We start from the raw sequence: 53901 nt of genomic DNA, 5'->3' as shown, positions 1-53901 counted from the left end.
GTCTATGTGCGATTCGATGATCTCGGACATCTCGGCGTAGGGCATGTTGGTGTAGGTCTCGCCCTCGATGACGAAGGACGGCGTCGACCTGATGCCGTCGGCCTCGGCGTTGCGCTGGTACTCAGCCACCAGCGCCTGCGCTAGTTCGCCGTCCTGCAGGCAGGCGCCGATCGTCTCGTCGTCGAGCCCGGCCGTCCGGCCGATCCGGGCGAGGTCCGCGGCAATCTGCGCCGGGTCCTCGCTGCGCGCCCACTCATCCTGGTTCTGGTACAGCAGGTCGACGATGCCGAAGTAGCGCTCCGCGCCGCCGCAGCGGGCGACCATTCCCGCCCAAAGTCCCGGTCGGTCGAAGTAGACCTCGCGGTAGACGAAACGGATCTTGCCGGTGTCGATGAAGTCGTCCTTGAGCCGCTCGAAGTTCTCCTGGTGGAACGTGCGGCAGTGCGGACAGGTGAAGGAGGCATACTCGACGACAGTTACCGGCGCGTCGGCGTCGCCCAGCGTCATCTCGTTCACCTGCGACGCATCCTGCGCCACGGCCGGAAGCGCGGCCGCCATCGCCCAGAAGAAGGCGACGAACACGGCAAGAATGGCGGGAACACGCGTCATGGATAGCACCTCTTGATCAGCTTGAACGGGTCAGTACGTTGCGCGCCAGCGCCTCGAGCGCGGCGCGAAGTTCGGGATCGGCGACACCCTCCGCGACCGAGGCGGCATGGCGTTCGACCTGCGGATCGGGGCGGCGCTCGGGTTGGAAGAGCGCCTGCGCCTCGGCAAAGCCCTCCGGCGCAGTCTGCGTCACCTTGATGCGCGAGATCGCGGCATAGCCGTAGCAGGCGTTCACCCGCTCGACGATCCGCGGCGCCTGCATCTGCACCATCGGCGCGGCCGAGCCGCTGCAGACCAATGTCAGCGTCGCGCCGAAGCCGCGGCCGTAGGAAACCTTCCCCGGCCGGGCGAGCTGCGCGAGGTCCGGTCCGACGATCTCCGGCCAGCGTGTCAGGAGGCGCATCACGGCGAAGCCTCGGCTCTCGCCCGCCTTGCGCACACGATCCTCCACCAGCGACGCCGCTGCGCGGAAACCGCGGCCCCGTCGTCTGGCAAAAGAGGTCGTGCTGCTCATGGATCGCCTGTTTCGCCTCTGCCCGGCATCTTATAAGCGCAGGTGGGTCATGCCAGAGCAAAGCCGCGCGAGACCATAAAGAATGCGTGACGAGACTGCTGCCCTGCTGGCCTGGTACGACCGGCACGCGCGGGACCTGCCATGGCGCGTGGGTCCGGCGCACCGGCGGGCGGGCGGGCGGCCGGATCCCTACCGCGTTTGGCTCTCCGAAATCATGCTGCAGCAGACCACCGTTGCCGCCGTGCGGGCCTACTTCCTGCGCTTCACCGAGCTCTGGCCGGACGTCTTCTCACTGGCCGCGGCGGATGACGGTCATGTCATGGGCGAGTGGGCTGGCCTCGGCTACTACGCCCGGGCGCGCAACCTGCTCGCCTGTGCGCGGATGGTGGTGCGGGAGCATGGTGGACGCTTCCCCGGCGAGGAGGCGGAGCTGCGGGCCCTGCCCGGCATCGGCCCCTACACTGCGGCGGCAGTCGCGGCGATCGCCTTCGACCAGCCCGCGACCGTCGTGGACGGAAACGTGGAGCGGGTCATCGCGCGGCTGCGACTGGTCGAGACGCCATTGCCGCAGGCGAAGCGTGAGCTCACCGCGCTGGCGGCGAAGCTGACGCCGCAGGAGCGGCCGGGCGACCATGCGCAGGCGATGATGGACCTCGGCGCTACGATCTGCACGCCGCGCGCACCCGCCTGCGGCATCTGCCCTTGGCGCAAATCCTGCCGCGCCCGCGCCGCGGGAGTCGCTGCCGAGCTGCCGCGCCGAAGTCCTAGGGCCGCCAAGCCGGTGCGCATGGGCAGGGCCTGGGTGGCGCGGCGCGGCGAGCTCTGGCTGCTGGAGCGGCGGCCACCGCGCGGGTTGCTCGGCGGAACGCTCGGCTGGCCGGGGACCGACTGGGGCGAGGCGCCGATGGGAGTGCCGCCGGTCGATGCCGACTGGCAGACGGTCGGCGAGGTGCGGCACACCTTCACGCATTTCCACCTCAGGCTCCACGTCGAGGCGGCCGAGCTGCCGGGGGGTGCCAAGCCACAGCGGGGCACGCTGCTGCTGCTGAGGCCTACGGAGCTTCCGACGGTGATGCGCAAGGCCTTCGACCTCGCGCGCTCGGCGCTCGACGAGTGAGGCCCGCCTTCAGCCGCGGCTACCACGCACGGTCAGGAAGCGCACCCGCTCGCCCGGCCGCACCAACGCGGCGGTGAGGCGGCCTGTCCGCCAGGCGCCGGTGTCGACCTGGATCCTCCTGTGGCGCGCCGAGGGCCGCCACCGGATGCGGTGCCCTCGCGCAACCCATAGCCCGTCGCTTCGCGCACGGTGGGAAAAGAGTGGATGGCCCCACGTCATGACCTCATGCTCCTGATCCTCCGGCGGCCGAGCCGGGTCGGCGCCAGCGTGGGTGACGAATACGTCGCCACTGAGCCAGGCGGGAGGCAGCGCCCGGAGCCATGCCTCCGTCGCGCCCAGTGCCGCGCGCAGCGCCTTCGCCGTCTCTGACAGCTCCGAGGCTTCCTTAGGGTCGGGCACGCCGAAGCTCGCGAGGGTGGCCCGTCCGCCGTTGCGCAGCCAACGCGGCGCCTCGGCCTCGGGGTCGTCGAGGAATCGCAGCAGCATGTCCTCATGATTGCCCCGCAGCGCGACGAGGTCGCCTGACGCACCCAAGATGTCCAGCACCTCGCGGCTGTCCGGTCCGCGGTCGACGTAGTCGCCGACCGTCACGAGAACCGCGTCCGGTGCCGCCTCCTCGGACCGTTCGAGCATCTGCCGCAGCAGGTCCGCGCGGCCGTGAACATCACCCACGATGCAGAGCGGCGCGTCCGGCCGCGGCCACCTTCGGCCACGCCACGGCGGCAGCCGGATCATCCCATCTCGGCGCGCACCTGCTGGCGCAGGACGTCGATCGGGACGCGAACGCCGTCGCGGACGAAGGCCCAGTAAGTCCAGCCGTTGCAGCTCGGCGCGCCTTCCAGCGCAGCACCGACCTGATGGATCGAGCCGCTGACGGCGGCAGCGACGAGGGTGCCGTCCGCGCGCACCTTGGCGGTCTGACCGCGCGGCGAGGTCAGCACCTCGCCCGGCCGCAGCAGCCCGCGCTCGACCAGCTGTCCGAACGGCACGCGGGGCGCGGCGCGCTTGGGCTGAGTGATCTGCAGCGCATCCGAATCGAGGCGGCGCACCCGGTCGATACGAGTCCGTGCAAGGTCGCGGTAGCGCGCCTCGCGCTCAATCCCGATCCACTCGCGCCCCAGCATCTTGGCGACCGCGCCGGTGGTCCCGGTGCCGAAGAACGGGTCGAGCACCACGTCCCCCGGCCGCGTCGTCGCCACCAGCACGCGGTGCAGCAACGATTGCGGCTTCTGGGTCGAGTGCGCCTTGTCGCCGTTGGCGTCCTTGAGCCGCTCGTGCCCGGTGCAGATCGGCAGCGTCCAGTCGGACCGCATCTGCACCTCCTCGTTCAGCGCCTTCAGCGCCTCGTAGTTGAAGGTGTAGCGCGCCCCTTCAGAGCGCGACGCCCAGATCAGCGTCTCGTGCGCGTTGGTCAGGCGCTTGCCGCGGAAATTCGGCATAGGGTTCAGCTTGCGCCAGATCACGTCGTTGAGCAGCCAGAAGCCGGCGTCCTGCATCGCCGCGCCGACGCGAAAGATGTTGTGGTAGCTGCCGATGACCCAGATCGCCCCGTCGGGCTTGAGCAGCCGCCGCGCCTCGGCGAGCCACGCGCACGTGAAGGCATCATAGGTCGCGAACGTGTCGAACCGGTCCCATGCGTCGTCGACCGCACCGACCCGGCTGTTGTCCGGGCGGTGCAGCTCGCCCTTTAGCTGCAAGTTGTAGGGCGGATCGGCAAAGATCAGGTCCACCGACGCATCGGGCAGACCCCGCATCGCCTCGATGCAGTCCCCCTCGAGAATCCGCCCCACCGGCAAGTCCGCCTGCATCGCCATCCTGCCCGCCTCCACCACCTGTCCACAGGCTCCGGACCATGGCCGAGCGCTGATTCGGCGTCAATTTCAAAATGGAATCAGGCGCTTACAGCGGCCTTTGCATACAAGATGTTGTGCACGGGGCGAAAGGTGCGCCTATGGTGGCGTGTCGGTCCCAGCCGCTCCAGTGCCGCCACGTGCTCGGGCGTTGGATAGCCGGCATTGTGCTCCCAGCCGAAGCCGGGACAGTCTAGGGCGAGCTCCGCCATGATCGCGTCGCGCGCGACCTTGGCCACGATCGAGGCGGCGGCGATGGAGAGACAGAGCGCGTCACCGCCCACCACGGCGTCAGCCGGGCAGCCGATCCTCTGCGGAACACGGTTGCCGTCGATCAGGACGTGCCGCGCCCGGCGCGGGAGGCCCGAGACCGCGCGACACATCGCGAGGTGCGCAGCGTAGTAGATGTTGAGGCTCTCGATCTCTTCGACGTCGGCATGAGCGACGGAGATCTCGGCACAGTGCGCCAGCGCCCTAGCGAGCTCGCGGCGCCGGGTCGGCGCCAGTCGCTTGCTGTCGTTCAACCCGTCCGGGATGCAGTCGGGATCCAGTACCACCGCCGCCGCCGTCACCGGACCGGCGAGCGGACCACGGCCGACCTCGTCCACGCCGGCGACAGGCGTCGTGCCGGCCGCGATCAGCCGCAGCTCGTGGCTCAGGTCGGGCAGCGTCGCCATGGGCAGACAATGGCCCGGTCGCGGCGGGGGCCGCAAGACCGGATCGGCAGGCGGGCGGCGCTATGACCGCCCGCCCAAACCGGCGCGGCGGAGATGCCGGAAGGCCCGCGCCAGTATTTCGTTTCAGCGCCGGCCCGCCAGCAGCCAGCCGCTCCTCTGCAGGCAGTTGGCGCCATAGACGAGCCGTTGGCCCTGCCCCGTCCAGGCACGGCGCAGGCACTGGTCCGGCAGGCGACCCGGACGCGCCACGCGCCGCTCAAGGCAGTTCCGATCGTAGGCGTCGCGCCAGCGGCCCCCGATGACGGCGGAAGTGCGGCAGCGGGGCGGAGCGACGAGGCGTCCGCGTTCGCGACCACGATTGAAGCGCTCGTTGCGATCGAGGCCCGGCCACCGTGCGTGATCATGTGCCCGCCCCACCTCGACCCGCGGCGCGTAGCCCTCGATCCGGCGGCGCGCCTCCGACCGGTCGTGCAGCAGCTTCCCGAGAAGGACGAGCCCCGCGACACCGGCTATGGCGCGCGCGGTGTCACCCTGGTCGGCGTGAGCGGCGGGCGCGGCCACCGTCAGTGCTGCCGCGAGGATGCCGGAGATCAATTTCGTGAACATGGCGGATGCCTCCCTGCTGGCCGCGATGTGCGGCGTCGCCTTGCAGTCGGCATCCTCCGTCTGCGTCGCGACGACAGGCAATCACGGCGGCTGGTAATCGGATGTCACGCAATCGGGTAGGCGATGTTATTGATTTTCGTAACTTCGTGCCGCACCAATTCCGTCATGTCACGGACCCGCTTAACCCTCTGCATCGCCTGTGCCGCCACGCTTGCCGCGGCGGCCGCCGACGCGGCGTGCTATGCCGACTACAAGGCGAAGCGGGATGACCCGCTGCGGCTGCACTACGGGGTGATGGAGGTCTCGGACGCGGCGTGCCGCGACAGCGCGCGCGCTCGGTCGGAAGTCGCCGACCGGCTTGCCCGCGCGGACTGGCAGCTTCTTTCGGTCGAGGGTACGTTCGGCGACGAGGGCCTCGACCGGAGACGACAGAGTGCAGGCCAGTACTTCCTCAGGTTCTGAGCGATCAATGACGGGCTACAGGATCGCGATCCTCGGGATCGGGGCCATCGTCGCGATCCTGTCGCTTACGGCAGTCGGCCTCTTGCTGAACCTGCCCGATGCCGGCGCATTCGACGCGCGGGTCGAGCGTATCTTCGTCGAGAGCGCCGACCTCACCGGACCGCAGGAGATCCGCCTGCTCGAGATCCTGGCGCAGTCCGGGACCGCCTTCGCCGACACGCTGGCGAGTTATCGGGTCGTCCTCTTCGTGCTGCTGGTCTTCTCGGTGGCGCTGCTCGTGACGGCGGTGGCGTTTCTCGTCGTCATCGTGACGCAGGCACGCCGCGTGGCAGAGATCGAGCGGCAGGGCATCCGTGTCACGTCGCTGACGGTCAATCGCGGCCAGCGGTCGGTGACGCTGAATGGAATGGAGTTCTCTTTGACCGAAGCGGCCATCGAAACGCTGTCGGTGCTGGCCGAGGCGCGGCTCGACGACGACATCCTGTCGGGGTCCGAGCTCGAGGCGACGGTCTCGGGCCGCAATCCCGCCGACTGCGACGAAAGCGCGGGCGCCACGCGCATCAAGCGGTTGCGGGACGCTCTGGGAAACCAGATCGTGGCCGAACTGCTGGTCAAGACCATCGCCCGCAAGGGCTACATGCTCTCGGTGGACCGCAACGCGATCCAGGTGATCTGACGGCGACGCGGCGCCACACTGCGGCGCCGTCAGTCCGAGCCCTAGTTGGTGGCAGCCGCCTCCTCGCCGCCAAACTGCGCGAGGTATGCATAGACGTTTGCCGCGTCCTCTTCCGACCGGATGCGGTAGGTCATCTTCCCGCGGACGCCGCTGTCGCCAAGATATTCCCTGAGGAAGCCCGTCGGATCCTGCAGGTAAGCAATGACGTTCTCCGGCGTCCATTCGAGGCCTGCCTCGGCCGCGGCGGTCAGTCCATCGGAGTAGTTGAAGTCCGCGTCATGGGCGGCCGGTCCGCCGATGGCCCCATAGAGGTTTGGACCGGTGCGGGCGTTGCGCCCCGCCAGCGTATTGCCCTCATCGTCGACGACGACATGGCAGGTCTGGCACTGGCGGAATACATCCTCGCCAGCCGCAGCATCGCCGACGCTCTCTTGCGCCATGGCCGAGAATGCCAGCAGGCTCCCGGCGCCGAACGTGGTCACTAACTTGAACATGCGGACTTCTCCCTCCGTCTGCAGTCGCACAACTACTATGCAACATGGAAAGTTCATTCTTCCTCGGGCTTGCGCAACCGCATTGTTGTGGCCCGCAGCCCCGGCTTTTCCTACCCCGCGACTGCGCTAGGACACCAGAGAAGCGGGCAGAAGGGAGAGGCGCATGCCGGTGAAGCCGAACGCCGATGTCGGATACAGATATGAATGGCAGACGAGACGCGCGGCATGACGCTGATTCCCGCTTGGAAGGACGGCGCGCTACGCCCGGTCGAAAAGCTCCGCGTGCACCGCGAAGCCCTGCGCCACAAGGCGGTCAGCGTCTTCGTCATGGACGGCGACGCCCTGCTCCTGCAACGGCGCGCGGCGGACAAGTATCATACGCCGGGTCTCTGGACGAACACCTGCTGCACGCATCCTGATTGGAACGAGGCAGCCGAAGCGTGTGCGGCGCGACGACTGCGGGAGGAGCTGGGCATCACAGGCCTGGATCTGCAGCACCGGGAGCAGGTCGAGTATCGTGCCGAAGTGGGCGGCGGTCTGGTGGAGCACGAGGTCGTCGACCTCTTCGTGGCCGAGGCGCGGCGCCCGCTGCCGATGTCGCCGGATCCCGCCGAAGTCGCCGACGCGCGATGGGTGGACCTGCGCGATCTGGAGGCGGAAGTGGAACTGGAGCCGGAGCGCTTCACCCCGTGGCTCAGGATATATCTGGACACTCACCGTGAGCAGATCTTCGGCGCAGCAGCGCCCGGTGGAAGGGCGCGGCGGCCAGCGCAGCCTGATCAAGAGGCGTAGAAAGCGTTCTGCGCTGCCGCCACCCTATCGGCCGGACGCGCGGATGCGTGGCCGATAACCGATGTCGCATCCTAGCGCACGTTCCGCGATTCGCCGACCGGTTTCGATCCTCGGGGCGCGCCCTCGGCGCTTGGGTTGCGCCGCTGAACCGACAGATTGAGCGCGAGCGCGTAGCTGATCCAGATGATGTAGGGCACTAGGAGGAGGCCCGCGACGGGATCGAGGCGCAGGAAGGTCGCCAGAGTGGCCGCGACCGCGAGCCACAGCATCACCATGACGGCGAGGCCGGCACGCATCAGGTGCAGGCCGAAGAAGATTGGCGTCCAGAGAGCGTTCAGCACGATCTGAAGGCTCCAGAAAGCCATGGCGTAGGCGCTACCCGGCAGCTGCGCCACCCGCGCCGCCGCCACGGCGATCATCACGTAGAGAATCGTCCACGCCACCGGGAAGAGCCACCGCGGGGGTGTCCACGCCGGCTTGTCGAGCCGGTCGTACCAAGCACCGGGCTGGAAGAGGACCCCGGTCGCTGCGGCGCCCGCGCAGGCCACAAGGTAGATAAGGGTCAGCCACCAATCCATGAAGAGCAGCATAGGCTGCGCCCCTGTTCGTTCCGGTCCGGATCGGCTGGCGGCCCCGGAAGGAGTCGAACCTTCGACCTACCGCTTAGGAGGCGGTTGCTCTATCCTCTGAGCTACGGGGCCGCGCGGCTTCGTCATAGGCGGAGGCTCGCGGATTGTCACGCCCGAGTGGCGCCCGTACACCCGGAACCGTGCCGGCGACGCCGCGTTCGTTGAACATGCCGAACTCATCGAGACTGAAGTTGATCTTCCTTTCCGACCCGAGCCCGTCCGATCCCGTTCCGTGCGCCCCGCCTCGGAGCTTTGGCACATGAGTTCCCCCAGTACCCAGAGTGGCAAGCTGCCCGACCGGCCCGACCTCGGGCGCACGGCCATCTTTCTCGACTTTGACGGAACTCTCGTCGGACTTGCCGAGACGCCGGATGCCATTGATGTGCCCGCGGACCTGCCTGAGCGGCTGAACGACCTCCGCACACGATCCGGGGGAGCCTTGGCCATCATCAGCGGACGCTCCGTTGAGGCGATCGAGCGGCATCTTTCGGGCTACGCCGGAGATGTCGTGGGGTCGCATGGAGCCGAGCGGCGGATCGATGGCCACATCGAGCGGCATCGCCTCGCAGGCTCGCCGGAGGTGGATGAGCTGAAGCGGGCGGTCCGCGAATTCGCCGATCGTGACGAAGCATATCTGGTGGAGGACAAGCCGGCGGGGGTGGTCCTGCACTTCCGCCGCAAGCCGGAACTGCAATCGGACGCCGAGGAGTTCATGCGCGAGCTCTGCCGTGACCGCGACGACTTCAAGCTGCAGCCGGCGAAGATGGCCTATGAGCTGAAGCCGCGGGACACCGGCAAGATCGCCTCGGTGGAATGGCTGATGCAGCGCACGCCCTACGAGGGGCGGCAGCCTTGCTACTTCGGGGACGACGACACCGACGAGGCGGCGATGCGCTGGGTCAACGAGGCCGGCGGCTTCGCGGTCAAGGTCGGCGAAGGCGACACCTGCGCCGCACATCGGCTGGACGGCGTGGAGGAGGTGCGCGCGACGCTTGCCCGTTGGGCGGACGCGCGCTGATGGAGGGGCGCCTTATCGTCGTCTCCAACCGGATGCCGCTCGGCGGCGCGGGATCCGGTGGCCTCGTCGTCGCGCTGCACGAGGCGCTGAGCGCCGAGGGCGGCGTCTGGATCGGCTCCGAAGAGGCCGAGGTCGCGGACGACGAATTCCACCGGCACGAGGAGGACGTGCCATACGAGAAGCTGACCTTCACGCTCGATGCGGACGATCACGCGGAGTATTACCTCGGCTACGCCAACTCGGTACTCTGGCCGCTCTGCCACCGGCGCTCGGACCTCATCGACTACGAGGCGCGCTTCCGCGCCGGCTATGACCGGGTGAACCGCCGGCTTGCCGAGATGCTGACGCGGATCCTGCAGCCGGACGACCGGCTCTGGGTCCACGACTACCACTTCTTTCCGCTGGCTGCGCACCTGCGCGCGCTCGGGGTCGAGAACCGGATCGGCTTCTTCCTGCACATCCCGTTCCCGAACGGCTCCGACCTGCTGGCCCTGCCCGACCGCGAGAGCTTTCCCGGCTGGATCTCGGCCTACGACGTCGTCGGCCTTCAGACCCAGCGCGACGTGGCCACCTGCCTCGAGATGTTTCGCTCCGACGTCGACGCGGAGATGATGCTCGACGGCGCGATCAAGCATGACGACAGGTTGGTGGAATTGCGCAGCTTCCCCATCGGCATCGACGTCGAGGTCATGCGTAGTGCGGCGGGCGAGGGCGAGGGCGGTGCGGACACGCGCCTCAAGCTCGACGCGCGCGAGCGCCTGCTGATCGGCGTCGACCGGCTGGACTATTCCAAGGGCCTCGTGAAACGGCTGCAGGCATTCGGCGTCTACCTCGACAAGCGCCCACCGGATGCGGCGCGCGCCACGCTCCTCCAGATCGCACCGCCGACGCGTGAGGATGTGCGTGCCTATGCCGAGATCCGCGACGAGCTCGAGCGGCTGACCGGTGCGATCAACGGCCGCCATTCCGAAATCGACTGGACCCCGATCCGCTACATCCACCGGCAGGTCCCGCGCGAGGTTCTGGCCACGCTCTTCCGGCGCGCGTCGGTGGGGCTGGTGACGCCGCTGGCCGACGGGATGAATCTTGTCGCCAAGGAGTATGTGGCGTCGCAGAACCCCGACGACCCCGGCGTGCTGATCCTGTCGCGCTTCGCGGGCGCGGCCGAACAGCTCGACCAGGCGCTGATCGTCAACCCTTACGATACCGACGAGATGGCGCAGGCGATCGAGCAGGCGCTCAAGATGCCGCTGGAGGAACGCAAGATGCGCCACGAGTCGATGCTCGCCGAAATAGAGGCGCACGACATCGCCTGGTGGTCCTCGCAGTTCCTCCGCGCTCTTGAGGGGCGGGACGTCCGGAACCGGCAGCGCGACGCCTGACGCTTGAAGCCACGCATGCGGCGGCGCTAGCATCGCACAGAGGGCACGGGCGGGAGACGTGGTGACCGAAGCGAAGAGCCCCGCGTCCAGCAGACGTCCGCTGACCCTGCGCGACGTGGCCGAAGCGGCGGGCGTCAGCGAGATGACGGTCAGCCGCGTCCTGCGCGGTCGCGGCGACGTCTCGGAGGCCACGCGACGCAAGGTACAGGACGCAGCGGCGCGTCTGGGCTACGTCCCGAACAAGATCGCCGGCGCACTGGCCTCGAGCCGCGTCAACCTCGTCGCGGTCATCATCCCGAGCCTTTCGAACATGGTGTTCCCCGAAGTCCTGGCCGGCATCTCCGAGGTTCTTGACGAGACGCCGCTGCAGCCCGTAGTCGGCGTCACCAACTACCTGCCCCGGCGCGAGGACAAGGTGCTCTTCGAGATGCTGTCCTGGCGTCCCTCGGGTGTCATCATCGCCGGGATCGAGCACAGCGACGCCGCGCGGGCGATGCTGCGTTCCTCGGGTGTGCCCATCGTGGAGATTATGGACACCGACGGCGAGCCGGTGGATGCCGTCGTCGGCATATCGCAGCGGCGCGCGGGGCGGGAGATGGCCCGCGCGATCGTCGAGCGCGGCTATCGCCGGATCGGCTTCCTTGGCACGAAGATGCCGCTCGACCACCGTGCGCGGAAGCGGTTCGAGGGCTTCACCGAGACGCTCGGCAAGCACGGGATCGAGATCGAGGACAGCGAGTTCTATTCGGGCGGGTCGGCGCTTGCCAAGGGGCGGGAAATGACCGCAGCCATCCTCGGCCGCTCACCCGACCTCGACTTCCTCTACTACTCGAACGACATGATTGGTGCCGGCGGCCTGCTCTGGTGCCTCGAGCATGGCCTCGACGTGCCCGGGCGGATTGGCCTCGCCGGGTTCAACGGGGTCGAGCTGCTGGACGGCCTGCCGCGGCGGCTGGCCACCATGGACGTGGAGCGGCTGGAGACCGGGCGGATGGCCGCGCGCATCATCGCCGAGGCGGCGTCGGGCGAGCGGCCGTCCAAGAGGCGGCGGATCGAGCTGCAGCCCGTGCTTCAGCCCGGCGACACGATGCGGCCGCCGCGGGACTGAGCTCAGACGCCGCGGCCGCCTAGCGCGTCTCGCGCGATGCTCCGGGCGAGTTCCGCGACGGCGGCGCCCTTCGCCGCGGCGACGGCCTGCGTGCTGCCCACCTCGTAAGGCACGCGGATGTCGAACAGGTCCGAGCGTTCGGCGCCGGTGTCGCGGCTGAGGAAGTATTGGCCGGACAACCGGAACACGCCGTCCGCGCCGGCCAGCACGCGGTCGAGGCGGACATCGAGGCGCGCGTCGGGCAGGTCGCTCAGCGGCCAGGGCTCGGTCGCCACCTGCGCCGTGGTCATCCGCGCCAGCGCCAGCGCCAGACCCTGCGTCACCGCGCGGCGCGGATCATCGGCCCAGAGCACGTCGGTGTCGCTGACGAGCGCGCCGCCCTCGCCCTCGGTGTAGATCTCCTCGAGCTCCGCATAGAGCGGAAGCTGCGCATCGCGGACCTCCAGCGCGCCCACGTTGACCGGCACCCGCTCACCCGGCGGCGGCAGCGGCATCTCGTAGCGCACCGGGCCGAGCGTCGAGCTGCAGGCGGCGAGGAGGATCAGGAGCGGCGCAAGTCGAAACATTGTCAGCGTCCCAGCAAGAGCGAATTGGGGTTACGTTCTATGGCACGGGCGAGCGAGCTGACCGAGCGGGCCGCCTCCTCCACCTGGCGCAGCGTGCTCTGAGCCCGGCGGGTCAACTCGGAGCCCTCGTCGTAGCCGGCGAGCGTCGTCTCCGCCTGGTCCGCCAGCGCGTCGAGCCGGTCGGCCAGCGCGGGCAGCGCCGCCGACGCCTCCGCCACCGCCTGCGCCGCGTCCGAGGCGGAGGCAAGGGTGGCGTTGGCCGACGCGATCAGCCCGCCCTCGCGCAGCTCGGCCAGCGACGCCTGTACCTCGGCCAGCGTCGCATTCAGCGATGCGGGCAAGTCCTGTGCCCCGTCGGCCGCCAGGAGCGCCTCGGCGGCGGCAGCGAGGTCCGCAATCTCGGTGGTAAGCCGCTCGAGCGGCAGCGCATTGGCCCTGTCGGTCAGGCCGGAGAGGCCCTCGACCAGCTGCGGCACGCCGGCGCTCGCCTCGGTCACGGCCTCGGCTGTACGGCCGGCCGCAGCGAGCGTTGTGGTCGCCGTGGCGATGACGCCGGACGCCCTTAGGTCCTCCAGCGTCGCCTGCAACTCCGCCAGCGTCTCGGTCAGCGATGCCGGCAGCCCCTGCGTCGCCTCCGACGACAGGAGCGCATCGGCCGAGCCGAGGGCCGAGCGGGCCGACTCCAGGGTCGGCGCCAGCGGCAGCGCCTCGACCGTGGCGGCGACGGACCCGATCCGCTCGATCAGCGCCGGCAGCTCACCGGTGGCCGCGGCGACGGCATCCGCCGCCTCGCGGGCCGAGACGAGCGTGGCGTCGGCGCTTGCCACCACCTCCGTCTCGCGAAGCTGGGCCAGGACCGCCTCGGTCTCGTCGAGCACGGCCGCCAACTCGCCCGGCACGCGCTGCGCTTCGGGGCTGCCGATCAGGGCCTGCGCCGACTGCACCAGGTCGGTGGCCTCGCCGGTGAGCTCGGCGAGCGGCAGGCCACCCAGCGCCGTCGCGAGCGCCTGCACCTCCGCAATCAGCTCCGGCAGGCCGGCAAGCGCGGCGTCGACGGCCGAGGCGGCGCTTCCCGCTGCGGCCAGTGCCGTGTTTGCCGAGCTGATAAGCCCCGCCTCACGCACCTCCGCCAGCGTCGCTTCCAGCGCGGCAAGCGCTTCGGTAGCGGCGGCGGGGGCCTGCTGCAGCGCCTCGCTGGCGATAAGCTCGCGCGCGGCGGCGGCGGCGGCGGTGGCCTCGGCCACCAGCGGCTCGAGCGTCAGCGCCGCGATCGTCTCGGCGGCCTCGGCCGCGGCGGTGGCGAAGCGGTCGGCCTCGGCAATCAGCTCCGGCAGCTGCTCGGTCGCCGCGCCAAGCGCCTCTGCCGCCTCGGCGGCACGCGCCAGCGCCGTGTCCGCGGTGCCGACGAGACCGGTATCGCGCACCTGAGCAAGTACCTCGTCCAGCGTCGCTAGCGCCTCGGCGGCCTCGGCCGGAACGCGCTGCGCCTCAGGGCTGGCGACCAGCGCCCGCGCCGCTTCGGCCGCGTCGGCGGCGGCGACGACCGCCTGCTCCAGCGGCAGGCTGGCGGCGATCTCGGCCACGGCGGAGAGGTTGGCGACGAGCTGCGGCAGCTCCTCCGCCGCGGGCTCGGCGGCAGAGACCAGACGCTCGACTGCCGCGATGCCCGTGGCCGCGCTCGCCAGCGCCTCGGTCAGCGCTTCGACCGCACCGGCGTCCTGCAGCTCGGCCAGCACCGTGCGCAGTTCGGTCGTGGCGCCGTTGAGCGACGTCAGTATCTCGCCGAGCTGCGCGGGGAGTTCCTGCACCGCCTCGGCGCCGACGACGCCGCGGAGATCGGCTACCAGCCCCAGCACCTCGTCCGGCGTCTCGCGCAGGGCTTCCGAGCCCAGGATCGCGTTGACGTTGGCAAGAAGCTCGGAGGCGGAGCCCAAAAGCTCCTCGATCGGCAGGTTGCTGACGCGGGCGATGAGAGCCTCGGCCGTGGCCGCGGTATCCGGCAGGTCGGCGGCGATCGACGGGAAGATCGGATAGGGATCGGCATCAAGCGCGATGGCTGCCGGTTCGGCGTCCTCGGCCTCGACCAGCGCGATCTTGAGGCCGCCCACGAGCAGGCTGCCGCGTGCAAGCTGGGCCCGCACTCCCTGGTCCACCAGCTCCTGCAGATAGTCGAGGACCGCCTCCCGCCCCGCCTCTCCGTCAAAGCCGAGCCGGACCGGACGCAATGCGACCGTCGCGAGGAGGCGGACACGCCGGTCGCCGAACCGCTCCTCGTCGACGTAGCCGGTGACGGCCGTGACCTCGCCCACGCGCACGCCCCGAAGCTCCACCGCCGAGCCCGCGCTCAGGCCGGCGACGTCGCCGCTGAAGACGACGGCGACCTGCACGCGCTCGCCCGCCTCCGGCTCGCTGAAGACGCTCGTCAGCGCCGCCGGCCGATCGGCGTAGAGCTCGAAGCGCGTGCCGGGCTCGACCGAATTGCCGCCTGTGACGAGGCTGTCGAAGGCCACACCACCGGTGACAAGGGCCGCGAGCGACGAGACATCGAGCACCGCCCCCTGCGGCCCCAGCGTGAAGGAGAAGCCCGAGGCATTCCAGAAGCGGGTGCTCGAGTTGATGAGCCGGTCGTGCGGCGCCTCGACGAAGGCATCGGCCAGAACCGCATCGCCTTCTTCGGCCAGCCTCAGGTTGGCGATGTGGCCGACAGTGACGCCGCGATAGAGGATCGGGGTGCCTTCGATCAGCCCCTCACCCTCGTTCGTCGTCAGCACGATCTGCAGGCCCGGCTGGTCGGGCCGCGCGACCGGCGGGACGGCGCGGCCATCGAAACGCGTCTGATCGCCCTCGATCTCGTCATCCCACGAACCTTCGATGTAGACGCCCGACAGCACGGTGCCGAGGCCGGAGATGCCCTGCGCGGTCACCTGCGGCTGCACCACCCAGAACTCGCTCTCGGCGTCGACGTAGGGCGCCACGTCCTGATCCAGGCGCACGGTGACGAGCACCTGATCCAGCCCGGCAGAAAAGCCCACGTCCTCGACCAGGCCGACGGGCACGTCGCGATAGCGCAGCTCGGTCTCGCCCGGCTGGATGCCTGCGGCATTTTCGAAGGCGATGTCGATCAGCGGCCCGCGCTGGGCGTAGTTCTGCCACGCGATTGCGAGCGAGATCACCAGCGCTCCGAGCGGAACCAGCCAGACCACCGAAATGCGGTCGAGCATCGCGCGGCGGGCGGGCCGGATCTCGGGCTCGGGCACTTCGCTCACGCGGCGCGATCCCATATCATGCGGGAATCGAAGCTCTGCGCACTCAGCATCGTGAAGATGACGGAGAGCGCAAAGGTGAAGGCCGCCGGACCGGGGTTGATCGTCGCGATGGCGTTGAGCTGCACGAGCGACGACAGGATCGCCACCACAAAGACGTCGATCATCGACCAGCGGCCGATGAACTCCACCAGCTCGTAGAGCTGCTGTCGCCGGTGCGCCGTCAGCCGCGCCCGGTGGCCGAGGTTCAGCGCGAGGTAGGCAATCGCCATGAACTTGGCCACGGGGATCGCGACGCTCGCGATCAGCACGATCAGCGCAACCGCCAGGGCGCCGTGAGTGGCAAGTTCGATCGCGCCGCCGACGATGGTGTCTTCCTGAACGGTCAGAAGCGTCCTTGTCCGCAGCATCGGGTAGAGGTTCGCAGGGATGTAGCAGATGAGGCCCGCGAACCACCACCCCCAAACCCGCTGCAGGCTCTGCGGCCGGCGCGAGTGAAGCGCCCCGCCGCAGCGGCCGCAGACGCGGGTGCCGCGCGGCCAGACCCGGGTGCAGCGGGTGCAGCCGACGAGGCCCGCCTCGCGCGCGCTGGTGAGCGCCTCGGCGCTCAGCGTTCCGCCTCCAGCGCCCGCCAGATCGACCAGCGGCACATGAAGCCATCCTGCAGCACCGTCACCACCACCAGCGCGGCGAACATCCAGAACGCGGGGCCGAGAACCACCTGCGCGAGGTCGGCGAGCTTGACCAGTGCGACGGCGGTGCCGATCACGAAGATCTCGGCCATGGACCACGGGCGCAGGTCCTCAGACAGCCGGAACGCCGCCGCCGCATGGCGCGCCGGCCGCCGTCCGGCCGCGAGCGGCGCGAGAACGTAGGAGATGAGCAACACGCGCAGTACCGGGATCAGCACGATCAGCAGCGCCACGGCGACGGCCAGCGGCGCCATGTTGCCGCCGGCGAAGGCGCGCGCTGTGTCGAAGACCGAGGCGTCGCTGCGCAGCCCCGCGACGCGAAGTTGCAGGAAAGGAAAGAAGACCGCGCCGAACATCAGGATCATGATCGTGGTCGCCAGCATCAGGATCCGCCCGTAGGACCCCGCGCGCGGCGCGATGAGGACCGTTCCGCAGCGCCGGCAGATCGCGCGCTCTCCCGCATGGGGCAGCTCGGCACGATGCAGCGCATCGCAGCGAGGGCAGGCGATCAGCTCATCGATCGCCAGTCGTGGCGTGGCCGGGTCCGGCGCGGACATCCGCTCCCTCTCTTTCGGGTGGCAGGGTCCGCAGGATACTAGCCTCTAGCGCGGCAGGTGCCAGTCGCCCGCTACGCGCGGAAAGATGCGGCGGGCCCGCGTCGCGCCGGCCCGCCGCGGACGCTACTCCGCAGGCGTTGCGGCGAGGCGGCGGCCGGTCTCCGGCGCAGCGCCGACGCCGTGGATCAGCACGACCACGAGGAAGAGCGCCATCGCCGCCATGCCGAGGAGCGCCCCGAGTTGCGCGCCGAGCTCGCCCGTCTGGCGGATCGCCGCGACGATGCCGGGTATGAGTACCAGCACTGCAGCGACGGTGACGCCGTAGTGCAGGCGCGCCAGCAGGCTGGATGCGGCGCGCGGGGTCAGCGCGTAGTAGGTGCCGAACACCGCCATGGCCACGAAGCCGATGAGGTTGAGATGCCCGTGCGCCGGTGACAGGGCGTGATCATGCGTGGCAGACATCACGATGCCCCAGCCCATCCCGATCAGGGCAAAGACCGCGGCGGTTGCGTAGAAGAGGAAAGCGACATTGCGCATGAGTTGTTCTCCGATTACTGGCCGCGGCGACGCGGCCCCGAAGTTTCAATGGGGAGGTCGCGTGCTGCGCCCTCGGGCCGGCAGACGTCCGGGTTGCCGCTAAAGACGGCGGCGCCTGTGACCTGGTGAGCTTATAGCCGCTTCCTTTTGCCGCAGGAAGCGCTCCCCGCACGTCGCGGGCGAGGCGCCGGTAACTTGCCCCTGTTCCTGCTGCCTCGCGGCTGGCAATAACTGTGGATGAGTATGTGGAGCGGGCTGCGGCCGGATTTCGGATCGGGCCGGCCGCGCCTGGTGCGCCACCGGCTCGCGCACCGCGCGTGGCCGCGACCCCGGCTGACGATCGGCGTCCTCTCCGACCTGCACGCAGGCGGCTGGTGGACAACGCGGTCGCATCTGCGGCGGGCGGTCGATCTGGTCAACGCCGAGGCGCCGGACCTGACGCTCTTCGCCGGCGACGCCGTCGCGGATCGGAACCTGCCGCTGTGGCCGATGCCGGTCGAGGACGTGGCGGGGGAACTGGCACGGCTGTTCGCGCCGCTCGGGGTCTTCGCCGTGCTGGGAAACCATGACTGGAGCGACGATCTGCAGGCCCACGCCACCGGCCATGCGACCTGCGCCGTCGAAATGGCTTTCGAGGCCACAGGTCTGCCGGTGCTGCGAAACCGCGCGACGAGGCTCGATGTTGGCGATGGCCTCTGGCTGGTCGGCCTCGACAGTCGGCGCGCCCTGCACCGTCCCGGCCGCCCCGGCTTCGACGACCGCACGGCCGCCTTCCGCGGGGTGCCGGTAGGGGCACCGTCGATCCTGCTGGCGCATGAGCCGGATGTCTTCGCCGAAGAAGACCGCCCGTTTCTTCAGGTCAGCGGCCACACTCACGGGGGCCAGATCGCGCCGCTGGGGTGGACGCCGGTCGTGCCGTCCGATCACGGTGCGCGGTATGCATGGGGTCACATCGTCGAGGACGGGCGCCACCTCGTCGTCTCGGGCGGGCTCGGCTTCACAGGTCTGCCCTTGCGAGTCGGGCGTCCGCCTGAGATCACTTTCATCGCCATCGGGGGAGACTGACAGATGACGGACATCGTAATCCTCGGCGCCGTCCGCACGGCCATCGGCACCTTCGGCGGGTCACTCGCCGCGACGCCGCCCACCGAACTCGCCACCGTCGCCGCAAGGGCGGCGCTCGAGCGCGCGGAGGTAGCACCCGACCGCATCGGCCACGTCGTCTTCGGTCATGTCATCAACACCGAGCCGCGAGACATGTACCTTTCGCGCGTCGCGTCGATCCAGGCCGGCGTCCCCGACACGGTGCCGGCGATGAACGTGAACCGCCTGTGCGGCTCGGGGGCGCAGGCCGTCGCGTCCGCGACCCAGGCGCTGAGCCTCGGCGACGCGGACTTCGCGCTGGCCGGCGGTGCCGAGAGCATGAGCCGCTCGCCCTACATCCTGCCGCAGGCGCGCTGGGGCCAGAAGATGGGCGATGCGGGCGCGCAGGACATGATGCTGGGCGCGCTGAGCGATCCGTTCGGCGCGGGGCACATGGGCGTCACGGCCGAGAATGTCGCGTCCGAGCGCCAGATCGACCGGCAGGCGCAGGACGCCTTCGCGCTCGAGAGCCAGAAGCGGGCGGCCCGCGCCATCGAGGAGGGGCGCTTCGACGAGCAGATCGTTCCGGTCGAGGTCCGGGTGAAGCGCGACACAGTGGAGTTCCGGCGCGACGAGCACCCGAAGGCGACGACCGCCGAGGCGCTGGCCGGGCTGAGGCCCGCCTTCCGCAAGGACGGCAGCGTGACGGCGGGCAACGCGAGCGGCATCAACGACGGCGCAGCGGCGCTGGTGCTCGCGCGCGCGGACGCCGCCGAGAGGGCTGGGGCAAAGCCGCGGGCGCGGATGCTCGGCTATGCCCACGCCGGCGTCCGTCCGGAGGTCATGGGCATCGGTCCGATCCCGGCCGTCGAGCGGCTGATGGAGCGCACCGGCCTGTCCATCGGCGATTTCGACGTGATCGAGTCGAACGAAGCCTTCGCGGCGCAGGCCATCGCCGTGTCGCAGGGGCTCGGGCTGGACCCCGAGCGGGTCAATCCGAACGGCGGCGCCATCGCGCTGGGCCACCCGGTGGGTGCGACCGGGGCGATCCTCTGCGTCAAGGCGCTCTACGAACTGGAGCGCTCAGGTGGGCGGCGGGCCCTCGTCACCATGTGCATCGGCGGCGGCCAGGGCATCGCGCTGGCGATCGAGCGGGTCTGAGGGAGGACACCGTGTTCCCCCCGTCCATCACGCTGGTGACGCTGGGGGTCACCAACCTCGACCGCGCGCGCGCCTTCTATGCCGCGCTCGGCTGGGAGGCGGCGGCAGAGAGCCAGGAGACGGTGGTCTTCATCCAGCTTGCCGGGCAGGTGCTGGGCCTCTTTCCGCTGGACGAACTGGCGAAGGACCAGGGACGGCCCGGCGCCGCGCTCGGCACCGGCGCCGCGACGCTCGCCCGGAACCTCGGCTCGCGCGAGGAGGTGGACGCGGCCTTCGCTCTGGCGCTCTCGGCGGGCGCGACGGCGCTGAAGCGGCCGGAGGCGGTCTTCTGGGGCGGCTACTCCGGGTACTTTGCCGATCCCGACGGACATGTCTGGGAGGTAGCGCACAACCCGTTCTGGCCGCTTGCCAAGGACGGCAGTCTGACGCTCCCGAGCCTTGGCACATAGGCTTGCCGCGCCCATGTGGGTGACACCAGTCGGCCGCTGGGATAGAAGTGCGGCACCGTTAGACAGGACAGCTCCGACATGGCCGAGCCCGCACGCGTTCCCGAGGAATATGGCGCCGATTCAATCAAGGTCCTCAAGGGCCTGGAGGCCGTGCGTAAGCGCCCGGGCATGTACATCGGAGACACCGACGACGGCTCGGGTCTGCACCACATGGTCTACGAGGTCGTCGACAACGGCATCGACGAGGCGCTGGGCGGCTATGCAGACGCGGTGACGGTGACGCTGCACGACGACGACAGCGTCAGCGTGCGCGACAATGGCCGCGGCATTCCGGTCGGCATCCACGAGGGCGAGGGCGTCAGCGCGGCCGAGGTCATCATGACCCAGCTCCACGCCGGCGGGAAGTTCGACCAGAACAGCTACAAGGTCTCGGGCGGCCTGCACGGCGTGGGCGTCAGCGTCGTCAACGCGCTCTCCGATTGGCTGGAGCTCAGGATCTGGCGCGACGGCAAGGAGCATTATGCCCGCTTCGAACGGGGCGAGACGGTCGAGCCGCTGCGCGTCACCGGCGACGCGAACGGCGAGAAGGGGACCGAGGTGCGGTTCCTCGCCTCGCTCAGCACGTTTTCGAACCTTGACTACAGCTTCAAGACGCTGGAAGCGCGCCTGCGTGAGCTGGCCTTCCTGAACTCGGGCGTGATCATCGTGCTGGTCGACGAGCGCCACGGCGAGACGCACCGCGTCGAGATGCACTACGAGGGCGGCGTGCGCGAGTTCGTGCGCTACCTCGACCGCTCGAAGAACCCCCTGATCCCCGAGCCGATCTTCATCTCGGGCGAGCGCGACGGCGTGACCGTCGAGGTCGCCATGTGGTGGAACGACGGCTTCAACGAGATGGTGCTGCCGTTCACCAACAACATCCCGCAGCGCGACGGGGGCACCCACCTCGCGGGCTTCCGCGGCGCGCTGACGCGCACTATCAATCTCTACGCCGCCTCGTCCGGCATCGCCCGGCGCGAGAAGGTGGTTCTGTCGGGTGACGACGCGCGCGAGGGTCTGACCTGCGTGCTCAGCGTCAAGGTGCCAGACCCCAAGTTCTCGTCGCAGACCAAGGACAAGCTCGTCAGCTCCGAGGTCCGGCCGGCGGTCGAGGGGTTGATGAACGAGAAGCTCGCGGAATGGTTCGAGGAGCATCCGCAGGAGGCGCGGATCGTCGTCGGCAAGATCATCGAGGCGGCGCTGGCGCGCGAGGCGGCGCGGCGGGCGCGCGAGATGACCCGAAAGAAGTCCGCCTTCGATGTCTCGAACCTGCCGGGCAAGCTGGCCGACTGCCAGGCCAAGGACCCTGCCGACCGCGAGCTGTTCCTCGTCGAAGGCGACAGCGCGGGCGGCTCGGCCAAGCAGGGCCGCAGCCGCGCGAACCAGGCGGTGCTTCCGCTCCGCGGCAAGATCCTGAACGTCGAGCGCGCGCGCTTCGACCGGATGCTCTCATCGCAGGAGATCGGGACCCTGATCACAGCGCTCGGCACCGGCATCGGCCGCGACGAGTTCGACATCTCAAAGCTGCGCTACCACAAGATCGTCATCATGACGGACGCCGACGTGGACGGCGCGCACATCCGGACGCTGCTACTGACGTTCTTCTTCCGGCAGATGCCCCACATCATCGAGGAGGGGCACCTCTACATAGCCCAGCCGCCGCTCTACAAAGTGAGCCGCGGCAAGTCCGAGGTCTACCTCAAGGACGAGGCGGCGCTCGAGGATTACCTGATCGAGCAGGGGGTGGATGGCGCCTGCCTGCGCCTCGGCACGGGTGAGGACATCGTCGGCGCGGACCTCGGCCGCGTGGTCGGCGAGGCGCGGCAGGTGCGCCGCATCCTGCAGGGCTTTCCCACGCACTATCCGCGCAAGATCCTGGAGCAGGCGGCGATCGCAGGCGCCTTCGTGCCCGGGCGTGCCGACAGCGATCTGCAGGGCGTGGCCGACGACGTCGCCGCACGGCTGGACCTGATCGCGCTGGAATATGAGCGCGGCTGGACCGGACGGCCGACGCAGGACAAGGGGCTTCGCCTCAGCCGCATGGTCAGGGGCGTCGAAGAGGTGCGGACGCTCGACGGGCCGGTCCTGCGCGCCGCCGAGGCGCGGCGTCTCGGCGGCTTCACCAAGGACCTTCAGGAGACTTACAGGAAACCTGCCCGTCTGATCCGCAAGGATCGCGAGACGCCGATCTATGGCCCGCTCGACCTCCTCGAGGCGATCCTGACCGAGGGTGAGAAAGGGTTGGCGCTGCAGCGCTACAAGGGCCTCGGCGAGATGAACCCGGACCAGCTTTGGGAGACCACGCTGGACCCCGAGGCGCGCACGCTTCTTCAGGTCAAAATCGACGACGTGGCAGAGGCCGACGACATCTTCACCAAGCTCATGGGCGACGTCGTCGAGCCCCGCCGCGCCTTCATCCAGGAAAATGCGCTAAGCGTCGCCAACCTCGACTTCTGACTCGTTGTAGGATCGTGCGTAATCATGCGCGATCCCCATAAGTTTGCGCATTTCGCCCATAAGCTTGCGTGAAGACCAAGTTACGAGGGCTGCCCGACCTTATCCGTAGTCCAATTTCAGATTTAGCAGCTTGGGGAACTGGCGACTGAAATTTGTTCATTGGACGGCTCTCTTCTGGTTCGTGCCAATGGAGGCGTAGGGCTTGAAGACCGAGTTCGGCAGCCGGACGATGGTATGCAGGTTGCACTCGGTCAGCAGGTGCTCCTTGAGGCGGGTCTTGATCCCTTCCCCGAAGAGCGAGCCGTCGGGCAGGACAACGGCCGCGCGCCCGTTCTTTTTCAGCAGCCGGATGATGAGGGCGAGGAAAAGGTCGGCCGTCTCGCGGGTCTTGAACTGGGGGAAGTTATTCTCGATCCCGTCCTCTTCCTTCCCGCCAAAGGGCGGGTTGGTGAGGATCATGTCGACGCGCTCGTCCTTGGTCCAGCTGATGAGCGGACGAGCCAGCGTGTTGTCGTGCCTCACCCAGGACGGCTCCTCGACGTTGTGGAGGAGCATGTTCGTCGTGCAGAGCATATGCGGCAGGGGCTTCTGCTCCACGGCGCGGAGGGAGGACTGCATAGTGGCCTCGTCCTCGGGCCGCTTCACGTAGTGTTTCCGCATGTGGCGCATTGCGCAGGTAAGGAAGCCGCCGGTGCCGCAGGCGGTGTCCATAAGGATCTGGCCGGGCTTTGGGTCCATCTGCTGGACCATGAAGGCCGTGACGGCGCGAGGGGTGTAATATTCGCCGGCGTTGCCCGCGTTCTGGAGGTCGTTCAGGAGCTGCTCGTAGATGTCCCCGAAGTGTTGTCGCTCGGATAAGCTGTTGAAGTCCACCTCGGAGATCTTGTTGATCACCTGCCGCATGAGCTGGCCAGACTTCATGTAGTTGTAGGCGTCCTCGAAGACGGAACGGACGACGCGGGCGCGGGACGTCGTAGCTGGCAGCTCCTTCAGAGTCGGGAACAGCTGCAAGTTTACGAAGTCCTGGAGCTCGTCGCCGGTGATGCCCTCCGGGTCCGCCGCCCAGTTGCGCCATTGAAGGTGCTCCGGAATGGGCGAGGTGTAGTCGTCGCGGGTGAACTCGAGGGCCTCGTCCTGGTCGTCGATGATCTTGAGGAAGAACATCCAGACCAGTTGCGAGAGGCGCTGCGCGTCGCCATCGACGCCGACGTCCTTGCGCATGACGTCTTGGATGGTTTTGACAAGGTTTCTCATGGACATTGTTCAGACTTCCAGGTGGTGGCGCAGTTCAGTAGCCAGTCCGATGAATGGATCAGTATCATCGGGGTAAAGCGCGGCTCGGGATATTAAAGGAAAGTCCGCATTCGATATAAATGTAGATTTCTTGAAACGAAATTTCGCAATCAGTCGCCTACCAAAATCAACTTCGAATGCAGTATAAAGTTGCTTCTGTTCGTAGATTGCGATGTCGGGAAATTCCCCAAGTAGGTATCCCTCTTGAATATGTGGTCGAGTCGCGTGGGGCGGACACACGCTCGCGAGCTGGACGGCCTGTATGCGCAAGGCTGCCAACGTGAGGCTTCGCCGCGCGTCAGCCTCGCCGGAAAGAGTGGCGAGACGGCACGGATCCTCGAAGACATCCGGGGGATGCTGTGAAGGATCAGATAGAGGTTCCCAATTCCCCGCCTTCTCATTGGACAAACGCGGCACTTGGTGAGGTTGCAACCGTCGTCAATGGAGGCACGCCGAAGTCGAAGGTCGCCGAGTACTGGGACGGTGACGTTGAATGGCTTACGCCGAAAGACATGGGGCAGATGGACGGGCGCGAGATTTCCGTGACGCCCCGTACCATTTCCGCAGCGGGTCTGGCGAAATCCTCTGCAAGGCTCGTGCCTCCGCAGTCGGTCATCCTTTCGACGCGAGCTCCCATCGGCCATCTGGCGATCAACTCGGTCCCGATGGCATTCAATCAGGGATGTCGCGGGATCGTCCCCGGCAAGCGCCTCGACCACGTCTTCCTCTACTACTTCCTCGCCGCAAGCCGGCAGAAGCTGAACGACCTCGGTTCGGGCACGACCTTTAAGGAGCTTTCCGCGACCAATCTGAGGGCAGTCGAGCTACCACTGCCGCCGCTGGAGGAGCAGGAGCGGATCGTTGCGGTGCTCGATCAGGCCTTCGCCGCCCTCGACCGCGCCCGCGCCCATGCCGAGGCCAACCTGGCGGATGCGCAGGAACTGGGCACCCGGGCCGTCGAGGACGAGCTGGCTTCGGAGGAACTTGGCACATTGAAGCCGCTGGGCGACTATATCGACCTGCTTACCGGCTTCGCCTTCAAGAGCCGTGGATATACCGAGGACCTCTCGGATATTCGGCTGATCCGGGGCGATAACATTGTCCAGGGAGCCTTTCGATGGGACGGCCTCAAAAGGTGGCCCATCAGCGACCGCGACACCTACTCGAAGTATGAACTCTCGCGCGACGACGTCTTGGTCGCGATGGATCGCACGTGGGTTAGCGCGGGCATCAAGTTTGCGATCGTCGACGACGACGCTTTGCCGAGCCTCCTTGTTCAGCGAGTCGCAAGATTGCGGGCCAAGAGTAGCATCCTGCCCCGATACATCGGCTACTGGATCGGGAGCCGCTTTTCGAAGCCTATGTGCTCGGGATACAGACGGGTCTCGGTGTGCCGCATGTGAGCGGAAAGCAGATCAGCGACTTCCCAATCCGAATACCCTCCTTGGCCGTTCAAGAAGCTCTCATTGAGCGCTTGGACACCATCGTTGATGGAGCGAAGGTTCTGGTCGAGGAGTACCAGACGAAGCTCGCCAGTATCGCTCACCTGCGGCAGTCACTTCTGCAACAAGCTTTCGCTGGCCGCCTGACCTGACCGCATGACCGAGACCGAAGCCGACACCCGCGCCAACCGCATCGACCCCATCCAGCGCGAGGCCGGATGGGGCGTCGTCGAGGGATCGAAGATACGGCGCGAGATGATCTGCCCCTGTGGCTTACGCGGCGCGACTGAGGAGAAGGAACTTGGACGCCTCCACACCGGATCGCGATAAGGCGCCGAGAGACTGGATCGCAGAGGCGCGACCGGAGCCCGCTCCGCCTGATCTCGGCCCCGACCTCAAGGCGCTCGTGCAGATCGCAGTTCCGCACTGCCTTCTTCCCCATCCCGATGTCGTGGCAGCCGTGGGCGGCGCGATCTTTCCTGTCATCCGTGGCGCCAAATCCGATCGGTTCTCCGTCCAGGAGATCGACGGGCGGCGCCTGATGGTCGATGACAACACGTCGCCGCGCTGGGCGCTGCTGTGGTCCCACGGATACAGGATGACCCACCCTGCGAAGGGCTGGACCATTGCCCACGTGTGGACGAGGGCAAGAGACCCGGACTCCTACACACATCTCGCCAACATACTGATGATGCCCGAGCCCCTCGCGAGCCTGTCGGACAAGCAGGGGCCGCTGGGTCCTTATCTGCGCTTCCATGCCTTCGATGCGTATGGCTGGTCTCCGGCAGGCGAAGACGCACCGGGTCGTCCCGACGGATATGAGATGATCTCGTGGACCTACTTTGAGCCGCACTCCGACCCGTGGAGCTTCATTAGACAGCAGATGAGCCGATTGAATAACGATCGAGTTAGAGCTCTGGCTCCACTGATGGGTCTCGGTCCGGGAGACGCCATGTGACCATCGAGACCGAGGCCGACACCCGCGCCAACCGCATCGACCCCGTCCTGCGCGAGGCCGGGTGGGACGTCGTCGAGGGCTCGAGAATACAGCGAGAAATGATCTGCCCCGGCCGGATTACCGGCGGCGGCGGGCGGGCGAACCCACTCTCGGCCGACTACGTGCTCAGCTGCCGCGATCAGAAGCTCGCTGTGATCGAGGCCAAGCGCGCCGGACTCGGCACGCCGACGGCGTCGGCCAGGCCAAGGACTACGCCCGCCGCCTCAAGGCCCGCTTCGCCTACTCGACGAACGGCGTCGGCTGGTACTGCATCGACATGGACACCGGGGCGGAGGGCGACCCACGCGCCGCCCTTCCCCTCGCCGCAGGACCTCTGGCAGCGCTGCTTTCCGGACGGCAACGACTGGCGCGACCGCTTCGGCGCCGTCCACTTCGAGACCGGCGGCGGCAAGTGGGAGCCGCGTTACTATCAGCACAACGCCATTACCGCGGTGCTGGAGGCCGTTGCCCGCGGACGCAGCCGCATCCTGCTGACGCTCGCCACCGGCACCGGCAAGACCTCCATCGCCTTCCAGATCGCGTGGAAGCTCTTCCAGTCCTCCTGGAATCTCAGCCGCGAGCCCGTGCGCCGCCCGCGCATCCTGTTCCTCGCCGACCGCAACATCCTCGCCGACCAGGCCTACAACGCCTTCAGCGCCTTCCCGCCCGACGCGCTCGCCCGGATCAGCCCCGACGAGATCCGCAAGCTCGGCCGTGTGCCCAAGAACGCCAGCGTCTTCTTCACGATCTTCCAGACCTTCATGACCGGCGAGGGAGAGTTCACTTTCCAGGGCTATGAGCACTTCAACGACCCCGAATGGGACAGCGACCCGCTGCCACCTGATGGCCCCCCCGGCCCGCGCCCGCCAGGCGAGCCTCCGGGACGATCGCCCCAGATTCTCACTGATCCCGAGCCGACCGTGACCGAGAAGATCGTAGTCAAGCTCGCTGACGGTAAGGAACGCCAAATCCGCTACATCGCGTCGACCAGCTACTGGTCGCACGACGGCCGCCCGATCACCGCGCAGGAGTTCATGGAGCAGCTCTTCGGCGACCTCGGCACCCTCGTCGCCTCCGAGGACGAGCTGCGCGCCGTCTGGAGCGATCCGGAGCGCCGTAACGCGTTCATCCTACGCCTGACGGAGATGGGCTATGACGCCGACCGCCTCGAGGACATGCAGCGCCTGATCGACGCGCCGGACAGCGACATCTTCGACGTCCTCGCCTACGTCCGCTTCACCCTTGCGCCCCTCGCCAGGACGGAGCGATCCGAACAGGCGCGGAGAACAGGTCTCTCGGGCTACGAAGACGAGATGCGCAGTTTCCTTGATTACGTGCTGCGAGGCTATGAGGCGCACGGGACGGACGAGTTGGCCCTAACGAAGATCTCGGACCTCCTCCGCATCCGCTATGGCGGCACCAATGAAGCGAAGCAACGCCTGGGAACTGTCGCAGACATCCGGGCGGCCTTCGTAAACATCCAACGGCACCTCTTTCAGTGACGGTGTCCCCGGCCGGGGCCGAGACGCGCCGTGGCGTCTGAATATTGCCGTGGCGTTGCCGCAAAGAAGAACGCCTCGGCGCTAAGCGCCGAGGCGTTCTCTCAAGCCTTTGAATTCTTCCGATATTTTGGTTGCGGGGGCAGGATTTGAACCTGCGACCTTCAGGTTATGAGCCTGATACCACATGATTGAAGTTGGGTCGAAAAAACAATCGCTTAGCGGGCAACCCTCTGATATTGGGAGCACTCTCTTGCTCGATTAGAACGCACTCAGCCGCATCCGTCCGCACAGAACATGAACAAAACGACTTAAGGCTGTTGCCCGTGTGTTGCCCCACCCCGACCTTAGGCCCCTAGCCGGCTTTGAGGTGCGCCACTCGAGCAATATGGGATATCGCTTTCCATTCCGCTGCCGAAATCGGAACGAACAACCGCGCTGCCTCAATCTACCCCACATCGGGCAGAGGACACACCTCTGGATTTCTATTCCATGCCGCTTCACCAAAGGGCGATAAGATAGCCAATTGAATCGAGTAGAAAGTACTCTGGGATCTCTTGCTCACGCCCTGCTCCATAAGCGTCTTGATGCCCTCCATCATCGTCACAGAGACCTCTGAGAAGCTCTTATCCGAGATGCGACAATGATGCACATCGAACTCCCAATCATGCACCAAGAAAGCCGGCGCGAAGTTCCAGGGAGAAAAACCCTCGATGTTGCGAAACGCTCTCGGGATCGACCCTCCATCCGTATACATTCGTCCAGGCGTGATCGTCTCTCCATTGGCACGCACAAAACCGAATTCTGACTCGCCTACCGGCAAATACTCGAAGAAGTCAGGTGAGACCCACCTCAATCTGATATTCTCAGCGTTCAAGAAGGTTCCCGTCTGAGTCTCTTCATATCCCACCCATGCACCGCGCTCTGGCAAGAACAGCGGTTCCACTCGATCAGTGCCAGTATCGTCGACCGATCGTCTGATCGCGACTTTGGACTGCAACGCTGGCCTATCTGCTTCGTTGACCAAAGCTGCCGCCGCTCCTCCCAAATCGTCATTCATGTCTCAGCGCCCCTTCACAGACCACCTGACTCCAGCGGGAAGGACGCATGCGCGCGTCCTTCCTCGGGACGTGGCCGCTCACTCTTCCTAGCGTCGCTCGACCGCTCCTTATCAACGCGCCGGTCAGACGCTCCGATCCGACGATGTTCTGACAACGGCAGAGCCAGAAAGAGGTATGCCCCCGACTCCGTCATCATTAAGCCCCGCTCAACTAATCCGTTCATGACGTTCCCGACCTCCTCAAGCGAAAACTTCGCATCATATCGCTGACGCAAGAATTCAAGTACAGACTCCACGGACCTCGGACGATCACCACAGAACCGAAGAATTGTTCCAACCGGCTCCTTGTAGCGCAACACTCTCGGCGTCCACGGATCGGCCCTTCCGTCCGCTATCTTTATCTCCCCCGGAGAACCAGAGTAATACAGATATGGCCGCACCTCTCGCTTCCAGAGCTCGCGCCATTCCCTCAGCCAACTCGCCGTTGTCGAATAGTCATCATCCGATATCGTGCAAGCACCTTCGCCTGAAAAGAAATACGAAATGGCCTGCTTGTCTATTCGAGCGGGATACACGCAATCGAGGCTCCGCTCGTACCTGACACTGTGGAAACCTTCTGCTTGGCCGGTGAAATAAGGGCTGAATCTTTCCAGCCAGATGCGCCCTCCTCCCGCGGGCGGCGGAAGATGGCTGATCGACTTAAGCGTTAGGAGCTGTTCCGCATAATGTTCTGTCGTCTCACCCGGGAAGCCGTATAAGAGGTTCCAAGAGCATTGCACCCTAAAATAGTGGCACCATTTCATAGTGTTAACATTCTGGATTGCCCTGATGCCCTTTCGCATTAGTTTGAGGACAGGCGTGCTCAAGCTTTCGATCCCTGGCTGGATCGACCAAACCCCCGCACGCGAGAAATCGCGTATCTGCTCGATCGTTAAGTTTGCTTTCACCTCGTAGAATATGCTCCACGACGTTTCCGCGCTTTCAAGGATGTCACTGAACTCCCGAAAGAACTGAGGACCGATTATGTTGTCCACCGCAGCAAACCGCGTGGCTCCGAAGCGTCGCTCCTGCGCAGAAAGCTCTTCAACGACATCGGCAGCTCGCCTTTGACGAAATTTCATTGTACTTCCGTTCAAACCGCAAAAAGTGCAGTGGTGCTTCTCTCCCCACCAACAGCCTCTTGAACTTTCAAACGGAACGACGAGGGGGGCCTTCATGTCGTTGCGCTCGATCCCGACCTCCCTGAGCTGCGTGAAATAATCGGAGTAGTCTGGTGCCGAGTATACAGCTGCATGCCCGCCGCCAGCCGGCGCTCCCGGAACAGTTGAGGAGGGGGCACTCAGGCGAGAGTGCATCGCCGGCGTAGATTGGACTTGTCCTTGCGTAAGACCAAGTGCAGAGAAAAGAGAAGCCGCCGCCGGCTCGAACTCACCGCTGAGAACAACATCAATGAAATCGAATGCTGCGAAATGCGCCTCCCCCATGGTATCGTCAAAGTTTGCGCCCCCGAAGACTGTCTTAATGCGATTATCTCGGCGCTTGACACCTCGAGCAATGGCAAGACCGGCAACAGTCTGCTCAAAAGTGGACGTGATACCCACAACTTCTGGCGCGCGCGAGACCACGAATTCTGAAAACTCATCGATGAACTCCGGCAGTACACTCTCGCGGAGGTGCTCTAAATAGGAAACCTTCACTCCTGCCTCTTCGATCAGGAGTCGCAGCCCGTCCCAGTTTTGCTCAATGAAGCCATCTGGAGCTTCATCTTGAAACGCAGCACGCGAAAATAGCCAATCGCCTACCTGGAAGCCCCGGTGATCTGAAATAAGATTATATAGTCGCGATTCAATGAGCTTGTGCAGCATTAGATTCGCGTAAATCGTCTGAGTCTGGACGCTGGCGCGCTCTGCATAGGCCTGTATTATGCCGAGCTGAATCGAGGGATAGTGAACGGCCGCGAAAGGTGGATTTACTAATATCAGGCGGTGCGCTGTCACTTATTCGATCCTATAAATTGGAGGGCGGCTGGAATACTCAGCAGCTGTAAGCTGTCGCCGGCAACACTGCGACGCGGCGACGACATGAGCGCATCCCGGAGTTCCGCGGCCGTTGCCTCGGGGAAACGCTGGCGCAGCAGCGCTACTGCACCAGCCGCAAAGGGCGCCGCGAAACTTGTTCCCGGTGGGCTGGTAGGAGCGAACGTATTATCGAAGGAACCGGAGACCACTCCGCCCCCTGGACAGTGAAGCTCCGGTTTTTCTCGCCCGTCTGCGGTTGGGCCGCGACTAGATCCCTCCTGAACTCCTGATCCGTCGAGTTCAGCCGATCCCACAGAAATTACGAAGTGCGCGTCGGCGGGTGCGGAGAGCGTGCTTGGATCGGGGCCAGCGTTCCCGACGCTCTTGCAGACTATAACATCCCGCTCGAAAAGGGCATCCACGGTTCGCGCCCACAGGTTCCGACCATCAATGTCCGCGTCCTTCTTGCCCCAGCTCAGGTTGATGATCTTAGCGCCGTCTCGGAACGCCGCCTCCAATGCCGCCGCGACATCCGAACCTCGAGGCGTTGAAGGTGCGATCTTGTAGTTCCAAATGTGCGCTTTTGGGCAGAGGCCCTTGAACGGCGTCTCCCCAGTGTCCGATTCACCGTCACCAGCAATAATGGTAGCAACAGCAGTTGCATGATTGCGGGCAAAGAGTTCACCGGCATGTTCGGGTTTTTCGCCCCAGCCGTGCTTCGAGAAGTTGCCCTTTTGAGTGAGGCGCTCGGCGAGCGATACATGCGGAAGTACTTCGCCATCCAAGACCGCGATGATCTGGCCCTCTCCATCCAGCCCGCATCTCTCCACGTCGGGGGCGCCAACTAACGCTCGTCCTCGATCCAGTTCAAGCTCACCAGGGGTGTCTAGCTCGGCAAATCCTACGCCAGATTCCGGCGAGGTTAACAGTGAGCGGAGTTCCTCTTCAGTTAAATTTCCGACCACGGCACCGGTAAGCGAGAGAGTTTTTTCCGGGTCCTTACCGATACGGCCTACACTCTCCCCAATGCGATCAACGTCGCTCCGAAATTGCTTCTCTGCTTGTGCCAGAAAGTCCTCTGGTGTCGCCCGGCGTGGAGCAATCAATTTGGCAGATGCTGAAGGACTCAGTACTACCGGATACCCAACGCCTTCCAATCCTGACTCCACGATCTCGACAATCACTTCCGCGAAGCGCGCGGATAGGGCGTGAAGCCCCGGGTCAGTCCACCCAAGTTCCTCCTTCAGGTATTCTTTCGCGCTTGGCATACCCGAGGTTAACCTCCGCAGCTACTCGAGCTCGCCAGGCCGATCCAATTCAATCCGCGCTTCAGGAAACTCTTCGCGCAACTTGCGGAGCACATCCGGTGAAACTTGGATTGATCTACTTAAGGTAAGGTCGAACTTGCGAACGATGGTTATCTGATTGGTCTCCGCAAACGCATCGAAGCGAGCCAAGTCTGTTTCGTTGAGGAACGAGACAACAGCGTCGGTGTGCTGAGTCAATTGGAGGCCTCAGCACACACGAACGCTGCAGCGTCCTTACCAAACCACTCCGACCCCTACCCCTCCTTCTAGCCCACCAGCGTCTTTGAGCTCTTTGATTTTGTTAACAATTTCTTCTGCGGTAATCTTCACAAAATCCGGATCATCATCGACGACTTCGAGAGCGTCGATATCCAAGTTTACCTTCTCTTCGGGCATACGAATCTCCTCGCATGAGCGGCCCAGCTGCTAACTACCTCTGACCCGGGGCCGCAAATCTCCAGATCCGGCTCACCGCATACCAAGCGAGGGCGGGACTTCCGCTAACCTACCGCCACACTACAGCTCACAGGCTCACTGAGCTTTCGTGATTCGCGCAAGCGAAAACAATGACCCATAGGACAAGATCCTGGTTGCGTAAGCCTCCGGTCTCGCAGCCGGGCTAATCGGCGCCCAGGCCCAGCCCGCGGGACCCGTCGTGCCGTCGGCCGCGGAAGCGCCCTTATGGTGCCCTCGCGCCCCACGGGGCGGCTAGGGGAATCGCCTTCGTGGCCGCACGCTGCCAGCTCCAATTCGAACAAGCCGGTAGCGCAGGACTGCAGGCGTCCCGAGCCTAGCCTCTCACCGCATGGAGGCATGGAAGCGCGGCCGGGGATGGATCGTCAGCGCGAAGTGGTCCAAGACTTGCCAAGTGGCCGCACACCACTGGATGATCGCGCAGATTCCTAGAACGAGGACCTGAATGAACTGGCTCTATGATGACAGGACCGAGTGCTACTCCGTCATGACGGATATGCCCGCCGGCCATTACCTCGACCTCGTAGAGCCCGCCCATTCTGCAAAAGGGGCGCTCTCAGGTCAGCGGGACACCCTTAAGACTACGACAGCAAAGCGCATCCGCGACCGAATGGTCTCTGATATCCGCCGTGGCGCTGTGCTTCCGCCAGTCGTCGTGGGTGTAGTTGTCAGCGAAGAGGCGTTCGCCACCTACTCGACCGACAATCACGACGACGATCTCGCCACGCTCATGTTGCCCAACGACAAAGCCGAGCTCTCAATAATCGATGGCATGCAGCGGACCGCAGCGCTGAAAGAAGCGGCGACGATCGATGCGAACGTTCGTTCTCGGAAGATGAGAGTTGAATTTTGGCTAACCCGGTCGATCGGCGGGATGATCTACAGAATGCTGGTCCTAAATACCGGCCAAGTACCCTGGACTCTAGCACGACAGCTGTCGGTCGTTTATTCCCCGCTACTCAAGGAAATCAACGAGAGAGTTCCGGAGCTCGGCCGCGTATTTACTCCGGACAAGCCAGGAAGGCGTGTTGCCAGCGGGGAATTCAGCAGCGACGCTCTTGTCGAGTTGTACATTGCATTCTCGCTGCGGAAGACATCAGTCGATACCCGGGAGGCACTGTCGGATGAATTTTCTCGCCTCGATTTCGTCGAGAACCTGTCGGAGGCGACATTTCAGCAAAGCTTTTACGACTGCCTCAGTGCTCTCGTTGTGCTAGATAGATCGTTCTCCCGATACGATGAAGGTTCGACCGGCCGATTCACGAAAGGCCGTAATATCTTCGACAGCCAGCCTGCGCGGATTGGCTTCGTAGTCGCAGTGGCTCAATTCGTCCTCGGCCGACCGGGCCTAGACCGATCCGCGCCAGACAGAGCGGCCAGAATGGAGAAAATTGGCAGAGAAGCTCGTTCTTTTGCAGACCACCTGGACGGCATGGATACGCCCGAGCTACGCGATTTCCTGCGACTGGATGTGCTGGCAGAAACACTCGATAGGCGGGTCGGGCAAGTCGGACGCTATGAACGCGGCGTGTTTTTCGATGGTTTTTCAGTCTTGATCGACGAGAGCTTCAACCTACCGAACATGGAGCCGTGCTGGCGAGCCAACTAGATGACTCGTCACTTGATATCGGCGAACCGCACAATCTTCTCCGGCTTGGACGACTATTGTCGGTTGCGGGGGCAGGCCCTTGCGAATGCGGGCTCCCCGAGGTGGATAGCTTCCCTGCCTCGACATCGCCACTTCATGCTTCGTGCTTCTATCAACGAACGTCTCTCGTTCAATGCGCGAAGATCGCTCGCCACTATGCGCTTGGAAGACCACCTGCTTGTAGGCGCGGTCGGGTTCGAAGGCGAGCTGCGCATCGAGGAACTCGAAGAGGTAGAGCTCGATGCGAGCCATCTCACGGTTATTTTGTCGGAGATGCGGACGCGCCCGCGGGCGACGGTTGCCGAAATTCGGGATGTAGTGGAAGGATTTGATCGGAGTTCCGATCCGGACTACAATGGGCACGACGCTGCCGCCATCGCGATGCTGTATCCTCCCGTACGCGTTTTTCGAGCCGTTGCTCCCCCAGCGTCTGCCTGGAGCACGTTCTTCGAACTCTGCTTGGATGAAGGCGATTATATTGGCATGTGGAACGATGCAGGAGTGGCGGAAGCTCTCCGAGGTATCAGTGATCAAGATCCCGAACGGATCCCTTATCGCGTGTTGTGCCGCTCACTGTTCGATGGCGACCCTACCACACTATTCCTTGCCCTATATCGATGTCTGGAGCAGCTCTACTCTTACTCCGGCGCCCGAGACTTGATGCGCTCTCTCAATATTCAAGAGGATTGGAACACGGTTGCGGCGGCTCTAGAGGATTGCTTGGGGTGGTATCCGAAGGAGGAGGGCAGCCTAGTCGGCCTCTTGAGACTTGCAGACCCGGACGATTTACGCGCTTTGCTCATTGCGCTCGACGACGAGACTGCTGAACATGAGCAGCTTGCGCAGCAGGTTGCGAGACGCATCTACCGACTTCGCAACGCGATCGTCCATTTCCGTCCATATCATTCATCAGTGGACCTCGATAAATATAACTGGGATGCTTTGTGTAAACCGCTGGCCAATGTGGTCGTGAGCGTCTACGCGAGAGTATTCAATGCCGCATAGGTAATGATGCTGCGTCTGCGCCACATCATTTTCTAGAGGTTCAGGTTCTCGCGGTGGCGCGCCGCCCGGCGCCGCCGCATGCCAACCTTGCCACCCTTGCCACCCTTCGGCTTCGACATGAAGGTAGTATGGCACTCGGTGAATACTGAGAGCTAGTCGCCATTCTACTTGCAATGGGGACTTACTCACGCGTCATAACAGTCGGGTTGTTTAAGAAAAGAGGGGTCCTGACGTGCCGGAACGCTACAGATTAACGGAGAAGCTGGTAAAAGCGGCGGACACGAAATCGGCGAAGTACCACCTCTTCGACAGCGAGCTTCTCGGCTTCTCCGTAGTGCTCCATCCGTCCGGCCTCCGGGCATTCTGTCTGCACTACTGGGCGCAGGGGCGCCAACGGAAGCTCACTATCGGCCGCTGGCCCGAATGGTCGGTGGTGGCCGCGCGCGAGCGCGCGAAGGTGCTCCGTCGCGAAATCGACGCCGGCGACGATCCTATGGCGCGACGGGAGGAGCAGCGCGCCGCGCCGCGGATCCCCGACCTGATCAACCTCTATATCGAGCAACACCTGCCGCGTCTCTCGCCCCGGAACGCATCGGATCAGGTCTCGATGCTCCGCAACCTCGTCGAGCCGGATTGGAAGACGCGGTTGGTCGCCGACATCACGCCCGACGACGTGGCGCGGCTCCTCACGAAGATCGCCGAGGGCCGGGCACGCCCGGCGAAGGAAAAGGCGAAGTCGCGCGGCAACCGGGAGCTGCAGGGGTCTAAGCCGACGCCGATCCGCGCGAACCGCGTCGGCGAGGTCCTCCGGAAGATGTTCAGCCTCTCAGTGCGGCCATGGAAGATGCGCGAAGACAACCCGGCCGAGGGCTTCCTGCGGCGGGCAGAGACGGAGCGGGAGCGGTTCCTCTCGCTCGAGGAGGTCGACCGGCTGGCGAATGCCCTCGCCGCGGCGGAGGACCAGCGCGCGGCGACGCTTGTCCGGATGTGCATGCTGACCGGCGCCCGTCTCGGCGAAGTCCGGATGGCACAGTTCGAGCAGTTCGACCTCAACCTCTGCATCTGGACCAAGCAGGCCGCGACGACCAAGCAGCGCAAGGTGCACCGGGTGCCGATCTCGGAGGACGTTGCGACAATCGTGCGGCTCCGCCGGGCGGCGGCGCCGGCGGGCTGCCCGTGGCTCTTTCCCGGCGACGTCGAGGGCCAGCCGCTGCAGGACATCCGGCGGTTCTGGAAGAGCATCCAGACCGCCGCCGAGCTGCCGGACGTCCGCATGCACGACCTGCGTCACACGTTCGCCTCGATGCTCGCCGGCCGGGGGGCGTCGCTGGCGATGATCGGCAAGCTTCTCGGACACACCCAGGCGAAAACGACCCAGCGCTACGCCCATCTGGCCGATCAGCCGCTGCGCGCCGGCGCCGACGAGGTGGCCGCGCTGATGCGACCAAAGCCGAAGCTGGTCGTCCGGAACTAGGCATCGTCCTCCGCCCTCAGCGTCCGCCATGCGGGTGTGAGGCGCCGTCGGATCGTCCGCTCGTCGGGCGCGTCGCCATCGGCAGACCGTCGGATGAACCACTCCTGGATTTCGCTCACGAACTCCCGCTGGGTCTCGGGCAGGCCCTGCTCGTGCACGCGCTGGAGGACGTGCACCCACATCGCGTCCCAGTCGTACTTCAGGTGGCTCGAGGCAACAGGCGCGGGGACTGCCGGTGTCGCCCGACGTTCAAAGATGCTGTGCTCTACTTCGAAACGGTTCATCTCCGCGGCCGTCAGGACGAGGTCGACCTTCTTGACCGTGAGACCCTTGGGCGGATCGGTGATGTAGCGCCACTCGCAGTTCTCTGGACGTAGACGACGAACGCGACTGGAATTCGGCCCCGATCCATCCCTGCGAAACATCGGCATCACGTCGGTCACGCTGATTGCCACCAGACCCTCGATGAACTCGCCACTGCAGACGACGGGCGGCACCACGGTCGATATCTCGATCTGGCCGGCGGCCGCCCAGGCCGCGACATCCTCCGCCCGGCAACCCCATCGTCCTGCCACTTCCGGCAGCGTCCAAAATGCCCGCGGCACAGCCAGCATCGCAATACCTCACGTCTTGAGTGGGCGCCGGCACGCGGCGAGGCGCCGGCGGCGTTTCATCGTTCCTTCTGTGGGGTCTGCACTCGAGCGGTCCGGATCAGTCCGGCGCAAGGTGGAGCGGCTTCTCTGGCGTCCGCCCTGAACGTCCCTCTGGGTTGTGCTTAGCGGCACGACTCGCTTCTAGAACGAACGAGGAACAGCGCTCAAGAGATTCGGGCTGGAGAAGGCCTGTCAACCCACACATGGCGCGTCGCGCGGCACCAGCGCCGCCGGCGCCGGTCCTGCCCGTCGCGGCGGGCTTCGAGCAGTAAAAGCAGGGGGTGGCATGCACCTACGGCGGCGTGCGCCACCCCACGCCTCCCCGCCTCCCCATCCGATCAGCTTGGCTCTGTCCCAAGAAGGCCGCCCGCGCTGGGCGGCGGTATCGGAAAGGGCAGACGCCATGGACGAAAATCTCGAACAGGCGGAAGAACATGCCGACCGGCTGCTCGGCGACTGGATGAGCCGCGGGGAGCTCGCGACCGAGCTCGGCATCTCGGTCGACACGCTGGGACGCTGGGAGACGCGCCGGATCGGCCCGCCCTGCATCCGCCTCGGCCGCCGGGTGTATTACCGCAAAGGCGGGGTGCGGGAATGGCTGCGCGAGCAGGAGCCGAAGCGCCCTGGGAGCGGGCAATGAGCGCCGTCCTGATCCCGCACCCGGGCGCCGGCCTGCAGCGCGCACGCGAGGTCGTTGCACATCCTGACTTCCACACCGACGGCGCCGTCCTCGACGCCTGCGAGCAGCTGGAGGCTTGGGGCGACTGGACGGATGCCCAGCGCCCCTGCGAGCTCCGCAACGCGATCGTCCGCGACGCCGTCGCCGAGATCAACCGACGCGATCGCCGGCGACGGGTGGTGCGGAGCATCGGCCTGATTGGCAGCACGTTGGCGCTGACCGCCCTGTTCTTCGGACAGGTGCTCTGATGGCCCATCCCGCCCCCGAGACCTCCCCCGATCGATTTACCGTGCGCGAGCTGATCGAGGAGGCGCAGCGCGAGGCTTCGATGCGCCGCCCCCTCTACGAGAAGCAGGTCCGCGCTGGGCGGATGAGCCGCGAGCAGGCGGACCTTCAGATCGATCTCATGGAAGCCATCGTGCGGCGCCTCACCCGCACAGCCGCACTGTAACGGAGCCCGTTCATGGAACGGATCATGATCCTCGTCCTCGTCGGGCTCGGCACCGTCGTCCTCGCCCGCGCTGCGCTGGAGACCGCGCTCGCGGTGCCGCGCGTCGCGGCGGAAGCTGAGGAGCGGGCGGCATGGTGACAAGCCCCCTCGCCTATCCGCTGCACTGGCCGGCCGAGCTGCCGCGGTCCAGGTCCCGCAGTCAGTCGCCTTTCAAGGTCTCGCTGTCGCGTGCGGTAGCCGACCTGCAGGACTCGCTGCGCCTCTTCGGCGCGGACACCGGGATGCCGGTCCGGCACGTCGTCATCTCGTCGAACGTCACACTGGGCGCGGCGCGACCGGCTGATCCCGGGGTCGCGGTGTACTTCGAGTGGGACGGCGCCCAGCGCTGCGTGGCTGTCGACCGCTTCCCCAAGCCCGAGGACAACGTTCGGGCAATCTACTACGTCCTCGAGGCCCGGCGGCAGGAGATGCGCTACGGCGGCCTGCACATTGTCCGCGCCGCCTTCAGGGGCTTCTCGGCTCTGCCGCCGCCGCGGGACTGGCGGGCTGTGCTCGGCGTCGGCCCAGAGGCGGATTTAGGGGTCGTCGAGGCCGCTTGGCGCGACAAGGCGCGTGCGGCGCATCCCGATCGAGCTGGCGGCTCCGGCGAGCGGATGGCCGAGCTGAATGCGGCACGTACGGCCGCAAAGCGGGAGCTCTCGTCATGACCCGCTGGTACGCCGAACGTCGCACTGTGCTGGGGCGCTGGGCGCCGCAGACGACACCGGAGGCGCCGCATGGCCGCGAGGCCGATCATCCCGGCGAGGTGCTCCTACGGACGAACAGCGGGCCGGTCCGCCTGCGCCGGATCATGCGGGTTCCCGACCACCTGAGCGGCCGCGCCCTGAATGAGCTCCGGCACCTCGCGGCGAATCGGGTGGGTTGGTGATGGCACCTCCGAAAAGATCGAGGCTAAGCTGGGCGCGTGGTGTCGTCGCCGATGTCGCCCACCACGATGTCAGGACCTTGCGGCTTGCCTGTGCCATTCTTGCGCGGCGTGGCGACGACGAGGAACGGACTGACGCGGATCAGCTGCTGCGAATGATGCAGCCGGACGCCAGCATCCCGCTCCCACGGCAAGGCCAGCGAATTGCAGGCGCGCCTCGCGATCAGATGGACGAGCCAGAACACCTGCGAGAATCCGCTCCTGGCGCGCCTCACGGCCGCCGCTGCGCGGACTGCTTCCAGCAGATCGCCACCGACGGCGCCGGCCACGCCGCCACCTGCATCTACGAGGGCCAGCCCGAGGCCTTCCCGCGCTGCAGATGAGCCGGGGCGCGCGCGGAACCGAACCGGTGCGGGAACGGACGCGCGAAGCGCGTCCGCGCGCCGCAGGCGCCCCGGCAGCTCTCTCCGCTCACCACGCCGCGCCACAGCCAAGGCGACGCTTCTGCAGCAGCTCCTGGAGCGGCATGGGGCCGTCGGTTTTCGTGACCGCGCAGCTCGGCCGAGGCCGCGGACGATGAGCCACCGCGGAACGAACTGGGCCATCCAGCAGCGCGGGCTCAAACCCGCGGTCAAGATGGTGCTCTGGCACCTCTGCGATCGCCACAATCCCGACCACGGATGCTTCCCTTCACAGGAGCAGCTTGCCTATGATTCCGAAATCCCTCGGCGCACCCTGAACGTCTACCTCGACGAGCTGGAGCGGGCGGGCCTGATCCGTCGCGAGCGGCGGATCAATCCCGCGACACGGCGGCGCCTTTCCACCCGTTACGTCTTGGCCTTCGAGGACGATTTTGGCCGCGAGCCATGTGCGGCATCTGCACATGGAGAGGACCCGGAGCCATGTGTAGAAATCGCCGGTTTCCATGTGCAGAATCTGCACACTAACCCTGTAAGGGAACCAGTAACTACTACGCCTGCGGCGCCGACCGTCCCGCTGGACGAGGTGGAGGCGCGTTGCCTCGATGTCGCCGGGCCCGGTCTCTCGGATGCCGGCCGCGACGCGATCGTCGAGACCAGCGGCGCGCTGGCCGGCTGGATCGAGGAAGGCCTCGATCTCGAGGCCGACATCCTCCCCACCATCCAGGCCCGGACGTCCCGGGAGCGGAAGACTCCAATCCGGACCTGGGACTATTTTACCGAGGCAATCCGCGTCGCGCATCGGCGACGGCTTGCCCGCGCCGGGCCCGCGCAATCTGCCAAGAAAAGCGCGGCCAAAGCCGCTGCTGAGCCTCCCGACCCGGCGGAGCGGCTCGCCGGTTGGATCAACTCCGGCATGTTCGTCCCGCCCAGCGCCGTCTCCAGCACCATGCGAGATGAGCTCCTGCACCGAGGGCTCGTCACCGAAGCCGCCTTGCGCCGCCTGCAAATCTACTGAGCCCGAAGGAGGAAGCCCTATGCCCATCACGCCGAGCGAGATCGAGGACCGCTTCGAGGAAGCCGCACTGACGCTGCGGCGCTTGCCGAACCCGCCCGGCTCAGGCCCGAAGGGCTACGGCAGCTCCTGGCCCGAGTACGTCCACGACGCCCGGCACGCCTACGGCTACCACGAGGCGCGGATGCGCGTGATCCCGTCGGCGCAGGACATCGCGCGGATGGAGGAGTGCATCGAGTGGCTGCGCCTGGTCGAGGCCAGCGAGGGCCGCATCATCTGGCTGCGCGCCGAGCGCGTGCGCTGGCGTCAGATCTGCATCCGCATGGGCTGCGTCCGCTCGACCGCCTGGCGGCGCTGGGCCGCGTCGCTCATCACCATCGCCAACCACCTGAACCGGCACGGGAAATCGGCGCGAAGCACCTCGGGCGCGAAATCGACCCCGGCAAGGGGCGTCGCCAAGGCCGCATCCGGCGGCGCTGGCACGCGCAACTGACGGCGCCGGACGTCGAACTTCTGGCGCGACAGATGCAACGCTTTGAGGGCAGGATCATGGAAAGATCGCACGAAGCGACGCCACCGATCGGGAGGCATCGCCCCTCGCCCGCGGCGCCTCGGTTCCTCCGCGGCGGTCTGCGTATGCGGGGGGCGGCAGCGCGGCAAACCGCTAGCGCCAGGCCGGAAATCGGGGTCCGCACTCTGGGTCCGCAGGTCCGCACCTGCTCCTGTCTCCGAGACAAGCAGAAGGAGCGCCTGCTCGCCGCAGTCCCAACTGCCCCTAACGCTTGCAAATTGTGCAAGCACAGATATGTTAGAGGCCGGATGAACAGGAAGCATCGCAAGGTCCTTGCAGCCGTCTTCACAGACCCGGTCTCCGGCACGATCGAGTGGGCCGCCATCGAAGGTCTGCTTCTCGCCGCCTGCGCAAGGCTGATCGAGGGACGCGGATCGCGGGTCAGGTTCGAGAAGGACGGCGAGGTCGCCACCCCACCGGCCGCATCCGGCGAAGGAGGCGAAGCGGTATCAGGTGCGTGAGGCGCGCGACTTCCTGACCAGGATCGGGGTGAGGCCATGACCAGCGCGATGAGCTACAAGGGCTATGCAGCACGCGTCGAGTACGACGACGACGACGAAATCTTCACGGGCCGGATCGCGGGTATCCGCGACTCCGTGAGCTTCCACGCCGACACCGTGAAGGGTCTGCATGTCGCGTTCCACGAGGCGGTCGACGACTACCTCGAGACCTGCGCCAAGCTGGGCAAGGACCCGCAGAAGGCCTATTCCGGGCAGGTCATGTTCCGGGTCGATCCCGAGGTTCACCGGAAGGCAGCGCTCGCCGCCGATCTGGCCGGGAAGAGCCTCAATCAATGGGCCGAGGAGGTCCTCACCCGCGCCACAGAGTAGTCGGACGGTGCCCAGTTCAGTTCGGCCGGAAACAGAGGTTGGGGCGGAGAACGGACCTTCTCTGCAGTCGTCCGAGATTTGGCAGTCGTCGCCGAAGCGGCCGTTCAATTGATGCGCCGGAACCGATGTCGCCTGCGGAGGCGCCAGCAGGCTTGCAGCGAAAACACCCGCCTTCGACAAGCTGCAGGCGCTGCGGAATCGGCTGGGCAAGCCGCTGACCGTGTTCTCGGCTTTTAGCGACTCCGCACACAGCCGCGCCGTCGGCGACGCCACCCCGCTCGAAGCACCGGGAAGGCGTGGCCTTCGCCATCGCCATGGCGAACCACCACCCTGCCGGCCTTCGAGGCGCCGGCGGGCGCGGTCGGGTTCCTCGGCTTCGGCTTCTACCCGCGCTCGGGTTTCATGCACGGCGATCTCGGGGCGGCGCGGCAGTGGGCTGAGCGATTCCTCGCGCGATCCCTGCCCTTCGTGGCCGAGACGCCGCCCGCGCGCGAGAACCTGGCAAAAAGGCACATCATGAAGCGCGGCGGTGCGGCGGGCATAACGATGTTGGCTCGGCCGCGGTGGAAGTCACACAGGAGGTGCTGACCGAGACGCAGACCGCGATCCTGTCGCTCGTCCCGTATCTCGATCCGCTGCGTTGGGTGTTCATCGCGGTCGCGCTCGGAATCGCAGTGACGATCTACGCACCGCTCGACGACTGGAACCGGGGTATGGCGTCAGAGCGCCTCAGCTCCGCGGAATTGTGCGAAGGTCGTGTGCCCCGTCGGTCTGAACAGGAAGACATCGAAGAGTTCGGATTCGACGCCGGGAACCTCCATCCCTGGCGAGCCGATTGGCATGCCCGGAACCGCGAGGCCCGTGGCGGCCGGCCGTTCGCTGAGCAGCCGTTGAATTGCCGCCGCTGGAACGTGTCCCTCGACGACATAATCCGCGACCTCGGCCGTATGGCAGGAAGCCAGCTCTGGCGGGACCCCAAGTCTCCGCTTCACCGCGTCGAGCTCGGTCGTTTCCACCACGCTGACCGGGAATCCTGCAGACTCGATGTGCTCTACCCAGGCGCCGCAACACCCGCAGGACGGGTCCTTGCTGACGCTCACCAGCGGCAGCTCTGTAGCGTGCGAGATGAGCGGCGCTCCCAGCAGGGGAACTGCGGCAGCGCCGATGATCAGGCCGCGCCGGCTGAATGTGGAACTGCTGGTCATTCGATTGCTCCTTCTGTCGATGTCTCCGGCCAGGATCGCTGCTGCCATCCTTTGAGGCGTATATCCGTACGAACGGCGACGCCGGGCAAGAAGCCAACGCCGGCTTCGCGGCATCGTGAGTCGGATCGCGCCTGAACCTCGATACGCATCATTTAGATCGACCTGCCGGCCGCAGCCGAAGCAGCTGCGCATTGATGGCGACGATGATTGTGCTCAGCGACATGAAGATAGCGCCGATTGCGGGCGTCATCAGGAAGCCGGTGCCGAAGGTTATGCCGGCCGCCATCGGGATGGCGATAGCGTTGTAGCCGGTCGCCCAGATCAGGTTCTGCACCATCTTGCGGTAGGTCGCCCGCGACAGGCCGAGGATGGCCGGGATGTCGCGCGGGTCGCTCCGCACCAGCACCACGTCGGCCGACTCCACCGCCACATCCGTCCCTGCGCCGATAGCGATGCCGAGGTCGGCCTCGACGAGCGCCGGCGCGTCGTTCACGCCGTCGCCGACCATGGCCACCGAGCCACCGCCCTCGCGGATCTCCCGCACCTTCGACGCCTTCTGGTCGGGCAGCACCTCGGCGAAGAACTCCTCGATGCCGAGCTCGGCCGAGACGGCGGCCGCGACCCCGCGTGCATCGCCGGTCAGCATCACCGGCCGCACGCCGAGCGCCTTCAGGTCAGCGACCGCCTGGCGCGACTCCGGCCGCACGACGTCGGCGAGGGCGAGTGCCGCGAGCGGCTCGCCATCCCGCAGCAGGAAGACCACAGTCTTGCCCTGATCCTGTAGGCGCTTGGGCGCCTCGCTCTCGATGGCCTTGCCTGCACGGACCAAGTAGCCCGGGCTGACGATCCGCAGCTCCCGGCCGTCGAGATCGGCGACGATGCCCTCGCCAGTGAGGTTGCGAAAGCGCGATACGCGCGGCACCGTGAGCTTCCGGCGGCGCGCCTCCTCGACGATCCCCTGCGCGATCGGATGCTCGGACTGCGCCTCCGCCGCAGCGGCCAGGGTCAGAATCTCGCCGTCATCGGCGGCGCCGAGCGGCACGATGTCGGAGACGCCGAACCGGCCCTCGGTGAGGGTGCCGGTCTTGTCGAACACGACGGCGTCGAGCAGCCGTGCCCGCTCGAAGGCGGCGCGGTCACGGATCAGGAGGCCGTTGCGCGCGCTGATCGAGGTGCTGACCGCGACGACCAGCGGCACCGCGAGGCCGAGCGCGTGCGGGCAGCTGATGACCATCACGGTCACCATGCGCTCGATGGCGAAGGCGAAGCTCGCGCCCAAGGCGAGCCAGACCATCAGCGTGCCGATGCCGACGGTCAGCGCGATATAGGTGAGCCAGGCGGCGGCGCGGTTGGCGAGGTCCTGCGTGCGCGAGCGGGTTGCCTGCGACTGGCGCACCAGCTCGATGACCTGGGCAAGATAGGTGGCGTCGCCCGTCGCGGTCACCTCGATCGTCATCGCTCCGGCGCCGTTGATCGAGCCGCCGATCGCGCGATCGCCGGGCGTCTTCGGCACTGGGCGGGACTCGCCCGTCAGCATCGCCTCGTTGACGCTCGACTCGCCCTCGACGACGATGCCGTCGACCGGGACCTTGGCGCCCGGCCGGATCAGGGTGCGGTCGCCGAGTTTCAGGGCGCTGACGGGCACCTCGCGGGTCGCGCCCGAGGCGTCGACGAGGATGGCTGTGTCGGGAAGCAGCCGGACCAGCTCCTCGAGCGCGCGGGAGGCGCCGAGGACCGAGCGCATCTCGAGCCAGTGCCCCAGCAGCATGATGACGATGAGGGTGACGAGCTCCCAGAAGAACTCGGTTCCCGCGGTGAGCCCGAGGGCGACGGCGACCGAGTAGACGTAGGCCACGCTGATCGCGAGCGCGATCAGGGTCATCATTCCCGGCTGGCGCTTGCGGAGCTCGCCCACGAAGCCGCTGAGGAACGGCCAGCCGCCGTAGAAGTAGACGACCGAGGACAGGATGAGGACGACAAGCCCGCGCCCGGCGAAATCGAGATCGTAGCCGAAGAAGTGCTGGATCATCGGCGAGAGCACGAGGATCGGCGGGGTCAGCGCCAGCGAGATCCAGAAGCGCCTGCGGAAGTCGTCGACCATCGCGGCGTGCCCGCCGTGGCCGCCATGTCCGGCGTGTTCGCCTGGCGTCGGCGGTTGTGCCGCCTCCGTCGCGAGAGCCTGATGCTCGGGCTCCTGGTCATGGACTTCGCCGGCATGACCGTGGGCGTGACATGCGTGCTGTGCCATGAGGGGATCCTCCGGTCGGGCGGCGACGGATCAGACGCGGGGCTGAGCGCGGTGTCGGCCGTTGCTGCGGGCGGGCGTTGCCTTGGCGGGCGCTTCCGCCTTCGCCGAGAGATCGTCGATGATCGGGCAGTCGGGGCGGTCGTCGCCGGCGCAGCAGGCGACGAGGTGCTCCAGCGTGCGCTGCATCGCCGCGAGCTCCTCGATCTTGGCTTGGAGTTCGGCGATGTGGATCTTGGCGATGGCCTTCACCTCGGCGCTCGACCGCGCCTCGTCGCGCCAGAGCGCCATCAGCGCCTGGATCTGCTCGATTGAAAAGCCAAGGTGCCGGGCGCGCCGGATAAAGGCGAGCGTATGGATATCGTTCGGGGCGTAGGTGCGGTAGCCGTTCTCACTCCGCTCCACATCCTTGATGAGTCCGATGCTCTCGTAGTAGCGGATCATCTTCTGGGTCACCCCGGAGGCCTTGGAAGCTTGGCCGATGTTCATGTCCCTTCTCCCTCTCAGGCGATGGTGGGAATGTCCGTGCCCTTGCCGCGGGCGGCGGCGAGGGGCGGGGCGAAGCGGCGGAGGCGCAGGGCGTTGGTGAGCACGCTGACGCTCGAGAGCGCCATCGCGAGCGCCGCGAAGACCGGCGAAAGGAGGATGCCGAAGGCCGGGTAGAGCAGTCCTGCCGCGACCGGGATCAGGGCAGTGTTGTAGGCGAACGCCCAAACCAGGTTCTGCTTGATGTTCGCCATCGTCGCCCGGCTGAGCGCGATCGCGTTGACCACCCCGCGCAGGTCGCCCGACATGAGCACCACCTCGGCCGCCTCGATCGCGATGTCCGTCCCGGTGCCGATCGCGATGCCGACATCGGCCTGCGCGAGGGCGGGCGCGTCGTTGATGCCGTCGCCGACGAAGGCGACACGGGTGCCGCCCTGCTGCAGCGCCTTGATCGCGTCGACCTTGCCGCCGGGCAGCACCTCGGCGACGACCTCGTCGATGCCCAGTTGGTCGGCGATAGCGCGCGCGGTGCGGGCATTGTCGCCGGTGATCATCGCCACCTTCAGCCCCTGCGCGTGCAGGGCCCGGATCGCGTCCGGCGTCGTCTCCTTGATCGGGTCAGCGACGGCGAGGATCGCCGCCAGTTGTCCGTCGACGGCCGCGTAGAGCGGCGTCTTGCCCTCGCTACCGAGCCGCTCCGCCACCGCAGCGAACGGGGCGATGTCGAGCCCCAGCTCTCGCATGAACCTGTCGGCGCCCGCGGCGATGCTCTGGCCGTCCACGGTGGCGGTGACGCCGAAGCCGGGCCGCGCGTCGAAGTTCCGCGCGTGCGGCAGGGCGGCGCCGGTGGCACGCGCCGCGGCGACGATCGCCTCGGCGATCGGATGCTCGGAGGCCGCCTCGACCGCGCCGACGAGCCGCAGGACCGCGTCGCTGTCGAAGCCCTTCGCCACCTCGAGGTCGGTCAGCTCCGGCCGGCCGCGGGTCAGCGTGCCGGTCTTGTCCAGCGCGATCACCTCGGCATCCCGCAACGTCTGAAGCGCCTCGCCGCGGCGGAACAGGATGCCGAGCTCGGCCGCCTTGCCGGTCCCGACCATGATCGAGGTCGGCGTGGCGAGGCCCATCGCGCACGGGCAGGCGATGATCAGCACCGCGACCGCATTGACGACTGCGAAGGTCAGCGCCGGCTCAGGCCCGAAAACCAGCCAGACGAGGGAGGTCAGGGCGGCGGCGACCAACACCGCGGGGACAAACCAAAGCGTCACCCGGTCGACCAGCGCCTGGATCGGCAGCTTGTCCCCTTGCGCCTCCTCGACCATGCGGACGATCTGGCTGAGCAGCGTGTCTGCGCCGACCTTGGTGGCGCGGTAGGTGAAGGAGCCCGTCTTGTTGATGGTGCCGCCGATGACTTCGGCGCCCTCGCCCTTCTCCACGGGGACGGCCTCGCCGGTGATCATGGCTTCGTCGACGAAGCTCGAGCCGTCGAGGACGGTTCCGTCCACGGGGATCTTTTCGCCGGGCCGAACCCGGACGGTATCGCCGACGACGACTTCCTCGATCGGCAGATCCCGCTCCGCCCCGTCGCGCAGGACCCGCGCGGTCTTGGCCTGCAGCTTCAGGAGCCCCGTAATCGCCGCCGAGGTCCGGCCGCGCGCCAGCGCCTCGAGCCAGCGCCCGAGCAGGATCAGGGTGACGATCACCGCCGCCGCCTCGAAATAGACGTTCACGGCCCCCGCCGGCAGCACGCCAGGCGCGAAGGTCGCCACCACCGAATAGCCCCAGGCGGCCGAGGTGCCGAGCATCACCAGGCTGTTCATGTCGGGAGCAAGCCGCCGCAGCGCCGGCCAACCCTTGGCGTAGAACTGCCAGCCCGGCCCGAACTGCACGATTGAGGCGAGCGCGAAGAGCACGACGTAGATCGCCTGCTGGCTCATCAGCCCGAGCAACCAGTGGTGGAAGGCGGGCACCAGGTGGCTGCCCATGTCGAGCACCACCACCGGCAGCGTCAGCGCGCCGGCGAGGATCACCTGCCGGCGGAGCTTCCCCACCTCCTCGTCGCGCGCCGCCTGCCGCTCCGCGCGCTCCTCGCTGCTTCCGCTCGCGACGCGCGCCTCGTAGCCAACGCGTTCCACCGCGCCGATGAGGTCGGCCGCGCCGACGGCGCCCGAAGGCACCCGCACGGTCGCCGCACCGGCGGCGAGGTTCACCGACGCCTCCAGCACGCCCGGCACCGCCTTCAGGGCCCGCTCGACGCGGCCCACGCAGGAGGCGCAGGTCATGCCTTCGACAGCGAGGGTGATCGTCTCGATGCGGGGCTCGTAGCCGGCGGCATGAACCGCGGAGACGATGGTCGCAACATCCGTCTCGGCGTCCGACTGGATCCGCGCGCGCCCCGTTGCGAGGTTCACGCTGGCTTCTTTCACTCCCGGCACCGCTCCCACCACGCGTTCGATACGCACAACGCAGGAGGCGCAGCTCATGCCTTCGATGCTGATGTCGACGATGCGGCCTTCGCCGCCGGTCTCCAGGTGCTGTTGCTGTCCATCCGGCACGGCTGCCTCCCGATTCCTGCGCTCAACAGGAAAGATGGGGGTTCCCATGATGGTAAGGTCAATCCCCCGGATCTTCCCCCCGGATCTTCTTTCAGCACGCCTTGACCTTCCCACATGGGAAGACCCGACATCTCGTCCATCAAGTCGTTCAGGAGACACGAGATGCTGAGTTTCCAAGTCACCGGCATGACCTGCGCGCATTGCGAGGCGGCCGTGACCCGCGCCGTCCACTCGGTCAACCCGACGGCGGAAGTGACCGTCGGTCGGGCGGCAAATCAAGTAACGGTGGACGGTTCAGCTGACCCCGAGGCCGTGCGGCGCGCGGTTGAGGCAGAGGGGTACAGCGTCACGCGAGTCGCGTGACCGGATGCAGTGATGTTTAGGCATGAGGAGAGATTGATATGAGAAGGAAAAGGATGTTCGCAGGCGGTCTCGCCCTTGCTCTTGCGCTGCCAGTCGTGGGTGTCGCGCAGATGGCCGATCACGGCGCGCATGGCGGTGATGGGATGCCAATGATGCAGGACGGCATGATGTCCGAGGCCATGCGGGAGCACATGGAGGAGATGATGCGCCCCATGATGCAGGACATCATGCGCGAGATGATGGGAGAGATGCAGACAGGCGAGGCCACCCCCTCCGACGCCGCCCCGGCCGCCGGACACGACGCGCATGGGGCGGCAGACGGCGCCCAGCCGGCGGGATCGCCCGCAACGCAGGCCTACAGGGCGGCCAACCTAGCGATGCATGCCGCCATGGACATCGAGTTCAGCGACAACGCCGATATCGACTTCGCGCGCGGCATGATCGGGCATCATCAGGGCGCGATCGACATGGCGCGAATCGTATTGGAGCACGGCGAGAACCCGCAGCTGCGCCAGCTCGCCGAGGAGATCATCGCGGCGCAGGAAGCCGAGATCGACTTCCTGCGGAACTGGATTGCCGAGAACGCCGAGTGACGGCGAAACTCCCTGTCGTGATCATGGGCGCGGGCCTCGTTGCCGGCGCCGTCGTCCTGGCGGCCGGTAACGTCGCGGACGAAGGCTCTATGCCAGACGCCAAAGTCATCGCGCAGGGACGCGCCATCTATGAGGCGCAATGCGCGGCGTGCCACGGCGCCGAACTGGAGGGCCAACCCGATTGGCGATCACCCCTCCCTTCGGGCCGGCTGCCAGCGCCACCGCACGACGCGAGCGGCCATACATGGCATCATCCCGACGAGGTCCTGTTCCGGATCGTCAAGGAGGGTACCGCCGCCGTCGTCGGCGGCGGCTACGAGAGCGACATGCCCGGTTTCGGCGACGTGCTGACGGACGCCGAAATTCGCGCGGTGCTGGCCTACATCAAAAGCACCTGGCCGGAGCGTGAGCGCAGCTATCAGGAGAGAGTGTCAGTGGCGGACTGATTGCTGCCTTGGACTTCTTGTCGGCTATTCGCGCCAGGCCCGCTCGCAGACCGAGTAGAGAAACGTGGCTGACCAGGTCAACACCATAAAACCTCCGAGCGACTGCATCATGTTGATCATCCGTATCGGCCCGCTGGTCTCGATCTGCGTGTAGCCGAGAGTGGCGAAGTTGATGCCCGAGAAGTAGATGAGCCCGCCCCAGGACTCGTCGTATGCTCCGCCGAGATCCCCGAATGCGCCCCAGGCCAGCAGTGCGCGGTAGATCGCCGCGAAAGCCAGGATCTCCAGGGAATGGAGAGCGAGAAGTCCGAGGAAGGTCACGATGATCGCGGCCTGCGCTCTGCTGTCGGAGTCGGGCTTGACTGCTCGAACGGCCAGAAGGCCATAGTGGTGCGAAATGCCCAAGGCGGACACGAGCGCAAAGCCAAGCAGAAAGGCCATAGGGGTTCCTCGGTCAGCGGGGCGTGACGACTGAGCTGATTGGGCGCAATCAGCCGAGCCAGACCATACGGATCGGCATCCAGATGCCCATCGCTAGCATCATGACGTTCTCGGTCAGCGACACGAAGCCTAGCGGCACGTTGCTCGAGCCGCCGACGCAGGCGCATTTCAGCTCCCGCGTGTCGATGTAGACCGCCTTGAAGACCGAGACCGCGCCGACTGCGCCGATGAAGATCGCGACCGGCGAGGCGATCCAGATCAGCGCGCCCGCGATCATCAGGATGCCCGCCAACGCCTCGCCGAACGGGTAGAGGTAGCCGTAGCGCACCCAGCGCCGCGCCAGCAGGTCGTAGTTCAGGAACATGGTCGAGAAGCTCTCGACGTCCTGGAGCTTCTGCACGGCGAGAAGCGTCATGCTGATGGCGATGAACCACTCGAAGGCGCGGAGCGTGAGGACGGTGCCGAAGGCGTACCAGCTGACCGCGAGGGCCATGAGGAAGGCCGTCGCGAAGATCGCGATCACGGGCTGATAGCTGGTCTCGTCCTCGCCCTTGACCTCCTGCCCGAAATGCTCGCGTAGGTCGTCATAGCCGCCGATGCGCTCGCCGCCGATGAAGGCCTGTGGCGTCGTGTCCACGCCGTGGTCCTTCTTGAACGCCTCCGTCTCCTCGCGGCTCGTCAGGTGGTTGTCCTCGACGTCGAAGCCCTTGCGTTCGAGGAGGTCCTTGGACTTCAGCCCGTAGGGGCAGAGGTGGCCCGGCATCACCATCCGGTAGAGCCGAGCCGTCTTGTTCGTGCTGTCGAGCGCCATGGTCTGCTCCTTCTTCTCGTTGCCGGCCGCTGTGTGCACCGCCCTCAAGCCTCGCAGGCCCAGAAGCCGCGGTAGCCGACGGTCAGGCCCTGCTCCATGGCGAAGACCAGTTCGGCGTCGGAGCGCCAGTCCGCCTCCTCGCCGAGCGGCCGGACGGTCATGGTGACGCCCGGCGCGGTGAAGGCGAAGCCGCCGTCGCTCTCCTCGCCCGCCTCGAGCGGCACCAGCACGCCGTTGAGCTTCATCGCCGCCTGTCCGCCCTCCTCCGCGGCCCAGAGGATCGGGTCGGTCTCGGGGCTGCGGTTGAAGACGCAGCGGGGGCCCGGCTCGAGGATCTGCTCGGCCTCGGCCTCGGGCATCGGCGAGGGATCGAGGGTGGAGATCAGCGCGCGGCCGATGGCGTCGTCGACAGTGCCGACCTCGGCCGGTGGGTCCTGGTAGATCGTCTCGACGACGTTGCCCTCGGACACCTCGGCGATCAGGTAGCGCATCTCGGCGATCTCGCGCCGCTGCGCCAGGATGATCTCGTGCGCGAGCTTGGCCACGCGCGGGTCGCGGATCTGCGCCCGCTCCGAGGTCATCACCGCGATCGAGTGGTGCGGGATCATCGCCCGCATGTAGCTCGGCCCCGACACCGTCACCTGGCTGCGGACCAGCCACAGCGACAGCGCGAAGACCACGATGGCGCCGGCGAAGATGGCGATGTTGAGCGTCTTGTTGGAATACATGCCCAGCATATACGCCAGCATGATGACCGCCATCGTGGCGCCCATCATGATCGCCATGTAGGTGCGAGTCTCCGAGAAGAAGAGGTGCTCCCAGGCGTAGGTGTTGAGGTACATCAGGATGAACATCACCACCGTGGAGGTGAGGATCATCAGCCCGAAGCGGATGTAGGACATGCGTGCTCCTTCTCAGTCGTGGGTGTCTCAGTCGGCGGGGGCGATGGCGGCGCCTCCCGCCGCGGCCGCGCCGCCGCCGGTCAGGGCGCGGTAGTCCTCGGGCGAGAGACCCGGCAGCCGCGTCACGAAGGCGGTGATCGCCGTGACCCCCTCGGGCCCGTGGTGGCCCCCGAAGGCCGGCATCCCGCTCATCTTGATGCCGTTCTCGACGATCCAGTAGATTTCCTCCGCGCTCCATTCGGAGGCGGCTTCCGTCAGGTGCGGCGGCTCGGGCCGCATTCCCCGTGACCACTCCGTCGGGTCCTGGCCCGGCGCTCCGTGGCAGTAGACGCAGCTCTCGGCATAGTGGCCGGCGCCCTGCGCGACGAGTTCGTCCGAAAAGGTCTCCGGCAGCTCGACGTCGCCGGCGCGCCGCTCCACCGACCTGTGCATCGTCGTGTCGAGGGTCCACCGGATTGCATCGGCATGCTGGTCCGAGGCGGCGACGTTGTAGGCGCCGGTGTACGCCACAGTCAGCCAGACGGCGACCGCGATCAGAACGGTGCCGATGACGCCCAAAACGAGGCCTGCTCCAAGCTGCTTCGTCATGCATCTCTCCCGCTTGTGCCGTCTGTGCGCCCGATGCCCCCACGGTTCCCAGAGCGTGCGCCGATACCCCTCAAGGGTATGCTGGAACTAACGAGGTGAAGCTTCAGGTGTTCCCCGAAACTTCAGAAGCTGGTCATGGTTTGTGGAGACGCGTCGAACGATGAGAGGACGATGAAGCAACGCAAGCAAGCAACCCTTCAGCGCCTTGCGCGGCTCGAAGGACAGGTTCGCGGTGTCATGCGTATGATCGAGGAAGATCGCTACTGCGTCGACATTCTCAATCAGACGCAGGCGATCCGCTCAGCTCTGGCGCAGGTCGAGGTCCTGATCCTGCAGGACCACGCGGACGACTGCGTGGAGCAAGCCATCGCCTCGGGCGACCCGGAGGGGCAGCGGCAGAAATTCCGCGAGCTCGTCGGAATTTTCGAGAAGGTCTGCCGCTAACCGTCGACAGCTCCTCAGTTCGCCTTGGGCCGTCGTGCTTTCTCGGAACAATACCCCCAGGGCGTATGTTTTGGAAGCTCCGACACCAACTAGGAGGAAGCAAGATGCACGTCCGCGAGATGGTGAGCACGCATCCCCACGTCCAGGGCAACACGGCCGACCAACTTCTGAAGTTCATCGAAGAGGCCTACGATTGCGCCCAGACCTGCACGTCCTGCGCTGACGCATGCCTGGCGGAGGAAGTGGTCGCTGAACTGGCCCCCGTTTCGACCGGACCCCCAGGCATAGCCATGGAGGCTTAGGCATATGCCTGAGCACGTGCTCATG

At 66.4% G+C, this 53901-nt stretch carries 59 protein-coding genes, 1 tRNA gene and 1 pseudogene (1 of these 61 only partly in view); 32 read left to right on the top strand and 29 right to left on the bottom strand.

Features of this window, described 5'->3' with window-relative positions; all coding sequences use genetic code 11:
- Positions 1-609, bottom strand: the 5' portion of a protein-coding gene (locus JM664_RS02955; RefSeq protein ID WP_227418416.1) for a DsbA family protein. 6 nt of this gene lie to the left of the window's left edge; only the first 609 of its 615 coding nucleotides appear in the window; it begins with the start codon at positions 607-609; the stop codon falls past the left edge of the window.
- A gap of 16 nt (positions 610-625) precedes the next feature.
- Complete coding sequence (locus JM664_RS02950; RefSeq protein ID WP_227418415.1) at positions 626-1123, bottom strand: DUF721 domain-containing protein; 498 nt, start codon at positions 1121-1123, stop codon at positions 626-628.
- A gap of 82 nt (positions 1124-1205) precedes the next feature.
- On the opposite strand from JM664_RS02950, the gene JM664_RS02945 reads away from it, so the two are divergent.
- Positions 1206-2240 (top strand): A/G-specific adenine glycosylase, encoded by a 1035-nt coding sequence (locus JM664_RS02945; RefSeq protein ID WP_227418414.1) that lies wholly within the window; start codon positions 1206-1208, stop codon positions 2238-2240.
- Between the two features lie 9 nt (positions 2241-2249).
- Here JM664_RS02945 and JM664_RS02940 read toward each other — a convergent pair whose 3' ends face one another.
- The 4 genes from JM664_RS02940 to JM664_RS02925 form a co-directional block, all read right to left on the bottom strand.
- Positions 2250-2912: a metallophosphoesterase family protein gene (locus JM664_RS02940; protein ID WP_319637513.1), complete on the bottom strand. Its 663-nt coding sequence runs from the start codon at positions 2910-2912 to the stop codon at positions 2250-2252.
- Positions 2913-2971: 59 nt separating this feature from the next.
- Positions 2972-4054 carry a site-specific DNA-methyltransferase gene (locus tag JM664_RS02935; RefSeq protein WP_319637512.1) on the bottom strand — a complete coding sequence of 361 codons (1083 nt, stop codon included), beginning with the start codon at positions 4052-4054 and terminating at the stop codon, positions 2972-2974.
- Positions 4055-4131: 77 nt separating this feature from the next.
- A complete protein-coding gene (locus JM664_RS02930; protein ID WP_227418412.1) occupies positions 4132-4767 on the bottom strand; it encodes a ribonuclease HII in 636 nt (211 codons plus the stop codon).
- Between the two features lie 123 nt (positions 4768-4890).
- On the bottom strand, positions 4891-5373 hold the full coding sequence (locus JM664_RS02925) for a hypothetical protein (RefSeq protein ID WP_227418411.1): 483 nt from the start codon (positions 5371-5373) through the stop codon (positions 4891-4893).
- A 165-nt stretch (positions 5374-5538) separates the two neighbouring features.
- Here JM664_RS02925 and JM664_RS02920 point away from each other — a divergent pair, with 165 nt between their 5' ends.
- Both JM664_RS02920 and JM664_RS02915 read left to right on the top strand, forming a co-directional pair.
- A complete protein-coding gene (locus JM664_RS02920; protein WP_227418410.1) occupies positions 5539-5835 on the top strand; it encodes a hypothetical protein in 297 nt (98 codons plus the stop codon).
- Positions 5807-6511 carry a winged helix-turn-helix domain-containing protein gene (locus JM664_RS02915; protein ID WP_406675760.1) on the top strand — a complete coding sequence of 235 codons (705 nt, stop codon included), beginning with the start codon at positions 5807-5809 and terminating at the stop codon, positions 6509-6511. The genes JM664_RS02920 and JM664_RS02915 overlap by 29 nt, the downstream gene beginning before the upstream one ends.
- Positions 6512-6552: 41 nt before the next feature.
- Here the strand turns inward: JM664_RS02915 and JM664_RS02910 are convergent, their stop codons facing one another.
- Positions 6553-7005, bottom strand: coding sequence for a c-type cytochrome (locus tag JM664_RS02910; RefSeq protein WP_227418408.1), 453 nt, complete (start codon positions 7003-7005; stop codon positions 6553-6555).
- Between the two features lie 204 nt (positions 7006-7209).
- Here JM664_RS02910 and idi point away from each other — a divergent pair, with 204 nt between their 5' ends.
- Positions 7210-7797: an isopentenyl-diphosphate Delta-isomerase gene (gene idi, locus JM664_RS02905; RefSeq protein WP_406675759.1), complete on the top strand. Its 588-nt coding sequence runs from the start codon at positions 7210-7212 to the stop codon at positions 7795-7797.
- Positions 7798-7868: 71 nt separating this feature from the next.
- Here the strand turns inward: idi and tspO are convergent, their stop codons facing one another.
- Both tspO and JM664_RS02895 read right to left on the bottom strand, forming a co-directional pair.
- On the bottom strand, positions 7869-8387 hold the full coding sequence (gene tspO / locus JM664_RS02900) for a tryptophan-rich sensory protein TspO (RefSeq protein ID WP_227418407.1): 519 nt from the start codon (positions 8385-8387) through the stop codon (positions 7869-7871).
- Between the two features lie 35 nt (positions 8388-8422).
- A tRNA-Arg gene (locus JM664_RS02895) sits at positions 8423-8498 on the bottom strand.
- 187 nt (positions 8499-8685) lie between these two features.
- Here JM664_RS02895 and otsB point away from each other — a divergent pair.
- The 3 genes from otsB to JM664_RS02880 all read left to right on the top strand — a co-directional run bounded on the left by otsB (position 8686) and on the right by JM664_RS02880 (position 11934).
- A complete protein-coding gene (otsB, locus tag JM664_RS02890) occupies positions 8686-9444 on the top strand; it encodes a trehalose-phosphatase (RefSeq protein WP_227418406.1) in 759 nt (252 codons plus the stop codon).
- Entirely contained in the window at positions 9444-10826 is a 1383-nt protein-coding gene (locus JM664_RS02885; RefSeq protein WP_227418405.1) for an alpha,alpha-trehalose-phosphate synthase (UDP-forming), read from the top strand. The genes otsB and JM664_RS02885 overlap by 1 nt, the downstream gene beginning before the upstream one ends.
- Before the next feature lie 61 nt (positions 10827-10887).
- The gene (locus JM664_RS02880; protein WP_227418404.1) at positions 10888-11934 is read left to right on the top strand and encodes a LacI family DNA-binding transcriptional regulator; all 1047 of its coding nucleotides are present in this window, start codon (positions 10888-10890) and stop codon (positions 11932-11934) included.
- A gap of 2 nt (positions 11935-11936) precedes the next feature.
- Here JM664_RS02880 and JM664_RS02875 read toward each other — a convergent pair whose 3' ends face one another.
- The 5 genes from JM664_RS02875 to JM664_RS02855 form a co-directional block, all read right to left on the bottom strand.
- Positions 11937-12500 carry a PqiC family protein gene (locus JM664_RS02875; protein WP_227418403.1) on the bottom strand — a complete coding sequence of 188 codons (564 nt, stop codon included), beginning with the start codon at positions 12498-12500 and terminating at the stop codon, positions 11937-11939.
- Positions 12501-12502: 2 nt separating this feature from the next.
- Entirely contained in the window at positions 12503-15766 is a 3264-nt protein-coding gene (locus JM664_RS02870; RefSeq protein ID WP_227418402.1) for an MlaD family protein, read from the bottom strand.
- Positions 15763-16413, bottom strand: a complete 651-nt coding sequence (locus JM664_RS02865) for a paraquat-inducible protein A (protein ID WP_227418401.1) — start codon at positions 16411-16413, stop codon at positions 15763-15765. The genes JM664_RS02870 and JM664_RS02865 overlap by 4 nt, the downstream gene beginning before the upstream one ends.
- Positions 16371-17012 (bottom strand): paraquat-inducible protein A, encoded by a 642-nt coding sequence (locus tag JM664_RS02860; protein WP_227418400.1) that lies wholly within the window; start codon positions 17010-17012, stop codon positions 16371-16373. The genes JM664_RS02865 and JM664_RS02860 overlap by 43 nt, the downstream gene beginning before the upstream one ends.
- 123 nt (positions 17013-17135) lie before the next feature.
- On the bottom strand, positions 17136-17549 hold the full coding sequence (locus JM664_RS02855; RefSeq protein WP_227418399.1) for a hypothetical protein: 414 nt from the start codon (positions 17547-17549) through the stop codon (positions 17136-17138).
- A 237-nt stretch (positions 17550-17786) separates the two neighbouring features.
- Here JM664_RS02855 and JM664_RS02850 point away from each other — a divergent pair, with 237 nt between their 5' ends.
- From JM664_RS02850 to gyrB, 4 genes are all read left to right on the top strand, one after another.
- On the top strand, positions 17787-18614 hold the full coding sequence (locus JM664_RS02850) for a metallophosphoesterase (protein ID WP_227418398.1): 828 nt from the start codon (positions 17787-17789) through the stop codon (positions 18612-18614).
- Between the two features lie 3 nt (positions 18615-18617).
- Complete coding sequence (locus JM664_RS02845) at positions 18618-19793, top strand: acetyl-CoA C-acyltransferase family protein (protein WP_227418397.1); 1176 nt, start codon at positions 18618-18620, stop codon at positions 19791-19793.
- Positions 19794-19804: 11 nt separating this feature from the next.
- Positions 19805-20242, top strand: coding sequence for a VOC family protein (locus JM664_RS02840; protein WP_227418396.1), 438 nt, complete (start codon positions 19805-19807; stop codon positions 20240-20242).
- Between the two features lie 78 nt (positions 20243-20320).
- Complete coding sequence (gene gyrB / locus JM664_RS02835) at positions 20321-22738, top strand: DNA topoisomerase (ATP-hydrolyzing) subunit B (RefSeq protein ID WP_227418395.1); 2418 nt, start codon at positions 20321-20323, stop codon at positions 22736-22738.
- Between the two features lie 156 nt (positions 22739-22894).
- Here gyrB and JM664_RS02830 read toward each other — a convergent pair whose 3' ends face one another.
- On the bottom strand, positions 22895-23992 hold the full coding sequence (locus tag JM664_RS02830; RefSeq protein ID WP_227418394.1) for a type I restriction-modification system subunit M: 1098 nt from the start codon (positions 23990-23992) through the stop codon (positions 22895-22897).
- A 398-nt stretch (positions 23993-24390) separates the two neighbouring features.
- Here JM664_RS02830 and JM664_RS02825 point away from each other — a divergent pair, with 398 nt between their 5' ends.
- From JM664_RS02825 to JM664_RS02810, 4 genes and pseudogenes are all read left to right on the top strand, one after another.
- Complete coding sequence (locus tag JM664_RS02825) at positions 24391-25434, top strand: restriction endonuclease subunit S (protein ID WP_227418393.1); 1044 nt, start codon at positions 24391-24393, stop codon at positions 25432-25434.
- Positions 25435-25629: 195 nt separating this feature from the next.
- Positions 25630-25803: a hypothetical protein gene (locus tag JM664_RS02820; RefSeq protein WP_227418392.1), complete on the top strand. Its 174-nt coding sequence runs from the start codon at positions 25630-25632 to the stop codon at positions 25801-25803.
- On the top strand, positions 25775-26431 hold the full coding sequence (locus JM664_RS02815; RefSeq protein WP_227418391.1) for a hypothetical protein: 657 nt from the start codon (positions 25775-25777) through the stop codon (positions 26429-26431). Before JM664_RS02820 ends, JM664_RS02815 begins: the two co-directional genes overlap by 29 nt.
- Positions 26428-27972, top strand: a pseudogene (locus JM664_RS02810) (type I restriction-modification enzyme R subunit C-terminal domain-containing protein). The gene JM664_RS02815 and the pseudogene JM664_RS02810 overlap by 4 nt, the downstream one beginning before the upstream one ends.
- Positions 27973-28417: 445 nt before the next feature.
- Here JM664_RS02810 and JM664_RS02805 read toward each other — a convergent pair.
- The 4 genes from JM664_RS02805 to JM664_RS02790 form a co-directional block, all read right to left on the bottom strand.
- Positions 28418-29029: a DUF1353 domain-containing protein gene (locus JM664_RS02805; protein WP_227418389.1), complete on the bottom strand. Its 612-nt coding sequence runs from the start codon at positions 29027-29029 to the stop codon at positions 28418-28420.
- Between the two features lie 14 nt (positions 29030-29043).
- On the bottom strand, positions 29044-31026 hold the full coding sequence (locus JM664_RS02800; protein WP_227418388.1) for a RiPP maturation radical SAM C-methyltransferase: 1983 nt from the start codon (positions 31024-31026) through the stop codon (positions 29044-29046).
- Positions 31023-32315 (bottom strand): S8 family peptidase, encoded by a 1293-nt coding sequence (locus JM664_RS02795; protein WP_227418387.1) that lies wholly within the window; start codon positions 32313-32315, stop codon positions 31023-31025. Before JM664_RS02795 ends, JM664_RS02800 begins: the two co-directional genes overlap by 4 nt.
- A 273-nt stretch (positions 32316-32588) precedes the next feature.
- Complete coding sequence (locus JM664_RS02790) at positions 32589-32750, bottom strand: hypothetical protein (RefSeq protein WP_227418386.1); 162 nt, start codon at positions 32748-32750, stop codon at positions 32589-32591.
- A 523-nt stretch (positions 32751-33273) separates the two neighbouring features.
- Between JM664_RS02790 and JM664_RS02785 the strand changes: the two genes are divergently transcribed.
- From JM664_RS02785 to JM664_RS02775, 3 genes are all read left to right on the top strand, one after another.
- Positions 33274-34437 carry a hypothetical protein gene (locus tag JM664_RS02785; protein ID WP_227418385.1) on the top strand — a complete coding sequence of 388 codons (1164 nt, stop codon included), beginning with the start codon at positions 33274-33276 and terminating at the stop codon, positions 34435-34437.
- Positions 34438-34638: 201 nt separating this feature from the next.
- Positions 34639-35481: a hypothetical protein gene (locus JM664_RS02780; RefSeq protein ID WP_227418384.1), complete on the top strand. Its 843-nt coding sequence runs from the start codon at positions 34639-34641 to the stop codon at positions 35479-35481.
- A gap of 232 nt (positions 35482-35713) precedes the next feature.
- Positions 35714-36955, top strand: coding sequence for a tyrosine-type recombinase/integrase (locus JM664_RS02775; protein ID WP_227418383.1), 1242 nt, complete (start codon positions 35714-35716; stop codon positions 36953-36955).
- Here the strand turns inward: JM664_RS02775 and JM664_RS02770 are convergent.
- Positions 36952-37569, bottom strand: coding sequence for a hypothetical protein (locus tag JM664_RS02770; protein ID WP_227418382.1), 618 nt, complete (start codon positions 37567-37569; stop codon positions 36952-36954). The two genes, JM664_RS02775 and JM664_RS02770, sit on opposite strands and share 4 nt — an antisense overlap.
- 442 nt (positions 37570-38011) lie before the next feature.
- Here JM664_RS02770 and JM664_RS02765 point away from each other — a divergent pair, with 442 nt between their 5' ends.
- Genes JM664_RS02765 through JM664_RS02745 form a run of 6 tightly spaced genes read left to right on the top strand, consistent with a single transcriptional unit; the run spans position 38012 to position 39666 of the window.
- A complete protein-coding gene (locus JM664_RS02765) occupies positions 38012-38248 on the top strand; it encodes a helix-turn-helix transcriptional regulator (RefSeq protein WP_227418381.1) in 237 nt (78 codons plus the stop codon).
- Positions 38245-38535: a hypothetical protein gene (locus JM664_RS02760; RefSeq protein WP_227418380.1), complete on the top strand. Its 291-nt coding sequence runs from the start codon at positions 38245-38247 to the stop codon at positions 38533-38535. The genes JM664_RS02765 and JM664_RS02760 overlap by 4 nt, the downstream gene beginning before the upstream one ends.
- On the top strand, positions 38535-38738 hold the full coding sequence (locus JM664_RS02755) for a hypothetical protein (RefSeq protein WP_227418379.1): 204 nt from the start codon (positions 38535-38537) through the stop codon (positions 38736-38738). The genes JM664_RS02760 and JM664_RS02755 overlap by 1 nt, the downstream gene beginning before the upstream one ends.
- Positions 38739-38750: 12 nt before the next feature.
- On the top strand, positions 38751-38876 hold the full coding sequence (locus JM664_RS18635; RefSeq protein WP_264465480.1) for a hypothetical protein: 126 nt from the start codon (positions 38751-38753) through the stop codon (positions 38874-38876).
- A complete protein-coding gene (locus tag JM664_RS02750) occupies positions 38870-39445 on the top strand; it encodes a J domain-containing protein (RefSeq protein ID WP_227418378.1) in 576 nt (191 codons plus the stop codon). The genes JM664_RS18635 and JM664_RS02750 overlap by 7 nt, the downstream gene beginning before the upstream one ends.
- Complete coding sequence (locus tag JM664_RS02745) at positions 39442-39666, top strand: hypothetical protein (protein WP_227418377.1); 225 nt, start codon at positions 39442-39444, stop codon at positions 39664-39666. The genes JM664_RS02750 and JM664_RS02745 overlap by 4 nt, the downstream gene beginning before the upstream one ends.
- 23 nt (positions 39667-39689) lie before the next feature.
- Here JM664_RS02745 and JM664_RS02740 read toward each other — a convergent pair whose 3' ends face one another.
- Complete coding sequence (locus tag JM664_RS02740) at positions 39690-39992, bottom strand: hypothetical protein (RefSeq protein WP_227418376.1); 303 nt, start codon at positions 39990-39992, stop codon at positions 39690-39692.
- A gap of 247 nt (positions 39993-40239) precedes the next feature.
- Here JM664_RS02740 and JM664_RS02735 point away from each other — a divergent pair, with 247 nt between their 5' ends.
- The 4 genes from JM664_RS02735 to JM664_RS02720 all read left to right on the top strand — a co-directional run bounded on the left by JM664_RS02735 (position 40240) and on the right by JM664_RS02720 (position 42498).
- Positions 40240-41100, top strand: a complete 861-nt coding sequence (locus JM664_RS02735) for a helix-turn-helix domain-containing protein (RefSeq protein ID WP_227418375.1) — start codon at positions 40240-40242, stop codon at positions 41098-41100.
- A gap of 19 nt (positions 41101-41119) precedes the next feature.
- The gene (locus JM664_RS02730) at positions 41120-41590 is read left to right on the top strand and encodes a DUF6362 family protein (RefSeq protein WP_227418374.1); all 471 of its coding nucleotides are present in this window, start codon (positions 41120-41122) and stop codon (positions 41588-41590) included.
- Between the two features lie 326 nt (positions 41591-41916).
- A complete protein-coding gene (locus JM664_RS02725) occupies positions 41917-42129 on the top strand; it encodes a hypothetical protein (RefSeq protein WP_227418373.1) in 213 nt (70 codons plus the stop codon).
- A gap of 36 nt (positions 42130-42165) precedes the next feature.
- Positions 42166-42498, top strand: a complete 333-nt coding sequence (locus JM664_RS02720; RefSeq protein ID WP_227418372.1) for a type II toxin-antitoxin system HicB family antitoxin — start codon at positions 42166-42168, stop codon at positions 42496-42498.
- Between the two features lie 719 nt (positions 42499-43217).
- Here the strand turns inward: JM664_RS02720 and JM664_RS02715 are convergent.
- The 4 genes from JM664_RS02715 to JM664_RS02700 all read right to left on the bottom strand — a co-directional run bounded on the left by JM664_RS02715 (position 43218) and on the right by JM664_RS02700 (position 48986).
- Entirely contained in the window at positions 43218-43703 is a 486-nt protein-coding gene (locus JM664_RS02715; protein WP_227418371.1) for a DUF411 domain-containing protein, read from the bottom strand.
- Between the two features lie 148 nt (positions 43704-43851).
- Positions 43852-45951, bottom strand: coding sequence for a heavy metal translocating P-type ATPase (locus tag JM664_RS02710; protein WP_227418370.1), 2100 nt, complete (start codon positions 45949-45951; stop codon positions 43852-43854).
- A gap of 30 nt (positions 45952-45981) precedes the next feature.
- On the bottom strand, positions 45982-46437 hold the full coding sequence (gene cueR / locus JM664_RS02705) for a Cu(I)-responsive transcriptional regulator (protein ID WP_227418369.1): 456 nt from the start codon (positions 46435-46437) through the stop codon (positions 45982-45984).
- A 14-nt stretch (positions 46438-46451) separates the two neighbouring features.
- Positions 46452-48986: a heavy metal translocating P-type ATPase gene (locus JM664_RS02700; RefSeq protein WP_227418368.1), complete on the bottom strand. Its 2535-nt coding sequence runs from the start codon at positions 48984-48986 to the stop codon at positions 46452-46454.
- Positions 48987-49148: 162 nt separating this feature from the next.
- Between JM664_RS02700 and JM664_RS02695 the strand changes: the two genes are divergently transcribed.
- The 3 genes from JM664_RS02695 to JM664_RS02685 all read left to right on the top strand — a co-directional run bounded on the left by JM664_RS02695 (position 49149) and on the right by JM664_RS02685 (position 50388).
- Positions 49149-49349, top strand: a complete 201-nt coding sequence (locus tag JM664_RS02695; protein ID WP_227418367.1) for a heavy-metal-associated domain-containing protein — start codon at positions 49149-49151, stop codon at positions 49347-49349.
- Between the two features lie 38 nt (positions 49350-49387).
- A complete protein-coding gene (copM, locus tag JM664_RS02690) occupies positions 49388-49942 on the top strand; it encodes a CopM family metallochaperone (protein ID WP_227418366.1) in 555 nt (184 codons plus the stop codon).
- Positions 49943-50031: 89 nt separating this feature from the next.
- Positions 50032-50388, top strand: coding sequence for a c-type cytochrome (locus JM664_RS02685; protein WP_227418488.1), 357 nt, complete (start codon positions 50032-50034; stop codon positions 50386-50388).
- A gap of 24 nt (positions 50389-50412) precedes the next feature.
- Here the strand turns inward: JM664_RS02685 and JM664_RS02680 are convergent, their stop codons facing one another.
- From JM664_RS02680 to JM664_RS02665, 4 genes are read right to left on the bottom strand one after another with little or no spacing between them, the layout of a single operon-like run.
- Positions 50413-50829 (bottom strand): ion channel, encoded by a 417-nt coding sequence (locus tag JM664_RS02680; protein ID WP_227418365.1) that lies wholly within the window; start codon positions 50827-50829, stop codon positions 50413-50415.
- 49 nt (positions 50830-50878) lie between these two features.
- On the bottom strand, positions 50879-51640 hold the full coding sequence (locus JM664_RS02675) for a glutaredoxin (protein WP_227418364.1): 762 nt from the start codon (positions 51638-51640) through the stop codon (positions 50879-50881).
- Positions 51641-51684: 44 nt separating this feature from the next.
- The gene (locus tag JM664_RS02670; protein ID WP_227418363.1) at positions 51685-52542 is read right to left on the bottom strand and encodes a DUF305 domain-containing protein; all 858 of its coding nucleotides are present in this window, start codon (positions 52540-52542) and stop codon (positions 51685-51687) included.
- 27 nt (positions 52543-52569) lie between these two features.
- Positions 52570-53130 carry a c-type cytochrome gene (locus JM664_RS02665; RefSeq protein WP_227418362.1) on the bottom strand — a complete coding sequence of 187 codons (561 nt, stop codon included), beginning with the start codon at positions 53128-53130 and terminating at the stop codon, positions 52570-52572.
- Between the two features lie 171 nt (positions 53131-53301).
- Between JM664_RS02665 and JM664_RS02660 the strand changes: the two genes are divergently transcribed.
- Positions 53302-53574, top strand: coding sequence for a metal-sensitive transcriptional regulator (locus tag JM664_RS02660; protein ID WP_227418361.1), 273 nt, complete (start codon positions 53302-53304; stop codon positions 53572-53574).
- Positions 53575-53901 lie beyond the last annotated feature (327 nt).

It is taken from the genome of Roseitranquillus sediminis (assembly GCF_016918935.1).
Taxonomy (GTDB): Bacteria; Pseudomonadota; Alphaproteobacteria; order Rhodobacterales; family Rhodobacteraceae; genus Roseitranquillus; species Roseitranquillus sediminis.
This window is presented reverse-complemented; position numbering and strand designations above follow the sequence as displayed.

What these genes read in the sequence shown, in the direction of transcription:
- JM664_RS02950 (WP_227418415.1), bottom strand. Translation starts at nt 1,123, where the DNA reads ATGAGCAGCACGACCTCTTTTGCCAGACGACGGGGCCGCGGTTTCCGC.
- JM664_RS02945 (WP_227418414.1), top strand. Translation starts at nt 1,206, where the DNA reads ATGCGTGACGAGACTGCTGCCCTGCTGGCCTGGTACGACCGGCACGCG.
- JM664_RS02935 (WP_319637512.1), bottom strand. Translation starts at nt 4,054, where the DNA reads ATGGCGATGCAGGCGGACTTGCCGGTGGGGCGGATTCTCGAGGGGGAC.
- JM664_RS02930 (WP_227418412.1), bottom strand. Translation starts at nt 4,767, where the DNA reads ATGGCGACGCTGCCCGACCTGAGCCACGAGCTGCGGCTGATCGCGGCC.
- JM664_RS02925 (WP_227418411.1), bottom strand. Translation starts at nt 5,373, where the DNA reads ATGTTCACGAAATTGATCTCCGGCATCCTCGCGGCAGCACTGACGGTG.
- JM664_RS02920 (WP_227418410.1), top strand. Translation starts at nt 5,539, where the DNA reads ATGTCACGGACCCGCTTAACCCTCTGCATCGCCTGTGCCGCCACGCTT.
- JM664_RS02910 (WP_227418408.1), bottom strand. Translation starts at nt 7,005, where the DNA reads ATGTTCAAGTTAGTGACCACGTTCGGCGCCGGGAGCCTGCTGGCATTC.
- idi (WP_406675759.1), top strand. Translation starts at nt 7,210, where the DNA reads ATGGCAGACGAGACGCGCGGCATGACGCTGATTCCCGCTTGGAAGGAC.
- tspO (WP_227418407.1), bottom strand. Translation starts at nt 8,387, where the DNA reads ATGCTGCTCTTCATGGATTGGTGGCTGACCCTTATCTACCTTGTGGCC.
- otsB (WP_227418406.1), top strand. Translation starts at nt 8,686, where the DNA reads ATGAGTTCCCCCAGTACCCAGAGTGGCAAGCTGCCCGACCGGCCCGAC.
- JM664_RS02885 (WP_227418405.1), top strand. Translation starts at nt 9,444, where the DNA reads ATGGAGGGGCGCCTTATCGTCGTCTCCAACCGGATGCCGCTCGGCGGC.
- JM664_RS02875 (WP_227418403.1), bottom strand. Translation starts at nt 12,500, where the DNA reads ATGTTTCGACTTGCGCCGCTCCTGATCCTCCTCGCCGCCTGCAGCTCG.
- JM664_RS02860 (WP_227418400.1), bottom strand. Translation starts at nt 17,012, where the DNA reads ATGTCCGCGCCGGACCCGGCCACGCCACGACTGGCGATCGATGAGCTG.
- JM664_RS02855 (WP_227418399.1), bottom strand. Translation starts at nt 17,549, where the DNA reads ATGCGCAATGTCGCTTTCCTCTTCTACGCAACCGCCGCGGTCTTTGCC.
- JM664_RS02850 (WP_227418398.1), top strand. Translation starts at nt 17,787, where the DNA reads ATGAGTATGTGGAGCGGGCTGCGGCCGGATTTCGGATCGGGCCGGCCG.
- JM664_RS02845 (WP_227418397.1), top strand. Translation starts at nt 18,618, where the DNA reads ATGACGGACATCGTAATCCTCGGCGCCGTCCGCACGGCCATCGGCACC.
- gyrB (WP_227418395.1), top strand. Translation starts at nt 20,321, where the DNA reads ATGGCCGAGCCCGCACGCGTTCCCGAGGAATATGGCGCCGATTCAATC.
- JM664_RS02830 (WP_227418394.1), bottom strand. Translation starts at nt 23,992, where the DNA reads ATGAGAAACCTTGTCAAAACCATCCAAGACGTCATGCGCAAGGACGTC.
- JM664_RS02820 (WP_227418392.1), top strand. Translation starts at nt 25,630, where the DNA reads ATGACCGAGACCGAAGCCGACACCCGCGCCAACCGCATCGACCCCATC.
- JM664_RS02805 (WP_227418389.1), bottom strand. Translation starts at nt 29,029, where the DNA reads ATGAATGACGATTTGGGAGGAGCGGCGGCAGCTTTGGTCAACGAAGCA.
- JM664_RS02795 (WP_227418387.1), bottom strand. Translation starts at nt 32,315, where the DNA reads ATGCCAAGCGCGAAAGAATACCTGAAGGAGGAACTTGGGTGGACTGAC.
- JM664_RS02790 (WP_227418386.1), bottom strand. Translation starts at nt 32,750, where the DNA reads ATGCCCGAAGAGAAGGTAAACTTGGATATCGACGCTCTCGAAGTCGTC.
- JM664_RS02785 (WP_227418385.1), top strand. Translation starts at nt 33,274, where the DNA reads ATGAACTGGCTCTATGATGACAGGACCGAGTGCTACTCCGTCATGACG.
- JM664_RS02770 (WP_227418382.1), bottom strand. Translation starts at nt 37,569, where the DNA reads ATGCTGGCTGTGCCGCGGGCATTTTGGACGCTGCCGGAAGTGGCAGGA.
- JM664_RS02765 (WP_227418381.1), top strand. Translation starts at nt 38,012, where the DNA reads ATGGACGAAAATCTCGAACAGGCGGAAGAACATGCCGACCGGCTGCTC.
- JM664_RS02760 (WP_227418380.1), top strand. Translation starts at nt 38,245, where the DNA reads ATGAGCGCCGTCCTGATCCCGCACCCGGGCGCCGGCCTGCAGCGCGCA.
- JM664_RS02755 (WP_227418379.1), top strand. Translation starts at nt 38,535, where the DNA reads ATGGCCCATCCCGCCCCCGAGACCTCCCCCGATCGATTTACCGTGCGC.
- JM664_RS18635 (WP_264465480.1), top strand. Translation starts at nt 38,751, where the DNA reads ATGGAACGGATCATGATCCTCGTCCTCGTCGGGCTCGGCACCGTCGTC.
- JM664_RS02750 (WP_227418378.1), top strand. Translation starts at nt 38,870, where the DNA reads ATGGTGACAAGCCCCCTCGCCTATCCGCTGCACTGGCCGGCCGAGCTG.
- JM664_RS02745 (WP_227418377.1), top strand. Translation starts at nt 39,442, where the DNA reads ATGACCCGCTGGTACGCCGAACGTCGCACTGTGCTGGGGCGCTGGGCG.
- JM664_RS02735 (WP_227418375.1), top strand. Translation starts at nt 40,240, where the DNA reads ATGAGCCACCGCGGAACGAACTGGGCCATCCAGCAGCGCGGGCTCAAA.
- JM664_RS02730 (WP_227418374.1), top strand. Translation starts at nt 41,120, where the DNA reads ATGCCCATCACGCCGAGCGAGATCGAGGACCGCTTCGAGGAAGCCGCA.
- JM664_RS02725 (WP_227418373.1), top strand. Translation starts at nt 41,917, where the DNA reads ATGAACAGGAAGCATCGCAAGGTCCTTGCAGCCGTCTTCACAGACCCG.
- JM664_RS02720 (WP_227418372.1), top strand. Translation starts at nt 42,166, where the DNA reads ATGACCAGCGCGATGAGCTACAAGGGCTATGCAGCACGCGTCGAGTAC.
- JM664_RS02715 (WP_227418371.1), bottom strand. Translation starts at nt 43,703, where the DNA reads ATGACCAGCAGTTCCACATTCAGCCGGCGCGGCCTGATCATCGGCGCT.
- JM664_RS02710 (WP_227418370.1), bottom strand. Translation starts at nt 45,951, where the DNA reads ATGGCACAGCACGCATGTCACGCCCACGGTCATGCCGGCGAAGTCCAT.
- cueR (WP_227418369.1), bottom strand. Translation starts at nt 46,437, where the DNA reads ATGAACATCGGCCAAGCTTCCAAGGCCTCCGGGGTGACCCAGAAGATG.
- JM664_RS02695 (WP_227418367.1), top strand. Translation starts at nt 49,149, where the DNA reads ATGCTGAGTTTCCAAGTCACCGGCATGACCTGCGCGCATTGCGAGGCG.
- copM (WP_227418366.1), top strand. Translation starts at nt 49,388, where the DNA reads ATGAGAAGGAAAAGGATGTTCGCAGGCGGTCTCGCCCTTGCTCTTGCG.
- JM664_RS02685 (WP_227418488.1), top strand. Translation starts at nt 50,032, where the DNA reads ATGCCAGACGCCAAAGTCATCGCGCAGGGACGCGCCATCTATGAGGCG.
- JM664_RS02680 (WP_227418365.1), bottom strand. Translation starts at nt 50,829, where the DNA reads ATGGCCTTTCTGCTTGGCTTTGCGCTCGTGTCCGCCTTGGGCATTTCG.
- JM664_RS02675 (WP_227418364.1), bottom strand. Translation starts at nt 51,640, where the DNA reads ATGGCGCTCGACAGCACGAACAAGACGGCTCGGCTCTACCGGATGGTG.
- JM664_RS02670 (WP_227418363.1), bottom strand. Translation starts at nt 52,542, where the DNA reads ATGTCCTACATCCGCTTCGGGCTGATGATCCTCACCTCCACGGTGGTG.
- JM664_RS02665 (WP_227418362.1), bottom strand. Translation starts at nt 53,130, where the DNA reads ATGACGAAGCAGCTTGGAGCAGGCCTCGTTTTGGGCGTCATCGGCACC.
- JM664_RS02660 (WP_227418361.1), top strand. Translation starts at nt 53,302, where the DNA reads ATGAAGCAACGCAAGCAAGCAACCCTTCAGCGCCTTGCGCGGCTCGAA.